The organism is Streptomyces sp. NEAU-YJ-81 (genome assembly GCF_017592595.1).
GTDB lineage: Bacteria > Actinomycetota > Actinomycetes > Streptomycetales > Streptomycetaceae > Streptomyces > Streptomyces hygroscopicus_B.
This window is the reverse complement of sequence record NZ_JAGFNO010000021.1, coordinates 1-56,266: the sequence shown is the minus strand read 5'-3', so window position 1 is coordinate 56,266 and position 56,266 is coordinate 1. Positions and strand designations below refer to the sequence as shown.

52 protein-coding genes and 1 pseudogene (1 of these 53 cut by a window edge) are annotated in these 56,266 nt (G+C 71.0%); 28 read left to right on the top strand and 25 right to left on the bottom strand.

The window, feature by feature from the left end:
- Positions 1–309 carry the 5' portion of an NAD-dependent epimerase/dehydratase family protein gene (locus J5X86_RS33490; RefSeq protein ID WP_208520453.1) on the bottom strand. It extends 744 nt beyond the left edge of the window, so 309 of the gene's 1,053 nt are visible here — the first part of the coding sequence; it begins with the start codon at positions 307–309; its stop codon lies off the left edge, out of view.
- Between the two features lie 259 nt (positions 310–568).
- Here J5X86_RS33490 and J5X86_RS33485 point away from each other — a divergent pair, with 259 nt between their 5' ends.
- On the top strand, positions 569–1,480 hold the full coding sequence (locus J5X86_RS33485; RefSeq protein WP_208520452.1) for a class I SAM-dependent methyltransferase: 912 nt from the start codon (positions 569–571) through the stop codon (positions 1,478–1,480).
- 128 nt (positions 1,481–1,608) lie between these two features.
- On the opposite strand, the gene J5X86_RS33480 is transcribed toward J5X86_RS33485, so the two are convergent.
- Both J5X86_RS33480 and J5X86_RS33475 read right to left on the bottom strand, forming a co-directional pair.
- Positions 1,609–2,133 (bottom strand): MepB family protein, encoded by a 525-nt coding sequence (locus tag J5X86_RS33480; RefSeq protein ID WP_208520451.1) that lies wholly within the window; start codon positions 2,131–2,133, stop codon positions 1,609–1,611.
- 274 nt (positions 2,134–2,407) lie between these two features.
- Positions 2,408–3,268, bottom strand: coding sequence for a peptidyl-tRNA hydrolase (locus J5X86_RS33475; protein WP_208520450.1), 861 nt, complete (start codon positions 3,266–3,268; stop codon positions 2,408–2,410).
- 195 nt (positions 3,269–3,463) lie between these two features.
- On the opposite strand from J5X86_RS33475, the pseudogene J5X86_RS33470 reads away from it, so the two are divergent.
- From J5X86_RS33470 to J5X86_RS33460, 3 genes and pseudogenes are all read left to right on the top strand, one after another.
- Positions 3,464–4,031 (top strand): annotated as a pseudogene (locus tag J5X86_RS33470) (ATP-binding cassette domain-containing protein); the annotation flags it as partial.
- Positions 4,032–4,704: 673 nt separating this feature from the next.
- Positions 4,705–5,373, top strand: a complete 669-nt coding sequence (locus J5X86_RS33465) for an ABC transporter (RefSeq protein ID WP_208520449.1) — start codon at positions 4,705–4,707, stop codon at positions 5,371–5,373.
- Positions 5,374–5,383: 10 nt separating this feature from the next.
- On the top strand, positions 5,384–5,608 hold the full coding sequence (locus tag J5X86_RS33460) for a hypothetical protein (RefSeq protein WP_208520563.1): 225 nt from the start codon (positions 5,384–5,386) through the stop codon (positions 5,606–5,608).
- A 208-nt stretch (positions 5,609–5,816) separates the two neighbouring features.
- On the opposite strand, the gene J5X86_RS33455 is transcribed toward J5X86_RS33460, so the two are convergent.
- The gene (locus tag J5X86_RS33455; protein WP_208520448.1) at positions 5,817–7,220 is read right to left on the bottom strand and encodes a PhoX family protein; all 1,404 of its coding nucleotides are present in this window, start codon (positions 7,218–7,220) and stop codon (positions 5,817–5,819) included.
- A 78-nt stretch (positions 7,221–7,298) separates the two neighbouring features.
- Positions 7,299–8,423: a cell division protein ZapE gene (gene zapE / locus J5X86_RS33450; protein ID WP_308124796.1), complete on the bottom strand. Its 1,125-nt coding sequence runs from the start codon at positions 8,421–8,423 to the stop codon at positions 7,299–7,301.
- A gap of 67 nt (positions 8,424–8,490) precedes the next feature.
- Here zapE and J5X86_RS33445 point away from each other — a divergent pair, with 67 nt between their 5' ends.
- The 4 genes from J5X86_RS33445 to msrB all read left to right on the top strand — a co-directional run bounded on the left by J5X86_RS33445 (position 8,491) and on the right by msrB (position 11,839).
- Complete coding sequence (locus J5X86_RS33445; protein WP_208520447.1) at positions 8,491–9,345, top strand: pyrimidine reductase family protein; 855 nt, start codon at positions 8,491–8,493, stop codon at positions 9,343–9,345.
- Between the two features lie 75 nt (positions 9,346–9,420).
- Entirely contained in the window at positions 9,421–9,897 is a 477-nt protein-coding gene (locus J5X86_RS33440; protein ID WP_078644448.1) for an indole-3-glycerol phosphate synthase, read from the top strand.
- Between the two features lie 98 nt (positions 9,898–9,995).
- Positions 9,996–11,417, top strand: coding sequence for a UDP-N-acetylmuramate--L-alanine ligase (murC, locus tag J5X86_RS33435; RefSeq protein WP_208520446.1), 1,422 nt, complete (start codon positions 9,996–9,998; stop codon positions 11,415–11,417).
- A gap of 14 nt (positions 11,418–11,431) precedes the next feature.
- A complete protein-coding gene (gene msrB, locus J5X86_RS33430) occupies positions 11,432–11,839 on the top strand; it encodes a peptide-methionine (R)-S-oxide reductase MsrB (protein ID WP_078644451.1) in 408 nt (135 codons plus the stop codon).
- Between the two features lie 3 nt (positions 11,840–11,842).
- Here msrB and treZ read toward each other — a convergent pair whose 3' ends face one another.
- The 5 genes from treZ to glgX all read right to left on the bottom strand — a co-directional run bounded on the left by treZ (position 11,843) and on the right by glgX (position 21,045).
- Positions 11,843–13,603: a malto-oligosyltrehalose trehalohydrolase gene (gene treZ, locus J5X86_RS33425; RefSeq protein WP_208520445.1), complete on the bottom strand. Its 1,761-nt coding sequence runs from the start codon at positions 13,601–13,603 to the stop codon at positions 11,843–11,845.
- A gap of 79 nt (positions 13,604–13,682) precedes the next feature.
- Positions 13,683–14,591 carry a GNAT family N-acetyltransferase gene (locus J5X86_RS33420; protein WP_208520444.1) on the bottom strand — a complete coding sequence of 303 codons (909 nt, stop codon included), beginning with the start codon at positions 14,589–14,591 and terminating at the stop codon, positions 13,683–13,685.
- A gap of 313 nt (positions 14,592–14,904) precedes the next feature.
- Positions 14,905–16,014: a lytic polysaccharide monooxygenase gene (locus tag J5X86_RS33415; RefSeq protein WP_208520443.1), complete on the bottom strand. Its 1,110-nt coding sequence runs from the start codon at positions 16,012–16,014 to the stop codon at positions 14,905–14,907.
- Positions 16,015–16,239: 225 nt separating this feature from the next.
- On the bottom strand, positions 16,240–18,813 hold the full coding sequence (treY, locus tag J5X86_RS33410; RefSeq protein WP_208520442.1) for a malto-oligosyltrehalose synthase: 2,574 nt from the start codon (positions 18,811–18,813) through the stop codon (positions 16,240–16,242).
- An 87-nt stretch (positions 18,814–18,900) separates the two neighbouring features.
- Entirely contained in the window at positions 18,901–21,045 is a 2,145-nt protein-coding gene (gene glgX, locus J5X86_RS33405; RefSeq protein ID WP_208520441.1) for a glycogen debranching protein GlgX, read from the bottom strand.
- A 241-nt stretch (positions 21,046–21,286) separates the two neighbouring features.
- Between glgX and J5X86_RS33400 the strand changes: the two genes are divergently transcribed.
- From J5X86_RS33400 to J5X86_RS33390, 3 genes are all read left to right on the top strand, one after another.
- Entirely contained in the window at positions 21,287–22,081 is a 795-nt protein-coding gene (locus J5X86_RS33400) for a Tat pathway signal sequence domain protein (RefSeq protein WP_208520440.1), read from the top strand.
- 212 nt (positions 22,082–22,293) lie between these two features.
- Complete coding sequence (locus J5X86_RS33395; RefSeq protein WP_208520439.1) at positions 22,294–23,622, top strand: copper amine oxidase; 1,329 nt, start codon at positions 22,294–22,296, stop codon at positions 23,620–23,622.
- An 89-nt stretch (positions 23,623–23,711) separates the two neighbouring features.
- Positions 23,712–24,959, top strand: a complete 1,248-nt coding sequence (locus tag J5X86_RS33390; RefSeq protein ID WP_208520438.1) for an SAV2148 family HEPN domain-containing protein — start codon at positions 23,712–23,714, stop codon at positions 24,957–24,959.
- Positions 24,960–24,961: 2 nt separating this feature from the next.
- Here J5X86_RS33390 and J5X86_RS33385 read toward each other — a convergent pair whose 3' ends face one another.
- Both J5X86_RS33385 and J5X86_RS33380 read right to left on the bottom strand, forming a co-directional pair.
- A complete protein-coding gene (locus J5X86_RS33385; protein WP_208520437.1) occupies positions 24,962–25,801 on the bottom strand; it encodes an ABC transporter ATP-binding protein in 840 nt (279 codons plus the stop codon).
- Positions 25,798–26,505, bottom strand: a complete 708-nt coding sequence (locus J5X86_RS33380) for a FadR/GntR family transcriptional regulator (RefSeq protein ID WP_208520436.1) — start codon at positions 26,503–26,505, stop codon at positions 25,798–25,800. The genes J5X86_RS33385 and J5X86_RS33380 overlap by 4 nt, the downstream gene beginning before the upstream one ends.
- A 217-nt stretch (positions 26,506–26,722) precedes the next feature.
- Between J5X86_RS33380 and J5X86_RS33375 the strand changes: the two genes are divergently transcribed.
- Both J5X86_RS33375 and J5X86_RS33370 read left to right on the top strand, forming a co-directional pair.
- A complete protein-coding gene (locus J5X86_RS33375) occupies positions 26,723–27,445 on the top strand; it encodes a 3'-5' exonuclease (protein WP_208520435.1) in 723 nt (240 codons plus the stop codon).
- Positions 27,446–27,581: 136 nt separating this feature from the next.
- Positions 27,582–28,184: a TIGR03086 family metal-binding protein gene (locus J5X86_RS33370; protein ID WP_308124795.1), complete on the top strand. Its 603-nt coding sequence runs from the start codon at positions 27,582–27,584 to the stop codon at positions 28,182–28,184.
- Positions 28,185–28,598: 414 nt separating this feature from the next.
- Here the strand turns inward: J5X86_RS33370 and J5X86_RS33365 are convergent, their stop codons facing one another.
- Complete coding sequence (locus J5X86_RS33365) at positions 28,599–29,498, bottom strand: phosphotransferase enzyme family protein (RefSeq protein ID WP_208520548.1); 900 nt, start codon at positions 29,496–29,498, stop codon at positions 28,599–28,601.
- Positions 29,499–29,695: 197 nt separating this feature from the next.
- Here J5X86_RS33365 and J5X86_RS33360 point away from each other — a divergent pair, with 197 nt between their 5' ends.
- From J5X86_RS33360 to J5X86_RS33345, 4 genes are all read left to right on the top strand, one after another.
- The gene (locus tag J5X86_RS33360; protein WP_107439161.1) at positions 29,696–30,640 is read left to right on the top strand and encodes a carbohydrate ABC transporter permease; all 945 of its coding nucleotides are present in this window, start codon (positions 29,696–29,698) and stop codon (positions 30,638–30,640) included.
- Positions 30,637–31,530 carry a carbohydrate ABC transporter permease gene (locus J5X86_RS33355; RefSeq protein WP_208520434.1) on the top strand — a complete coding sequence of 298 codons (894 nt, stop codon included), beginning with the start codon at positions 30,637–30,639 and terminating at the stop codon, positions 31,528–31,530. The genes J5X86_RS33360 and J5X86_RS33355 overlap by 4 nt, the downstream gene beginning before the upstream one ends.
- Positions 31,530–32,834: an ABC transporter substrate-binding protein gene (locus J5X86_RS33350; protein ID WP_208520433.1), complete on the top strand. Its 1,305-nt coding sequence runs from the start codon at positions 31,530–31,532 to the stop codon at positions 32,832–32,834. The genes J5X86_RS33355 and J5X86_RS33350 overlap by 1 nt, the downstream gene beginning before the upstream one ends.
- Positions 32,835–33,017: 183 nt before the next feature.
- Positions 33,018–34,091, top strand: a complete 1,074-nt coding sequence (locus tag J5X86_RS33345; protein WP_208520432.1) for a CDP-alcohol phosphatidyltransferase family protein — start codon at positions 33,018–33,020, stop codon at positions 34,089–34,091.
- A gap of 275 nt (positions 34,092–34,366) precedes the next feature.
- Here the strand turns inward: J5X86_RS33345 and J5X86_RS33340 are convergent, their stop codons facing one another.
- The 6 genes from J5X86_RS33340 to J5X86_RS33315 form a co-directional block, all read right to left on the bottom strand.
- Complete coding sequence (locus tag J5X86_RS33340) at positions 34,367–35,299, bottom strand: HEXXH motif-containing putative peptide modification protein (protein ID WP_208520431.1); 933 nt, start codon at positions 35,297–35,299, stop codon at positions 34,367–34,369.
- Positions 35,299–36,258 carry a JmjC domain-containing protein gene (locus J5X86_RS33335; RefSeq protein ID WP_208520430.1) on the bottom strand — a complete coding sequence of 320 codons (960 nt, stop codon included), beginning with the start codon at positions 36,256–36,258 and terminating at the stop codon, positions 35,299–35,301. Before J5X86_RS33335 ends, J5X86_RS33340 begins: the two co-directional genes overlap by 1 nt.
- 1 nt (position 36,259) lies before the next feature.
- Entirely contained in the window at positions 36,260–37,519 is a 1,260-nt protein-coding gene (locus tag J5X86_RS33330; RefSeq protein WP_208520429.1) for an MFS transporter, read from the bottom strand.
- Between the two features lie 2 nt (positions 37,520–37,521).
- Positions 37,522–38,655 carry a hypothetical protein gene (locus J5X86_RS33325; protein WP_208520428.1) on the bottom strand — a complete coding sequence of 378 codons (1,134 nt, stop codon included), beginning with the start codon at positions 38,653–38,655 and terminating at the stop codon, positions 37,522–37,524.
- A 109-nt stretch (positions 38,656–38,764) separates the two neighbouring features.
- The gene (locus J5X86_RS33320) at positions 38,765–38,917 is read right to left on the bottom strand and encodes a hypothetical protein (RefSeq protein ID WP_159037871.1); all 153 of its coding nucleotides are present in this window, start codon (positions 38,915–38,917) and stop codon (positions 38,765–38,767) included.
- Between the two features lie 781 nt (positions 38,918–39,698).
- Positions 39,699–41,978, bottom strand: a complete 2,280-nt coding sequence (locus tag J5X86_RS33315) for an MMPL family transporter (RefSeq protein ID WP_208520427.1) — start codon at positions 41,976–41,978, stop codon at positions 39,699–39,701.
- Between the two features lie 382 nt (positions 41,979–42,360).
- Between J5X86_RS33315 and J5X86_RS33310 the strand changes: the two genes are divergently transcribed.
- Positions 42,361–43,581, top strand: a complete 1,221-nt coding sequence (locus J5X86_RS33310) for a S8 family peptidase (protein ID WP_208520426.1) — start codon at positions 42,361–42,363, stop codon at positions 43,579–43,581.
- A 137-nt stretch (positions 43,582–43,718) separates the two neighbouring features.
- On the opposite strand, the gene J5X86_RS33305 is transcribed toward J5X86_RS33310, so the two are convergent.
- A complete protein-coding gene (locus J5X86_RS33305; protein ID WP_243982116.1) occupies positions 43,719–44,306 on the bottom strand; it encodes a Uma2 family endonuclease in 588 nt (195 codons plus the stop codon).
- Between the two features lie 162 nt (positions 44,307–44,468).
- Positions 44,469–46,022: a phosphodiester glycosidase family protein gene (locus J5X86_RS33300; RefSeq protein ID WP_208520424.1), complete on the bottom strand. Its 1,554-nt coding sequence runs from the start codon at positions 46,020–46,022 to the stop codon at positions 44,469–44,471.
- Positions 46,023–46,191: 169 nt separating this feature from the next.
- Here J5X86_RS33300 and J5X86_RS33295 point away from each other — a divergent pair, with 169 nt between their 5' ends.
- Positions 46,192–47,139 carry an STM4015 family protein gene (locus J5X86_RS33295; RefSeq protein ID WP_308124804.1) on the top strand — a complete coding sequence of 316 codons (948 nt, stop codon included), beginning with the start codon at positions 46,192–46,194 and terminating at the stop codon, positions 47,137–47,139.
- Between the two features lie 63 nt (positions 47,140–47,202).
- Positions 47,203–48,333 (top strand): hypothetical protein, encoded by a 1,131-nt coding sequence (locus J5X86_RS33290; RefSeq protein ID WP_208520422.1) that lies wholly within the window; start codon positions 47,203–47,205, stop codon positions 48,331–48,333.
- A 14-nt stretch (positions 48,334–48,347) separates the two neighbouring features.
- Here J5X86_RS33290 and J5X86_RS33285 read toward each other — a convergent pair whose 3' ends face one another.
- Both J5X86_RS33285 and J5X86_RS33280 read right to left on the bottom strand, forming a co-directional pair.
- Entirely contained in the window at positions 48,348–48,539 is a 192-nt protein-coding gene (locus J5X86_RS33285; protein ID WP_243982096.1) for a DUF397 domain-containing protein, read from the bottom strand.
- 28 nt (positions 48,540–48,567) lie between these two features.
- Positions 48,568–49,419: a helix-turn-helix transcriptional regulator gene (locus J5X86_RS33280; RefSeq protein ID WP_208520420.1), complete on the bottom strand. Its 852-nt coding sequence runs from the start codon at positions 49,417–49,419 to the stop codon at positions 48,568–48,570.
- Between the two features lie 176 nt (positions 49,420–49,595).
- On the opposite strand from J5X86_RS33280, the gene J5X86_RS33275 reads away from it, so the two are divergent.
- From J5X86_RS33275 to J5X86_RS33260, 4 genes are all read left to right on the top strand, one after another.
- Positions 49,596–49,922 carry a hypothetical protein gene (locus J5X86_RS33275; protein ID WP_208520419.1) on the top strand — a complete coding sequence of 109 codons (327 nt, stop codon included), beginning with the start codon at positions 49,596–49,598 and terminating at the stop codon, positions 49,920–49,922.
- Between the two features lie 107 nt (positions 49,923–50,029).
- A complete protein-coding gene (locus J5X86_RS33270; RefSeq protein ID WP_208520418.1) occupies positions 50,030–51,388 on the top strand; it encodes an AAA family ATPase in 1,359 nt (452 codons plus the stop codon).
- A gap of 35 nt (positions 51,389–51,423) precedes the next feature.
- Complete coding sequence (locus J5X86_RS33265) at positions 51,424–51,687, top strand: hypothetical protein (protein WP_208520417.1); 264 nt, start codon at positions 51,424–51,426, stop codon at positions 51,685–51,687.
- Positions 51,688–51,839: 152 nt separating this feature from the next.
- Positions 51,840–52,061 carry a hypothetical protein gene (locus J5X86_RS33260; RefSeq protein WP_208520416.1) on the top strand — a complete coding sequence of 74 codons (222 nt, stop codon included), beginning with the start codon at positions 51,840–51,842 and terminating at the stop codon, positions 52,059–52,061.
- Positions 52,062–52,119: 58 nt separating this feature from the next.
- Here the strand turns inward: J5X86_RS33260 and J5X86_RS33255 are convergent, their stop codons facing one another.
- A complete protein-coding gene (locus J5X86_RS33255) occupies positions 52,120–52,695 on the bottom strand; it encodes a TetR/AcrR family transcriptional regulator (protein ID WP_162953338.1) in 576 nt (191 codons plus the stop codon).
- Between the two features lie 56 nt (positions 52,696–52,751).
- Here J5X86_RS33255 and J5X86_RS33250 point away from each other — a divergent pair, with 56 nt between their 5' ends.
- Entirely contained in the window at positions 52,752–53,708 is a 957-nt protein-coding gene (locus J5X86_RS33250) for a quinone oxidoreductase (RefSeq protein ID WP_208520415.1), read from the top strand.
- A 57-nt stretch (positions 53,709–53,765) separates the two neighbouring features.
- Here the strand turns inward: J5X86_RS33250 and J5X86_RS33245 are convergent, their stop codons facing one another.
- Positions 53,766–54,374, bottom strand: coding sequence for a TetR/AcrR family transcriptional regulator (locus tag J5X86_RS33245; protein WP_208520414.1), 609 nt, complete (start codon positions 54,372–54,374; stop codon positions 53,766–53,768).
- Between the two features lie 93 nt (positions 54,375–54,467).
- Here J5X86_RS33245 and J5X86_RS33240 point away from each other — a divergent pair, with 93 nt between their 5' ends.
- From J5X86_RS33240 to J5X86_RS33230, 3 genes are all read left to right on the top strand, one after another.
- Entirely contained in the window at positions 54,468–55,208 is a 741-nt protein-coding gene (locus J5X86_RS33240) for an SDR family NAD(P)-dependent oxidoreductase (protein ID WP_208520413.1), read from the top strand.
- A 13-nt stretch (positions 55,209–55,221) separates the two neighbouring features.
- Entirely contained in the window at positions 55,222–55,365 is a 144-nt protein-coding gene (locus tag J5X86_RS33235) for a hypothetical protein (RefSeq protein WP_208520562.1), read from the top strand.
- Positions 55,366–55,447: 82 nt separating this feature from the next.
- Complete coding sequence (locus tag J5X86_RS33230; RefSeq protein ID WP_208520412.1) at positions 55,448–56,134, top strand: SDR family NAD(P)-dependent oxidoreductase; 687 nt, start codon at positions 55,448–55,450, stop codon at positions 56,132–56,134.
- Positions 56,135–56,266 lie beyond the last annotated feature (132 nt).

Below are 56,266 nucleotides of genomic sequence, written 5' to 3'. Positions count from 1 at the left end.
CATCGCCGCCAGCAGCACCGCGGTGCCCAGGTCGTTGCAGCCCACATAGGCCGGGGCGTCCGCGAAGTCCTTGCCGAGACCGACCATCGCCGCCTGGTGGCATACGGCGTCCACGCCGCGCAGCGCCGCGACCACCGCCTCCCGGTCCCGCACATCGGCGTGGATCCACTCCCCGTCCACCGCAGGCGGCGTCGGATGAGCGGCCGGGAGCAGGGCATCGAGGACGACCGGCTCATGGCCGTGCTCGGTGAGGGCGGTGACGATATGCGAGCCGATGAAGCCCGCACCTCCGGTGACCAGTACACGCATGGGGACGACGCTAGGCCCGAGCGGGCGCCGGGGCCCGCCCCCGCGCCGTTCCGTCACCGCTCCGTAAGACCTTCCGGAGGAGGCGTGGTCACAAAATGGCCACAAGAGAGACGGTCCCGCGTTGCCTTTCACTGCGACCGTGGCGGCCACTCGCGTCCCCCGGGACCCCGTCCCCGAGGATCCTTTCCCCCAGGGGCTCCCGGACACGATTACCGGACACGTCTCTCCGGACCGCCGCCATCGACGAACAGAGAGCCACATGACGGTCACCACCGCCCCCGCGGCCCAGCGTCCCCGCAGCCTGAATGACGTCAAGGGCTGGTTCCCCAGCCTTGACCAAGTACTGTTCGACAGCTTTCTGACCCGCCAGGAGCGCCTCGGGCAGCACGGGGACCTGATGGAGATGGGCGCCTACATGGGCAAGAGCGCCATTTTCACCGCCGCGTATCTGCGGGCGAACGAGCGGTTCACGGTCTGTGACCTCTTCGACGCGGACGCGCCGGACGAGAAGAACGCGGCGGAGGCACGCAAGTCGTACTCCACGTTGACCCGCACCGCATTCGAGCAGAACTACCTGGCCTTCTGGGACGAGCTGCCGTTCGTCATCCAGGGCCCGACCTCCGTCGTGCCCGACCACGTCGGCGCGGACACCTGCCGCTTCATCCACGTGGACGCCTCGCACCTGTACGAGCATGTGGCGGGCGACATCGGCACCGCGCACAGCACGCTGGTGCCCGGCGGTCTCGTCGTCCTCGACGACTTCCGCTCCGAGCACACCCCCGGGGTGGCCGCCGCGACCTGGGAGGCGGTGTTCACCCGGGGCCTGCGGCCCATCTGCCTGACGACGCAGAAGCTCTACGGCACCTGGGACGACCCGGAGCCGATCCAGGACGAGCTGCTCGCGGACGAGGAGTGGCGCAAGGGGATGCACACCAGCGTGCAGGAGATCGCGGGCCGCAGGGTGCTGCGGTTCTCGGGGAAGCCCGCGAACCCGACCCCGCCCACCTCCCGCTACGCCGATGAGCCGCGCGACCCCGCCCCCGAGCAGCGCCCCGCGCCCACCGCACCGGCGTCCGCCGCCGCGGCGCGCCGCCCCACCGCGGTCCGGCGGCTCGCCGCCGACGTGCTCCCGCCGGTCGTCACCCGCGCGATCCGCCGCCGCAAGCGATAGCCGCTGGGAGCGGAAGGAGCCCCGGCGCGGCGGACGGCCGGCCTTACGGCCGCCGCGGCGCCGGGTGGTTCCGGCTGCCTGGCCGAGACCGCAGCGTGGACCTATGCGTGGTGGACCTATGCGCGGATCTACGCGTGGTAGAGGGCGCGGGCGCGCGCCAGGTCGACAAGCCCGTCCTCGCCGAGGTGCAGGAAGTGGTTCACCTGCCACGCCTGAGTGCTGCGCGCCTGTCGATTGGTCGTGGTCACCCACGGCGGGTAGACGCGGAACCCTCGCTTCCCGGCGGAGCCGTTCCGGGACATGATCCCGCGCTCGCACAGCACCTCGCTCGGGAACACGAACTGTCCGAAGTGGCCGCTGCCGCGGCTGCTGATCACGACGAGGTCAACCCCGTCGTCGGCGTCGAAGGGCCGGATCGGCCCCTCCGCGGACCGCTGCCAGACGGTGACGAACTGGCCAACCTTCGTCGGGGTGGTCTTGGCCACCCGGAACCTGACCGAGAGCCCGTCGAGCGTGAACCCGTGAGCCGCGTACTCGGCGCTCTCCGGCTCGGGCACCGGCTGTGAGCAGGCAAACCCGACCGGGTCGTACACCCATGTCCGCGCCGCCAAGAGATCACAGTGGAGCTCTGCCCACGACTGATTCGTCACCATTCCCTCATCCTGCCATCACGTCCACCGCACGCCGCTGGTGCCCGTGTTGGCTCAAACGCATGCACCACGTCCGGCGTGGCGGGATCCGCCAACGCGGTTCGGGGAGGGGAAGACGACGCACGACAGGCGCCGCCAGTGACCGTCGTACAGCACGTGGGACGGCGCATGGGGCGGACGGCACGTGAGACGGGATTCCGCGGTCCGCCGGAGGCTGGCCCCCGGCGCCGCAGGGGTTGCCCCCGCGCGCAAGGAACCCCGGCTCCGCGCGACGACCCTACGGCCGCCGCAGTGCAGGGTGGTCCGCCACCACCGTGCAGGACCCCGGTGCGATCTCGGTGAACCCCGCGTCGCGCACCACCGGCAGCCCGCTCGTGGTGAGTTCGTCCCACCGCTCGGCCGACGCCGTACGCACCGCAAGTGGGAACCCGGCCTCGCGCCAGGCCGCCCGGGCCGCGTCGTCCAGCTCCCACCAGGCCAACTGCGCGCCGTGCCCGGCCTGGGCCATCGCCTTGCCCGCGGACATCTGAACATGGGGGCTCAGCCACAGCACCGGACCGGTGAGGTCGGGGGCGGGCGGCGGTTCGGGGTCGTCCAGGTCGGTGCCGGAGACCTGGAGCTTGGCCAGCTCCTTGGGCCAGCCGTCCAGCGGCACCGGCGGGAACACCCGCACCTCGGCGCCCGGCGGCGGCCCGTCCCCGTCTCCGTCCCCGTCCTCGTCCCCCGCGGTGGTCGCGGCGGGTGCCCGGCCCGTGACCGTGATGCCCGGCAGCCCGGTCGCGCGCCGCCACTCCGCGCCGCGCGCCCGCCGCACGACCTTGCGGATCCGGGCGTCCTGCCAGTCCCGTACGGCCTGGGCCCACTCGCCGTCCGCGGCCGTCGCCCGCTCGTCCGACAGCAGCACCAGCACCGCGCGCGCCGCCGTCTCCAGGGCGTCCGTGCGCGCCGGGGGCGCGGCCTTATCGATCCGGACCACCAGGGGCAGGACGAACTGCGGCGCGGCGTCCCGGTCGGTCTCGGAGTGCCGGAAGGGGCTGTTGCGGGCGCCGGATCCGGTGCCGTGGTGAGCGGTTGCCCGGGTGCTGGTCTCGGTGCCGGTCTCGCTGTTGACTTCGGCGCTGGCGTCGGTGCTGGTCACACGCCCAGTGTGCCAGGACCGCCGCCAGGTCCTGTCCGGTGGATCTCGTACTCGGACGATCCCGACAACGCGGCCGGGGTCACCTCTCAGCGGTAGCTGGGGGGCGCCGCGCCAGGCGTCGCGGGCCCGCGAAGATTCGCCGGAGGGGGTGCTGGGGCCGCCGGGCTGCCGGGCGCGCGCCTATGCTCAACCGACATGAGACTGCGAGGAGTCGGCCGCCGCTACGGCCTGGGCGGGCCCTGGGTGCTGAGCGGTGTCGATCTCGACGTACGGCCGGGTTCGCTGACCCGAGTCGAGGGGCGCAACGGCAGCGGCAAGTCCACACTGCTGCGGCTGCTCGCCGGGATCGACGCCCCCAGCACGGGCCGGATCACCGGCCGCCCGGCCACCGCCTACGTCCCCGAGCGATTCCCCGCCGAGCTGCCGTTCTCCGCCCTCGGCTACCTCACCCACCTGGGCCGGATCCACGGGCTGTCCCGCGCCGCGGCGGCGCGCGGGGCGGGGGAGTGGCTGGAGCGGTTCGGGGCGGACGGATACGCCGGGACCCCGCTCGCCGAGCTGTCCAAGGGCACCAGCCAGAAGATCGCCGTGGCACAGGCGCTGCTGGCCGCCCCCGGGCTGCTGGTCCTGGACGAGGCGTGGACCGGCCTCGACCAGGCCGCGCGCGGAGTACTGGATGCGGCGGTCGCCGAGCGCGTGGCCGACGGCGGCGCGGTCGTCTTCGTCGACCACGACCCACGCCGCCTCGCCGGGGCCCCGGACCGGGTCCTGCGCGTCGCCGGGACCCGACTGGTGCCGGTGGACGTGGACATGGACGCGCACGGCACGCCCGGGGAGGCCGGGCATCCCGGCGCGCCCGGGGAAGCCGGACATCCTCACCCGGCCGGAAGCGCCCCGGACCAGGCAGTGGCTCGATCCTCGGCGGCGCACGTCGATCCCCCGGCCGCCGCCCGGCTCCTGGGCAGGGACCCGGCTTCGCGCGCGGCCCGCGCGACGTCGGCGGGGGCGCCGGGCGGGGAGCCCGCGGTGCCGGGCACGGCTCGGCCACCGGTGGCGCATCACCTGCCCGCCGTCGGGCCACGGATGCGGGTGGAGGCCGAAGGAGCGCCGGGGGCCGGGCCGCCCGCCGTCTTGCCCGGCGCGGTGGTGCACGAGTACGGGCCCGCGGCGGCACACGGGAGCGCGGCCGCCGGTCCGGCCGACCGCGTCGTGCGGCTGACGGCCGAGGTCGGCGCCGCAGACTCCGACGCCCTGCTCCGCACCCTCCTGGCCGCCGACCCGCCATGGCACATCCGCGCGGTGACGACCATCGGCGACACCCAGGAGCCCGCTGAAGGGCCTCAGGAGCCAACCGGAAGGGCTCAGGAGCCCACCGATGGGCCTCGGGAGGCCCACGAAGAACCTCACGAGCCCACCGCGGGCCCGAAGGAGAAGGCATGACCGCGCTGCTGCGCTATCAGGCGGCCCTGCTGGCCCGCTCGCACCGCTGGCTGCCGCCGCTGCTGCTCTACGGCGCGTTCCTGGGGATCGGGGTGCAGTCCGGGCAGCCGATCCTCGACTCGCTCGGCTACGCCGCCGCCGCGCTGCTGCCCATCGCCGCCTGGCTGGTGCGGGTGTGCGTCACCCAGGAGCCCGCCGCGGCGCGCGACTGCGCCTCGGCGGCGGTCGGGCCGGCCCGGGTGCATCTCGCCGCTGTGCTGACCGCGCTGGGCGCGGCGCTGCTGCTCGGCGCCCCCGGGACGCTGCTCGTCGCGGCGGTCAGCGATCCGCACAGCGCGGACCACCAGCACGAGGTCCCCGTGCCGGAGGCGACCGTCGCCGGGCTGCTCGCCGCGGTCGCGTGCGCTCTGCTCGGCACGGCCGTCGGCGCGCTGTGCAACCGGCCGCTGCTGCGCAGCCCCGGCTGGGCGATCCCGGTCACCATGCTCGCCGCGCTGCTGGTGTCGGTGGCCGGTGCCTCGCCCGCGAACGCCGCCGTATCGGGGCTGGTCGACGGCTCGCACAGCGGCACCGTGGCGATGCCTCTGCTGCCCCTGGCCCTGACCGCCGCGGCCGCCGCCGGGGCGACCGCGCTGGCCTGTGCGCTCAGCTCCCGCCGGTCGTAGGGTTCGGGACATGGACGAGCGAGGAGCCATGGACGACCGCCGGGCCGTGAACGATCGACGAGTCGTGGACGACCGACTGGTCCATGACGACCGTAAGGACCTTCCCGAGGGCCCGCCGTACGCGGACTGCGTGCTCTGCGGCGAGCCCACCGAGCACCCCGCCTCGCGCCCCGGAGCGACGCTGTGCCCCGTCTGCGAGTGGCAGGAGGCCCAGCGCACCGCCTGCTCTGGCTAGGAGGTGTCCGGCGGATCCTGCCGCCGGTGGCTTGCTGCTCCCCGCCCCGCCCCTTCCCCAACCGGGGCTCTGCCCCAGACCCCGGAGTCCAGGGGCGGAGCCCCTGGTATCGGGAAGGGGCGGGGAGGGGAAAGACCCGCCGGACACCCCGTAGGCCCTGCCCGACGAAGCCGCCGGACAGGGCCCAGCCCAGCGCCGCGGAACGGCGCTAGTGGCGCCAGGGCCCGGTCACGGCGAACGTCGTGCCGGGGGTGTAGCAGTTCACGTACATCGTGCGGCGGTCCGGCGCGAAGGTGACGCCCGCGAACTCACCCCACTCGGGCTCCTCCGGTGTGCCGATGTTCTGTGCACCCCGGGCCATCGGATAGACCTCGCCGCGCCGGGTCAGCCCGAAGACGTGCTGGGCGCCGTTGCCGTCCTCGCAGACCATCAGGCCGCCGCTGGGCGCGAGCGTGATGTTGTCGGGGGACTCCCCGGGCAGTTGGACATCCGTTTCGGGGCCGAAGACGATCACCAGCGTGAGGCGCCGCCGGTCGGGGTCGTAGCGCCAGATCTGGCCGAAGTGATCGGCCGCCGAGCCGTCCGCGCTCTTGGCAAAGCTGGAGACGAAGTAGACGGACGAGCCGCCCCAGTAGCACCCCTCCAGCTTCTGGGCGTGGGTGATGCCGCCGGGGCCGAAGTCCTGGAAGCGGATGGGGGTTTGGCGGGCGAGCGGGTCGGGGACGTCCACCCACTCGACGCGGTCGAAGGTGGTGCCGGGCTCCTGGATGGTGGACAGATCGGGCACCCCCGGCACCCGCAGCGCCTGCAGCTCCCCGCCCGCCCGTAGCGAGCCGATGCCGCCGAGCGGCTTCTTTGGCCGGAAGCGGTAGAAGAGCCCGAAGGGCTTCTCGAAGGCGTCCTCGGTCTCGTAGACGACGCCGCTGCGCGGATCGACCGCGATGGCCTCGTGCTGGAAGCGGCCCATGGCGGTGAGCGGGACGGCGCCGGTGCGGCGCGGATCGTAGGGGTCGACCTCGAAGATGAAGCCGTGGTCCTTGGTGTAGCCGTTGGTACCGGCGCGGTCCTCGGTCTCCTCGCAGGTCAGCCAGGTGTGCCACGGGGTGGGGCCGCCCGCGCAGTTGACCGCGGTGCCCGCGATGGCCACTCGCTCGGAGAGCACACGGTTGCCGGAGTCGAGCTCCAGGGCGGTGCAGCCGCCCAGGCCCATCGGGTCGTAGGTGAGGCCGCTGACCGCGGGGACGCGGATCGCGGCGTCATTCCGGTTCTCATGGTTGCGGACCAGATGCGTACGGCCGTGGTGGCCGCCGGTGCGGCCCGGGAAGGCGGCCATGCCGTCGCAGTGGCTGGGGACCTTGCCCTCGCCGGAGCGGAGCTCGTCGCCCTCACGCGAGAGCACCTGGTAGCGGAATCCCTCGGGCAGGTCGAGCAGTTCATCGGGGTCGGGGACCAGGGGGCCGTAGCCGCCCCGGCCGAGTGGCGGGGAATCCGGTTCGACGGCCGCGGCCGTTCCGGCGAAGAGTTCGGAGACGCTGCCGGTGAAGGCGATCGAGGCGATGGAGGCCCCCAGCGCACCGGTGCGGCCGAGAAGTTGACGTCGTGTCGCTGACATGCGGTAACTCCCTGCTGGCGGACAGAGAATATGACCGCACGTGTGTATCACGGGTGCGGGTGCGCGGGAACCATCCGATCAACGTCCATACGACGCGTCGGCCAGCCCCTTCGCGTCCCGGGCGAGGGCCGTGAGCCGGGATATCGCCCGGAAGTACTTCTTCCGGTAGCCGCCGTTCAGCATCTCCTCGCTGAAGAGCTGGTCGAACGGCACCCCGGAGGCCAGCACCGGCACCTCGCGGTCGTAGAGCCGGTCGGCCAGCACCACCAGCCGCAGCGCGGTCGACTGGTCGGGTATCGGGCCGACCCCGGTCAGGCAGACGGCCTGGACGCCGTCGCACATCGCGCCGTAGCGGCTCGGATGCACCCGGGACAGATGGTCCAGCAGGGCGGGGAAGTCGTCCAGGGAGGCGCCGGGTATGTGGCGCGCGGCCCGGGTGACCGTCTCGTCGGAGTGCGGGGCCGGGGCCGCGGGCAGACCGCGGTGGCGGTAGTCCTCGCCGTCGATGCGCAGCGCACGGAAGTGGGCGGACAGCCCCTGTATCTCGCGCAGGAAGTCGGCCGCGGCGAACCGGCCCTCGCCCAGCTTGCCGGGCAGCGTGTTGGACGTCGCGGCGAGCGCGACGCCCGCCTCGACCAGCTTGCCCAGCAGCGTGGAGACCAGCACGGTGTCGCCCGGGTCGTCCAGCTCGAACTCGTCGATGCACAGCAGCCGGTGGCCGCTCAGGGTCTTCACGGTCTGCTGGAAGCCGAGCGCGCCGACCAGGTTGGTCAGCTCCACGAAGGTGCCGAACGCCTTCAGCTCGGGGGCGGCCGGGGTGGCGTGCCACAGGGAGGCCAGCAGATGGGTCTTGCCGACGCCGTAGCCGCCGTCGAGGTACATCCCGCGCGGGCCGCCGCTCGCCGCGGGCTTGGTCTCCCGGCGGAACCAGTGCCTGCGGCGGCCGCCCTTCGCGCCCGCCCCGCCGTCGAGCCGTCCGGCGAAGGCTCGCAGCGCCTCGACCGCCTCGGCCTGGCTGGGCTGGCCGGGGTCGGTGATGTAGTTGTCGAAGCTCACGGTGGCGAAGCGGGGAGGCGGCACCATCTCGGCGACCAGGCGCTCCGCGGGAACCTGCGGCGCACGGGCGGTGAGAGCGGCGGGGGCAGCGGGGGCTTCGGCGGCTATGCGGCCTGCCGAGCCCGATGCGGTGGTTGGTGCAGACACGGATATCCAGGGTAGTCGCTCTTCACCCGACCACTGTCCGAGAGGGAGGCATGTCACACTGCGGCCTATGCGACGCCTGTTCCCCGTGCCTCCCCGAACGTCTGCCGACAGCTCCGCCGAAACGACCGCCGGAGAGCGCGCAGCCGAAGACCGCGCGGCCGGAGAGCGCGCAGCCGAAGACCGTGAATGGGGCCTCGACGAACTGGCCGACGCCTACGCGTATCCGGAGCCGCCGCACGGCCCCTCGGGCGCCTTCCTGCGGGCCAACATGGTGTCCTCGCTGGACGGGGCGGCGCATCACGACGGCCGGTCCAAGCCCCTGTCCTCCGACGCCGATATGCGGATCTTCGGGGTGCTGCGCGGGCTCGCCGACGCCGTGGTGGTGGGCGCGGAGACCGTGCGCCTCGAGGGCTACCGCCCGGCACGCGCCCGTAAGGCGTTCGCCGAGCGGCGGGCGGCGCTCGGGCAGGCGCCCGCGCCCGCGATCGCCGTCGTGAGTGCGAGCCTGGACCTGGATTTCTCGATGCCGCTGTTCACCGAGCCGCTGGTCCCGACGATCGTGATCACGGGCGCGGCGGCCGCGGCGGAGCGGATCGAGCGGGCCCGTGCCGCGGGGGCCGAGGTGGTCTTCGCCGGGGCGGGGCCGTCCGGACGGGTCGACGCGGCGGCGGTCGTGACCGCGCTCGCGGAGCTCGGCCACACCCGGCTGCTGACCGAGGGCGGCCCCACGCTGCTGGCGCAGTTCGCGGCGGCCGGGGTGCTGGACGAGCTGTGTCTGGCGGTGGCCCCCCTGGTCACCGCGGGCGACGCGAAGCGGATCGTGGATGGAGCCGAACTGGGGGAACCGGAACAGTTCACTCTCGATTCCGTCCTGGAGGAAGCCGGGTTTCTTTTCACCCGCTACCGTCGGATTTACCAATAACTTATAAAAACGTCTGTAAACCCGCGAAAAGGATCGCGAAGGAGAAGGGCATCCGCCGTGTTCACGAGCGTATTGATGATTGAGAAGCCCCTGACCCCCGCCGACGTGGAATTCGTCACCACCTTGCACGGCGATGACCCGGTCTCCTTCGTCGTCTTGATGCAGCCCCGGGGCAGCAAGGACCGGCTGCTGCGCGCGATCGACGACATCGCCCTCGGCGAGCTGGAGCAGGCCACTCAGGAGGGGGAGGAGCCGGAGGGCAGGGAGGCCCTGGAGCCCGCCGAGCAGGCGCTGACCCATTCGGTGGCGGCGCTCGAGGCGGCCGGGAGCCGGGCCCGGGGCCATGTCGTCCAGCGCCGTCCGCTGGAGGTGCTGCGCGGTGTCGTGGAGGAGACGCGGGCCGATGAGGTGATCGTGCTCACCGCCCCGCACTTCGTGGAGGAGTTCTTCCACCGGGACTGGGCCTCGCGGGCGCGCCACAAGGTGGGGGTCCCGGTGCTGAAGCTCTTCTCGCACGCGGTGGACGAGGACCAGACCACGGCCGGCGGCTGAGCCGCGGCACGGGTCCCCGCGGCCATCGGCGGGGCGGGCCGCCGGGGGTGCGAGAATCGGGCCGACAGCACACACCGAGAACCAGGGGAGACCCGTACATGGCACCGGCCGGCACCGCCTCCGACGCGCTGGATCGACCGCACTTCATCGGCATCGGCGGCGCCGGGATGTCGGGCGTGGCGAAGGTCCTCGCCATGCGCGGCGCACGGGTCTCGGGCAGCGACACCAAGGACTCGCCGATCGTCGGGGCGCTGCGCGAGCTCGGCGCGACGGTGCACATCGGCCACGCCGCCGGGAACATCGACGCCGACGCCACCAGCGTCGTCGTCTCCAGCGCCATCCGCGCCGACAACCTCGAAATGGTCACGGCGCACGAGCGCGGCATCCCGGTGGTGCACCGCTCCGACGCGCTCGCCGCGCTGATGGACGGATCGCGGCCGATCGCGGTCGCGGGCACCCACGGCAAGACGACCACGACCTCGATGCTGGCCGTCTCGCTGCGCACCCTGGGCCTGGACCCGTCGTACGTCATCGGCGGCGATCTGGACGCCCCCGGCTCCAGCGCCCGCCACGGCGACGGCGAGATCTTCGTCGCCGAGGCCGACGAGAGCGACCGCAGCTTCCACAAGTACGCGCCCGAGGTGGCGATCATCCTCAATGTGGAGCTCGACCACCACGCCAACTACGCCTCGATGGACGAGATCTACGCGTCGTTCGAGACCTTCGTCGGCCGGATCCGGCCCGGCGGGGCGCTGGTGATCTCCGCCGACCAGTCCGGCGCCCGTGAGCTGACCGCCCGGGTCACCGGGGGCGAGGCACCGCGCGTGCTCACCTACGGCGAGGACGAGAGCGCGGACGTACGGGTCCTGGCCATCGAGCCGCACGGGCTGACCAGCGAGGTCACCGTCCGGCTCGCGGAATCCCTGGGCGGCGCGGAGATCACCTTCACCGTCTCCGTCCCCGGCCGCCACTACGCGCTCAACGCCGTCGCCGCCCTCACCGCGGGCGCCGCCCTCGGCGTCCCGGCCCGCGAGCTGGCCCCCGCCCTCGCCTCGTACACGGGCGTCAAGCGGCGGCTGCAGCTCAAGGGCACCGCGGCCGGGGTGCAGGTGATCGACTCCTATGCCCACCACCCCACCGAGATCGCCGCGGATCTCGAGGCGATCCGCGGCGGCGCCGGGGAGGGCCGGGTGCTGGTGGTCTTCCAGCCGCATCTGTTCAGCCGCACCCAGGAGCTGGGCACCGAGATGGGCGAGGCGCTCGCGCTCGCCGACGCCTCCGTGGTCCTCGACATCTACCCCGCCCGCGAGGACCCGGTCCCCGGCATCACCAGCGCCCTGGTCATCGACGCCGCGGCCCGCCATGGGGCGGATGTGACCGCCGAACACGACCGGAACGCGGTGCCCGAGCTGATCGCCGGAATGGCCAAGCCCGGTGACCTTGTTCTCACCATGGGCGCGGGCGATGTGACCGATCTCGGTCCGGAGATTCTCGCCCGTCTGCAGAGCCCGGAGAACTGAGGAGGTCCGTCCCCATGGCGTACGAGATCGACAAGCCGGAGGAGCAGTGGCGCGCCGAGCTGACGCCGCAGGAGTACCACGTACTGCGGGAAGCCGGTACCGAGCGTGCCTTCACCGGTGAGTACACCGATTCCAAGACGGTCGGCGTCTACTCCTGCCGGGCGTGCGGGGCCGAGCTCTTCCGCTCGGAGACGAAGTTCGAGAGCCACTGCGGCTGGCCGTCGTTCTACGACCCGGCGGATAGCTCGGCCGTCGAGCTGCTGGAGGACCGCTCGCACGGCATGGCCCGCACCGAGGTGCGGTGCACCCGCTGCGGTTCGCACCTCGGCCATGTCTTCGCGGGTGAGGGCTACCCCACCCCGACCGACCAGCGCTACTGCATCAACTCCATCTCGCTGCGGCTGACCCCCGAGGAGGGCTGAGCCTCAGGGCCGCGGCCCGAGCCGCAGCACGGCGGCGGTCTCGGGCGGCAGCCTCAGCATGCCGTCCGGGCCCGGGAGCTCGATCCGCCGCCAGGCGGCGACCACCTCGGTGACCTCGCCGGTCCGGGGCCCCAGCCAGGTCTCGACCGGCCGGTCGCCCGGGTTGAGCAGGACCCGCAGCGGGCCGCGCTGAAAGCTGAAGCAGCCGTCCGAACCGGTGGACAGACCCGTATACGCCCAGGTGGGGTCGGTCAGGGCCGGTTCGGCGCGGCGCAGCGCGATCAGCCGGCGGTACCAGTCGAGCAGTGCCCGGTGCGGCTCCCGCTCCGCCTCCCGCCAGTCGAGGCAGGACCGCAGCCGGGTGGCCGGGTCCTGGGGGTCGGGGATGTCCCCCTCCGCCCAGCCGTGGGCGGCGAATTCCCGGCGGCGGCCGGACCGCACCGCCTCGGCCAGCTCCGGATCCTGGTGGTCGGTGAAGTACTGCCAGGGCGTACGGGCGCCCCACTCCTCGCCCATGAAGAGCATGGGGGTGAAGGGCGCGCACAGCACCACGGCCGCCGCGCAGGCCAGCAGCCCGGGGGAGAGCCTCGCGGCGAGCCGGTCGCCGACCGCCCGGTTGCCGACCTGGTCATGCGTCTGGGCATAGCCGAGCAGCCGGTGCGCCGGGGTGGTGTGGGGGGTCAGCGGAGTGCCGTGGCGGCGGCCCCGGAACGTCGAATGGGTGCCGTCGTGGAAGAAGCCGCCCATCAGCGTCTTGACCAGCGCCCCGGGCCCCTCGGCTGCGAAGTCGGCGTAGTAGCCCTGCCGCTCACCGGTGAGAAAGGTGTGCAGGGCGTGATGGAAGTCGTCGTTCCACTGCGCGTGCAGCCCGTGGCCGCCCGCCTCGCGCGGGGTGGTGGTGCGCGGATCGTTGAGATCCGACTCGCCGATCAGGAACAGCGGGCGGCCGGTGCGGGCGGCCAGCGCGTCCACGGCGGCCGACAGCTCGGTCAGGAAGTGCCGGGCCCGGTTGTCGCGCAGCGCGTGCACCGCGTCCAGCCGCAGCCCGTCGAGGCGGAAGTCGCGCAGCCAGGCGAGCGCGCTGCCGGTGAAGTACGCGCGCACCTCGTCGGAGCCGGGCGCGTCGAGGTTGACCGCCGCCCCCCAGGGGGTGTGGTGGGTTTCGGTGAAGTACGGGCCGAAGGCCGGGAGGTGATTGCCGGAGGGGCCCAGATGGTTGTGGACCACGTCGAGGACCACGCCGAGGCCGTGCCCGTGCGCGGCGTCCACGAACCGCGCCAGCCCCTCCGGCCCGCCGTACGGCTCGTGCACCGCCCAGGGCGCCACGCCGTCGTACCCCCAGCCATGGGTCCCGGGGAACGGGCAGACGGGCATCAGCTCCACATGCGTGATGCCCAACTCGGCCAGGTGCGGCAGCCGTTCGGCCGCCGCCTCGAAGGTGCCCTCATGGGTGAAGGTGCCGATGTGCAGCTCGTAGAGGACCGCGCCCGGCAGCGGGCGCCCGAACCACTCCCGCTCCCAGCGGAAACGGGAGTGGTCGACCACCGCGCTCAGCCCCTCGGGGCCGTCCGGCTGGCGGCGGGAGCGCGGATCGGGGAGCGGCGGGTCGTCGTCCAGCGCGAAGCCGTACCGCGTCCCGTGCCCGGCCTCGGCCTCGGCCCGCCACCACCCCTCGCGGCCCGGGTCGGGCTCCATGGGGCGGTCGTGCCCGTCCACATGGAGCCCGACCCGCCCGGCGTGCGGCGCCCACACCTCGAACAGCACTGGCGTCTCCTCACCTCGACCGACGGTCCCCGACCATGCTGCGGGATGCGGCGCCGGCGGCGCAGCAGGGCGGCACCGGTCAGATGAGGTCGATGCGCTCCTGTGTGACGGGATAGCCCGCCCTGGCGAAGTGCGCGGCCATGGGGAGGTTGGGCTGGTCCGTCGCCGCCGCGATCTTGGTGGCGCCCTGTTCCACCAGATCGTGGGTGCACTCCACGAGCAGGTCGTACGCGTAGCCGTGGCCGCGCTGCTCGGCGACGACCCCTATGTAGCCCACGCAGGGGCCGCCCGGATTGCGCGCGGGCACCTGGATGCCGACCAGCTCGCCCTCGGGCGTCCAGGCCAGCCGCCACCACTCGCGCGGTGACGGGAACCAGGACAGGATGTCCATGAGCTCCCGCACCGCGGCATCGACACCTCCCCGGGCGATGGCGCGCCGGTCGTGCGCGTCGAGCGTGTCCGGCATGATGCGGCGCAGCGCGTCCTCGATCGCCGCGTCATCGGGCTCCGGCCGGAACTCCAGCCGCCCCGGGCGCTCGGGCAGTCCGCACTCCGGCGTCCACTCATAGCGGTAGCGCTCGACCAGCGGCTTGAGCCCGCCCGCCACGGCGGCGTCGATACGGGCCTGCCCGGCGGCCCGCACCTCGGGCTGATCCCGCCAGCCGGGCGGGGCCAGCAGGCTGTACTCGGTGCGCAGCGGTGCGGTGCGCAGCAGTTCGGCGGCGGCGTCGGCCTCGCCGTCGGCGAAGTCGAACCAGTCCAGGGCGATGGGCGCGGTGTCCTCGGGCCCGGCCCACCATGCGGCGCGGGCCACGACCCGCTCCTCGCGCAGCGCCACCCAGGTCCACTCGGGGCGGTATTCGCCGCCCTGGCCGATGGTGGCGTAGGTGTGGCCGAGGCAGCCCCGGCCGACGAGCGCGGGGACCCGCAGGGTGTGGAACAGATGGGCGTCGTCCTCGGTGAGGGGACGGATGACCAGATCGGTCATGGGGTTCCTTCCAGGAAAGTGATGCGCTCCCGGTCGGATGCCTGATCGATGGGGATCAGACGCGAATACGCCCGGCGGACAGGGGGCGGGAGCGCGGAAACGTCGTGATGTCCATTGCTCTCGCCTCCTTCCTCGTTTCAGGGCGTGCCCGCACTCTATGGCCGCCGATGCCGCTGTGTCCACGCCATTTTCCCAGGGGGCCGGTCTGCCGCCCGCGAGGGGGAAGGGGGCGGCAGACCGGCATGGGATGAGGTGCACCTGACAGATATATGAGCGGGTCGGAGCACCTGCGTGGCCTGGTGTGAGAGGCAGACTAGTGCACCATGCAGATCGGCGCGGCCGCCGTGTCCGGGGAGCCGCCGCCGGCCGTATAGCCGAAGGTCGTCGACGCCCCGGCGGCCAGTGAACCGTTCCAGTCGGCGTTGGTGACCGATGCCGATGAACCGGTGGCGGACAGCTTGCCGTTCCAGACGCTGTCGATCCGCTGCCCGGACGGCACCGTCCAGTCGACCATCCACGAGGAGATGGGCGTGGCACCGGAGTTGGTGACCGTCACCTCGGCCTGATAGCCGCCGTTCCAGGTGCCGGTCACCTTCTGGGCGGCGGAGCAGGAGGCCGTCGGCGGGTTGCCCGGCGGGTCCGTGGGGTCGCTGCCCCCGCCGCTGCTGCCGGGGACCGTCACCTCGCCGTTGCCGCCGTCGAAGACCACGTCGGAGCAGCTGTAGAAGGTCTCCTGGCTGTCCGAGCGCGTCCACACGGTGTAGATGACGTGGCGCCCGCTCTTGCCGGAGGGCAGATTGGCCGTCCAGGTGTACTTGCCGTCGACCGTGCCGACCTGACCGGACAGCGGCGGGTCCGTCACCGTGTTGAACGGCTGGTCCTCCAGGTCGTTCCAGGTGAGCGGCTTGGTCGGGTCGATCGGGGCCTTGGTGACATAGCTGCGGAACGACCCCGGGTGCGCGGCCCAGGCGTTGTACGAGAACTGCATCGACTTGCCGGCCGTCAGATGGGTCACCGGCCAGTCCTTGCTGCCCACGTCGAAGCCGGAGAAGTCATAGACGGTGGCCGCGCCGCTGCACAGCTTGCCGTCCGGGATGAACCCCTTGGTGCGGCCCGCGCCGTCCGAGCGCAGCACCGCGAACCAGTTGTAGAAGGGCGTCGCACCGCTCTTGTCGTACGCGGCCTTGCATGCCGGGTTGGTCGGCTTGACCTCACCGGTCGAGGACAGGCTGTACTTCCAGCAGAGATAGGTGCGGCTGCCCGGCGCCATCGGCGCGCCGTGCGCGGAAGCGCCGCCCGAGGAGAAGAAGACGAGGCCCAGGGCGGGCAGGACCGAGAGCAGGACCAGAAGTACGGACCTGCGCGCACGGGAGGGGCCCGGTGGGCGTGCGGAAGTGGCGAGAGCCAGTAATCGTCGAGGCATTGCGCGTGTTTCCCTTCGACGTGAACGGGTCAGGAACCGTCGGTGTGGGAGCGCTCCCAATTGCTTGGTGAACGTAGCGCGCCCCCGCCCACCTGTAAATGCTTCAGGACATGAACGCGGCGGGTTTCTGGCAGGCCGTCAGGGAGAGCAGCGGCCCGCTCCGGCGCGGCGGCCCCCGCGCCCCGGAGCGGCGGCGTCTCGGCGCGGCGGCCCGGGGACTGCCCGTCAGCTCCGGACCAGCAGCGCCACCGGAAGCCCGGACAGCAGCTCATCCAGCGCTTCGGACCCCTCGGCCGTCCGCCCGCTCAGCAGATCCCGCCAGCGGCCCGGTGGCAGTGGCAGCCGGGTGGCGCCCCAGCCGCCCGGCTCCGCCAGCCGCCGCGACAGCCGGGTGACGACGGTGACCGCCCCGCCCCCGCCCTCGTTCCCGGCGTCGGCGCCCGCCCGTACGAAGGCCACGCAGTGCGCCGCCGAAGGCCCCTCGGCGGTCAGCGGCGCATAGCCGCTCCCCGGGCCGAACCACTCCGGACGCTCCCGTCGCAGCCGCAGCGCGGCCCTGGTCAGCAACAGCTTCTCGGCGGAGAGACCCCGCGCCTCCGGCTCGCCGCCCAGCGCGGGCGGGCGGCGGTTGTCCGGGTCGACCAGGGCCGTATAGAGGTGTTCGGTGCCCATATAGAGGTCCGGGACGCCCGGCATGGTGAGCTGGAGCAGGGCGGCGCCGAGCGCGTTGGCCCGCGCCGGTCCGTCGAGTTCGGCCCGGATCGCGGCCCACACCGACGGGTCGGCCGCGCACGGCCCGGCCTCCAGGAAGGCGGTCACCTCCTCCTCGTACGCCGCGTTCTGCTCCGTCCAGGTCGTCCGCAGCCCCGCCTCGCGCACCCCCTTGAGTACGGCGGGCACCAGCCGTCCGGCGTCCCCGTGGCCCAGCGCGAGCGCGGTCTGCCACGCCGTCCAGGCGAGCTGCGGATCGGGAGCGGGGACCGAGCGGGTCAGCTCCGCCGCCATCCGCCCCCACCAGCCCGGGCATTCGGTGAGCGCCGCGAGCCGGGCCCGGGCGTCCGCGCTGCGCTTGGTGTCATGCGTGGACAGCACCGTGCCGGTGGCCGGCCAGTCCCGCAGCAGCCGGGCGGCGAAGGCGTGGAACTCCTCGGGGGTCACGGCCGGCCGCCCCGGATCGCCGCCCACCTCGGCGGCCGACAGCAGCGGGGTGTAGCGGTAGAAGGCGGTGTCCTCCACCGACTTGGCGCGCAGCGCGGCCGCCGTCTGGGCGAAGCGGGCGCAGAAGTCGCGCTGGTCCGGGCCGTCCCCGAGCCTGCCCAGCGCCGCGTCCCGTACGACCCGCACCACCCGGGCCTCCTGCTCCACCGTGAATGCCTCCCGGGCCTCCGCCGCCGCCGAGCGCAGCATCACCGCGTCGGCGTCCGTCGCGGGCGGGCCGCCCACCGAGGCGTACGGACGGTAGACGGGCAGCCGCACCAGCACCTCGCGGATCGCCGTGCGCAGCGCCCAGGGCGCGTGGTCGCGCAGCCGGGGGTCGGCCGCGCAGATCCGCGAGGCGGTGCGCGTCAGCCGCTCCACCTCGGCGGCGAGTTCGTGGGTGACCACCTCACGGGCGGCCCGGCGGACCGTCGCGGGCCAGTCGCCGCCGAGGTCGGCCGGGGGAGCGGCGAAGGCGCGGTAGAGGGCGGTCAGCTTCGCCAGCCCGTCCGGGTCGACGAAGAGCCCGTCGATGTGGTGCAGCGCGTCATAGCCGGTGGTCCCGGCGACCGGCCAGGTGGTGGGCAGCCGCTCGTCCCGGGCGAGGATCTTCTCGACGACGGTCCAGCGGCCGCCCCCGCCTTCCGGCGCTGTCCACCGGCCGATGTCACCTTCTGACGCGGTCCAACGCCCGCCGCCCCCTGGCGCGATCCGCCGCCCGCCGCCGCCTTCTGGCGTGACCCCCCGGCCTTCCTCGCCCTCTGACGCGGCCCGCTGCGCGCTCCCGCCCCCGCGCTCCCCGTCTCCCGTCGCCGCCCGCACCGCCCGGTCCAGCCGCCGCAGATAGCCCTCCGGATCGGCGAGCCCGTCCGGATGGTCGATCCGCAGCCCGTCCACGACCCCGTCCCGCATCAGCTCCAGCAGCGTGGCATGGGTGGCGTCGAAGACCTCCGGATCCTCCACCCGCACCGCGATCAGCTCGGAGATGGTGAAGAAGCGCCGGTAGTTGAGCTCGGTGCGGGCCAGCCGCCACCAGCCGAGCCGGTACCACTGGGCGTCCAGCAGCTCGGCCAGCGGCAGCCCCTCGGTGCCGGGCCGCAGGGGAAAGGCGTGGTCGTAGTAGCGCAGCACCCCGTCCTCGATCCGCAGCCGCTCCCACTCCTCGCCGAGCGGACCGCCGAGCACCGGCAGCAGCACCTTGCCGCCCTGGGCCTGCCAGTCGATGTCGAACCACCGCGCGTACGCCGACTCCGGCCCGTCCCGCAGCACCTCCCACAGCGGGGCGTTGAGCCGTTCGGGGGCGGGGGCGGCCATATGGTTCGGGACGATGTCGACGATCAGCCCGAGGCCGTGCGCCCGCGCCGTACGGGCGAGTGCGCGCAGCCCCTCCTCGCCGCCCAGGTCGGCCCGGACGGTGGAGTGGTCCACCACGTCATAGCCGTGGGTGGAGCCGGGCACCGCCTCCAGTACGGGGGACAGATGCAGATGGGAGACGCCGAGCGAGGCCAGATATGGCACCGCTCGCTCCGCCGCCGCGAACGGGAAGGCGGGCTGGAGCTGGAGGCGATAGGTGGCGGTGGGTGTGCCTGGGTCAGCCGTCATATGAACCTACGTACCCACCCGGCGCGCCCCATGAGAGGTCCGCGCACCCGAACGGACGCGACCCGCGCCCCCTGACGATGCCCGGAGCTAGGCCGGCCGCTGCAGCACCATCAGGCTGCGGTCCACCAGGGTCAGCACATCGCCCGCCGCCACCTTCTTCCCACTGCCCGGCTCCACGCCCTCCGGCACCGCCGTGTCCACGATGACCTGCCACTGCTTGCCGTGATCGATGGGCACGACGAAGTCCAGCGGCTCATGGTGCGCGTTGAACAGCAGCAGAAACGAGTCATCGGTGATCCGCTCACCGCGCACCCCCGGTTCGGAGATCGCGCTGCCGTTGAGGAAGACCGCGAGGGACTTGGCATGTGCCGCCTGCCAGTCGCGCGGGATCATCTCCTCGCCCTCGTGGGTGAACCAGGCGATGTCCGACAGCTCGTCATGGGTGCCCTCCACCGGCCGTCCGTGGAAGAAGCGGCGGCGCCGGAAGACCGGATGGTCGCGGCGCAGCCACACCAGCGAGCGGGTGAAGCGCAGCAGCTCCAGCGCCGAGCGGTCCTCCCACTCGCCGTCCTGGCCCTTGACGTGATCCGGCCACCGCACCCAGGACACCTCGTTGTCCTGGCAGTACGCGTTGTTGTTGCCGCCCTGGGTGCGCCCGAACTCGTCGCCGTGGCTGAGCATCGGCACGCCCTGGGAGAGCATCAGGGTCGCGACGAAGTTGCGCATCTGGCGCTCGCGCAGCGTCCGCACCGCCGGATCGTCGGTTTCGCCCTCGACCCCGCAGTTCCAGGACCGGTTGTAGCTCTCGCCGTCCTGGTTGGACTCGCCGTTGGCCTCGTTGTGCTTCTCGTCGTAGCTCACCAGATCGCGCAGGGTGAAGCCGTCATGGCAGGTGACGAAGTTGACCGAGGCCAGCGGGCGCCGCCCGTCGCCCTGGTAGAGGTCGGAGGAGCCGGTCAGCCGGGAGGCGAATTCGGCCAGCGTCCTCGGCTCACCGCGCCACAGGTCCCGCACGGTGTCCCGGAACTTGCCGTTCCATTCGGTCCACAGGGGCGGGAAGTTGCCGACCTGATAGCCGCCCTCGCCGACGTCCCAGGGCTCGGCGATCAGCTTCACCTGGCTCACCACCGGATCCTGCTGGACCAGGTCGAAGAACGAGGACAGCCGGTCCACCTCGTGGAACTGCCGGGCCAGCGTCGCCGCCAGGTCGAAGCGGAAGCCGTCCACATGCATCTCGGTGACCCAGTAGCGCAGCGAGTCCATGATCAGCTGCAGTACGTGCGGGGAGCGCATCAGCAGGGAGTTCCCGGTGCCGGTGGTGTCCATGTAGTACCGGCGGTCCTCGGTCAGCCGGTAGTACGAGGCGTTGTCCAGGCCCCGGAAGGAGAGCGTGGGGCCCAGGTGGTTGCCCTCGGCCGTGTGGTTGTAGACCACGTCCAGGATGACCTCGATGCCCGCCTGGTGCAGCGCCCGGACGGCCGATTTGAACTCCAGCACCTGCTGGCCCCGGTCGCCCCAGGAGGCGTAGGCGTTGTGCGGGGCGAAGAAGCCGATGGTGTTGTAGCCCCAGTAGTTGGCAAGGCCCGTGTCGGCCAGCCGGTGGTCGTGGACGAACTGGTGCACGGGCATCAGTTCCAGCGTGGTGACGCCCAGCTCCGTCAGATGTTCGATGATCGCCGGATGGGCGAGCGCCGCGTACGTCCCGCGCAGCTCCTCCGGCAGCCGGGGATGGCGCATGGTCAGCCCCTTGACATGCGCCTCGTAGATGACCGTGCGGTGGTAGTCGGTGCGCGGCGGGCGGTCGTCGCCCCAGTCGAAGTACGGATTGACCACGACGGACGCCATGGTGTGCGGGGCGGAGTCGAGGTCATTGCGCTTGTCGGGCCGACCGAAGTGGTAGCCGTAGACCTCCTCGCCCCAGCCGATCCGCCCGCTGATCGCCTTGGCGTACGGATCCAGCAGCAGCTTGGCGGAATTGCAGCGGTGGCCGGATTCCGGCTCGTACGGGCCGTGGGCCCGGAAGCCGTAGCGCTGCCCCGGCATGATCCCCGGCAGATAGGCGTGGCGCACGAACGCGTCGGACTCCCGCAGCTCGACCGCCGTCTCCGAACCGTCGTCGTGCAGGAGACACAGCTCTATGCGGACGGCGGCCTCGGAGAACACCGCGAAGTTGGTTCCGGCGCCGTCGTACGTGGCGCCAAGGGGGTAAGCCTGCCCCGGCCAGACCTGCATACGTCGACTCTTCCACTTCTTCTCCGGGGGCCGCGAGCACCCCAGGCACCGGACGGAACCTGACCGACCCTGCATCCTTGCCCAACTGGCCGGACCCATCCGCTCTTTCAACAGAACTTCCTCAAAAGGGAGGCAACCTACGGCCATATCGGTTCGTCCTACCGGGTGACCTCCGCGTACGCGTATCCCGCTATGCGGTCCGATGTGATGACAGGGGGGATTGGGGGAGGATGTGCGCAAGATGATGCACCGCCACCTGGGCAAGGTGGTGGCCGGCGCGGCCGTGGCGGCCACCGCCACGGCGGTCCTGGTCGGGGTGACGCTCCCGGGGAGCGCGTCCGGCAAAGAGGGCTCGGGTGGGGGACCCCAGGGCTCGGCGGCGGAGCAGGGCCAGGCGGCCCGGCAGCTCCCCGGTGTGGTGGAGGACGCGCCCGAGCAGGGCCGTACCGGCACCGGCCGCGATCCACTGACCGACGATGAGATGAAGCGCGCCCAGACCCTCACGGGCGGCGGCGGCTTCCGGCTGAGCAGCGAGGACGTCAAGGGCGCCAAGGGCCCCGAGCGGCTGTCCACCGACCTCGCGGAGCTCGGCCCCGACGAGGTGGGGGCCGCCGACGCGCCGCGCCGCGCCGACGTCACGTACTACGACTACAAGGACGACACCTACGTCACCAAGACGGTCGACCTCGGCAGTGGCGAGGTGACCAGCACCGACACCCAGCACGGGGTCCAGCCGCCGCCCAACCGCGACGAGGTGATGGAGGCCGCGCGGCTGCTGATGGCCGACAAGCTGGGCGAGGGGCTGAAGAAGGACTTCAAGGACGCCACGGGCAAGGCGCTGACCCGCCCGGACCAGCTCACCGTCACCGGCTTCGTCTACCGCGCGGGCGAGGGCAACCCCGGTCCGGCCTCGGTCGGGGACTGCGGCGCGCACCGCTGCGTGCGGCTGTTCACCCGGGTGGTGAACGGCCCGTGGATCGACACCCGGCAGATGGTGATCGACCTGAGCGCCCGCAAGGTCGCCACGCTGAGCTGAGCCCCTTTTTTCGTGGCTCGGTTCGCCTCCGGGGCGCCTCAGTCGCTGTCGACGGTCGACCGTGCTCGGTCGCTCGTTCCTCGCTCCCCGCGCGCGACTCCCTTTCGACAGCGACGCGCCCCTTCGGCTCTCCCCCAGCTACCGCTGGGAGGTGCCCCCAGCCGGAAGACCCAAGCACCCCTACGCCTCACCTTCATCACAGGAGTCTCCCCATGCCTGAAAGCAGGCTCCGCCGCGCCCGTGCCCGGGTCGCGGCGGCCATCGGCGCCTCGGCGCTGCTCGGCACCGTGGCGGTCGCCGCCGGGCCGGTCGGCACCGCCCAGGCGGCCCCGCAGAGCCCGGCCGCGGCGGATTGCAGCACCCCGTACAGAATCGAGCAGAAGCTGGACGGCGGCACCACCTGGCGGATGTGCTGGCACTACGAGAGCAAGGCCGGGCTGGTGCTCGACAACGTCTCGTACCAGCCCAAGGGCGAAAGCGCCCCGATCAAGGTGCTGACCTCGGCCAAGCTGGGCCAGATCCATGTGCCGTACGACGACGGCAGCAATGAGTACGACGACCTCACCGGGCAGGACTTCGCCCAGGGGCTGCAGCAGCTCGACCCGGCCGAATGCCCCGGCGGCACCATCAAGACCGTGCGGGTGCCCGACGCCTGGGACCCCGAGCACCCGAATGTGAAGGGCTTGTGCGCCACCACCCGGGCCCGCGGCCACGCCTACCGCATGGGCACGGGGGGCTTCGGAGGCGGCGAGAACAAGGTCTACCAACTGCAGGGCAAGGACCTGCTGGTCTACACCGTCAACCAGGTCGGCTGGTACGAGTACATCACCGAGTGGCGGTTCGCCGGTGACGGCACCATGACCATGCAGGTCGGCGCCACCGGCACGCTCTCCCCGATGGACTACGACGCGGGCGACGGCCGCGGCTGGCCCATCGGCAAGGGCGCCAAGGACTACGCCACCAGCCATGCCCACAACGTCTTCTGGCGGCTGAACTTCGGGCTCGACGGCTCGCCCAAGAGCAAGGTCGAGCAGTACGACTCGAAGACCACCGCGACCTCGGGGCAGATCCCGAAGACCAAGACCACCCGCACCAAGGTCACCAAGGAGCTGGCGGGCGACGCGGCGCCGGCGCGGTGGTGGCGCGTGGTCAGCGCGGCGGGCAAGAACAAGGACGGTCATCCGCGCAGCTACGAGATCGTTCCCGGCCACACCACGAAGTACCAGGGTCGTAGTTTCACCAAACACGACGTCTACTTCACCGAGTACAACAAGTGTGAGCAGTTCGCCAGCAACAATCTGCGCAACTGCGGCGCCGGGGCGGGCAAGAGCGTCGACAAGTGGGTCAACGGTCAGACCCTCAAACACCCGATCGCATGGGTCAACATCGGGTTCCATCACATCGCCCGGGATGAGGATCAGGAGCCCATGCCGCTGCACTGGCAGGGCTTCCAGCTCTCCCCGCGCGATGTCACCGCTATGAATCCCCTCACGCCTCCTGCACTGTCCGGACACAACGGTCATACAGAAGAGGAACGTTGACCCGATAGGCAGGACCTGAGTGTCGCACCGCCCCCTCCAGCGCAGTAGTCTGCGGTGATCGTTGGATGGGGGCGGAAGGCGGTGCACAGGTGAGCTCGGGCGGGCTGGAGCTGCCCCCCGGTGACGGAGGTCCCGGGGGTGACGGCTCCACCGACGCACCTCCCGGCGCAGTGTCCCTGGTGCGGCCGATGGAGATCGGAGCGGAACTGGACTGGGGCGCCGACGCCTGGAGCGAGGTGCGCACACGCGCACGCCGGGCCGGGCGGGCCTATATCTGGCTCAACCTCGTGGAACAGCGGCTGCGCGCGGTCGTCAACGCCGTACTGCGGCCCATCTACGAACCGGTCCACGGCGAGGACTGGGTCATCGCCGCCGCCGGCCCCGCCGGGCAGGAGTGGGTGCAGCGGGCGGTCGCGGTCCGGGAGGTGAGCCGGCGCAAGGGCTATCTGCTCGACCCCGCCGACGACAATGTCGTCAGCTTTCTGACCCTGCCGCAACTGCGGGAGCTCCTCGTCCAGCACTGGCCGTGCTTCGAGCCGTACCTCGACGACCGCCGCGAGGTGGAGCTGGCCCTGGACGAGCTGGAGGTCGCCCGCAATGTGGTCTCCCGCAACCGCGCCCTGTCCGTGACGGTCCTCGCCCAGGCCGAGCGCGCCTCCGCCCGGCTGCTGGAGATCCTCGGCAGCGGCACCGGCTCCCCCTCCGCCGACCGGCTGCCCATCGACGCCGTCGAGGACCTCGTCGGCGACCGCTACGCCGATGTGGTGGGCGTCCATCCCGACCGGGTGCGGCTGCAGCGCCAGCTCCCCGCCGAGGACCTCTTCGGCAACGCCCGCCGCCTCGACGCCGTCGGCATCGGGCTCAACCTCCTGGTCCAGAACTACTCGGGCCGCCGGCTGGTCCGGCTGGCCGAATCCGGCTGCCGGGCCCGGCTGCTCTTCCTCAACCCGGCGAGCAGCGCGGTACGGCGCCGGGAGCGCGAACTCGGCCTGAAGAAGGGCGAGATGAGCCGCTCGGTGGAGATGAACATCCTCCATATGCGGCGGGTGCGCGCCCGGCTGCGGGACCCGGACGCGTTCGAGATCCATGTCTTCGACGAGACCCCCCGCTTCACCGCCTACCTGGTCAACGGCGACGGCGCGGACGGCCTCGCGGTCGTCCAGCCGTATCTGCGCAAGGCCCGGGGCATGGAGGCCCCGGTCCTGGTGCTGCGCGGCGGCGGGCGGGGCAGCGACGTCGTCCGCGAGGGCGGGGGCCAAGAGGGCGAGGGCGGGCTCTTCGGCACCTACCGCGAGGAGTTCGAAAGCGTCTGGGCGGACTCCCGGCCGGTGTCCTGACCCTACGGCCCGGTGACCTGAACCGGCCGGTCGGTGCTCTGGTACGGCGGCCGCAGCGCCCGGGCGGCCCAGCGGCCGTCGGTGCGGCTGATGTGCACCGGGTGGTCGAAGCACTTGCTGATGGCGTCGGTGGTCAGGACCGCGTCGACCTCCCCCGCGCTCAGGCACTCGCCCTCCCGCAGCAGCATCGCGTGGGTGGTGCTGGCGGGCAGCTCCTCCAGGTGGTGGGTCACCAGGACGGTGGCCAGTTCGGGGTGTTCCCGGCGCAGGGTGTCCAGGCTCTCCAGCAACTGCTCACGGGCGGCCAGGTCCAGACCGGTGGCCGGTTCGTCGAGCAGCAGCAGCCGGGGGAGGGGCATCAGCGCCCGGGCGATCAGCACTCGGCCGCGCTGGCCCTGCGACAGGGTCGGCCAGCGCGCGTCCAGCTTCCCGCCCATGCCGAGGGTGGTCAGCAGCCGGTCGGCCCGGTCCCGCTGCTCTGGGGTGGGGTGGCGGCGGGGGACCGGCTCCACGGTGTTGGTCAGCCCGGTGAGCACCACGTCCCGCACCCGCAGCGGGGAGCGCAGCGGATGCCGGGGATCGACATGGCCAACGAACGACCGCAGCTCCCGCAGATCCACCCGCCCCAGCGTGCGGCCGAGGACCTCCACCGTGCCGTGCGTCGGGTGCACCAGCGCGCCCGCGAGGCTCAGCAGGGTGGACTTGCCCGCGCCGTTGGAGCCGAGCAGCGCCCAGTGCTCGCCCTGGTGGACGGTGAGCGAGATCGAGCGCAGCAGCGGGGTGCCGTCGCGCACCACATCCACATCGCTGAGCCTGAGTACGGGGACGGCCGGGGCGGTCACGGGGCCGCCACCTCCTTTTCGCTGTCGAAGAGTTCCATGACGGCCTCGAGATGGGAGACCGTGGCCGCGATCGCGGCGTCGGCGTCCCCGCGTGCCAGCCCGTCCAGCAGCTCGGCGTGGGCGCACGACACATCGGGCAGTGCCGTCTCGTAGCTGACCATCTCCACCAGCGCCGTACGCAGCACCGGCAGGACGGAGGTGAACAGGCCGAGCAGCACGGCGTTCCCGGACAGCTCCACCACGGCCCGGTGGAAGGCCAGATCGGCGTCCACGAAGGCGGCCGGATCGCCTCCGGTCCGCTCCTCGCGCAGCGCGAGATGGTCCCGCAGCCGCCCGATGTCCTCGGGGCGCAGGCGCCCGGCGGCCAGCCGGGCGGCCTCGACCTCGAGGGCGCGGCGCACCTCGTACACCTCCCGCAGCCGGGCCCGGCGCAGCAGCCGCCGCATATCGCCTTCCCCGGCGGGAGCCGGGGGCTCGGCGGCGTAGGTGCCCGAGCCATGGCGCACCTCCACCAGCCCGTCATGGGCCAGCAGCCGCACGGCCTCCCGCACCGAGGAGCGGCCCACGCCCAGTTCGGCGGCGAGCGCCACCTCGTTGGGCAGCCGCTCACCGGGCCGCCAGCGGCCCTCCGCGAGCATCGCGCGCAGGGCGCTCTCGACCCGCGGCACCACGGGCCCGTGCCGCAACCGTGCCGTCTCCGCCACCGCGCCGCGCCTTCCTGAACGATCTTCCGAGGACGGCGGGACTCTAACACAGAGTCCTCAGACGTCTGAGGACTTGCCGTGGCCGCCCCGGCCGGACGCCCTGGGAGCCCTGGAGGCCCCGGACGTCCGGTAGCTCGGGTGGCTCACCGGTCGTTGTCAGTGGTGCGTGGGAAGGTGGTGCACACCTGGGGGAAGTACGACAAAGGGAGGGGCCGTCATGGGCTGGCATCGGGGGCTGCTGATCGGATTCGATCTGGAGACGACGGGCACCGATCCGCGGACGTCACGGATCGTGACGGCGGCCGTGGTCGAGGTGAGGGACGGGGAGCCGATAGGGCGGCGCGAGTGGCTGGCCGATCCCCAAGTGCCCATCCCCGACGGCGCCGTGGCGGTGCACGGGATCACCAATGAGCGGGCGGCGGCGGAGGGCCGGTCCGCGCGTGAGGTGGTCGAGGAGGTCGCCGAGGTGCTGGTGGCCCACTGGCACGCCGGCGCCCCGGTGGTGGCGTACAACGCGGCGTTCGATCTCAGTCTGCTCGCCGCCGAGTTGGGGCGGCACGGGCTGCGCCCGCTGAGCGAGCGGCTGGAGGGCGCGGAGACCGGGCCCGTGGTGGATCCGTACACGATAGACCGCGCCGTCGACCGCTATCGCAAGGGCAAGCGCACGCTGGAGGCCGTCTGCGGGGAGTACGGGGTGGTGCACGACCGAGCCCATGACGCCGGTGCGGACGCGCTGGCGGCGGTGCGGGTCGCCTGCGCGCTCGCCGAGCGCCACCGCGAGGTCGCCGGGCTCGAGCTGTGGGACCTCCACCGCAAGCAGGTGGGGTGGTACGCGGGCTGGGCGGCCGACTTCCAGTCGTGGCTGCGCCGCAAGGGCACCCCGGACGCGGTCGTGGACGGCGGCTGGCCCCTGCGGGAGGTTGGCGCGGTGATGGGGTAGCGGGGTGGCGGCGCCCGCCAAGCGGAGAGCGGAGCACGCCGCACCGATGAGTTTCCGGCCCCCGGCCGGTCGGAATGGGTGAGGGGCACTGAGGGGCGCTGAGGGGCACCACGGACTCGATGAGGAGAAACCGACCGTGACCGACGACCAGACCACCATGATCGACTTCGCACCCACCGTCCACCGGGTGACGGCGCTGTTCAGTGGCGTCTCGGACGAGGAGCTCAGCGCACCCACACCGTGTGGCACCTACTCCGTGGGAGATCTGCTCGACCACTTCATGGGGTTCGCCATCGGCATGCGCCACGCCGCCGAGAAGACCACGGCCACGGCGGGCCCGGACGACCCCGCCCCCGGGGAGGGGGCGGCGGACCGCCTTGACCCCGAGTGGCGGCAGGAGCTGCCGCGTCGGCTCGACGCGCTGGCGGCGGCCTGGCGCGAGCCGTCCGCCTGGCAGGGCACCACGGAGGCCGGGGGCGTCACCATGCCCGCCCAGATGATGGGCGTCGTGGCGCTGGACGAGCTGCTGATCCACGGCTGGGATCTCGCCCGCGCCACCGGCCAGCCCTACGACTGCGATGCCCGCAGCGCCGAGGCCATCATCGGGTGGCTGTCGGCGTTCCCGGACGAGCAGCGCCCGGACGGCGCGTTCGGCCCCATGGTCTCCGTCCCGGACGACGCCCCGCCGCTGGACCGCGCGATTGCCTTGAGCGGCCGCGACCCGGGGTGGAGGGCCTGAGGAAACGCCGCACGGCGAGTCCGTCGGGCCGCCTGTCCGTGTGCGGGCGGCCGGGGCCCGGTTGGCGGCCCCGGGCCCAACCCGTTCGTCCCGGCCGGGGGGCCGGTGGGTCGTGCCGTCTGCGGCGGGCTGCTCCCCTCCCCGCCCCTTCCCGAAACTGGGGCTGGGCCCCAGATCCCGCACCGGGGCTGGGCCCCAGATCCCGCACCGGGGCTGCGCCCCAGACCCCGCACCGGGGCTGTGCCCCAGATCCCGGGGTCCAGATCACGGAGCCCCTGGTAACGGGAAGGGCGGGGAGGGGAAAGGTCCGCCGGACACCCGTAGGCGCGGGCCGCACGGCGGGTCAGTAGGCGTGCCGCGTGGTGCGTGGTGCGTGGTGCGGCGCAGGGTGGCCGCTGAACCGGAGCCGTTCGTTCAGAACGTGTGCCAGCGCACCGTCGGGTCGTCCTCCCGCAGGGAGGCGATGCGGCGGGTGAATTCGGCGCGCGCCGCCGGGTTGCCCGGGGCGTGCTGGGCGACCCAGGCGCAGCTGGCCGTCTCCCGGGCGCCGCGCAGCACCGCGCAGCCGGGCCACTCCCGGACGTCCCAGCCGTACTCCGCCACGAACGCGTCGTACGCCGCCGCGCCGAGCCCATAGCGGTCCCGGGACAGCGCCATCACCACCAGATCGTGCTCGCGCAGATCGTGCGAGAAGGTCTCCAGGTCCACCAGCACCGGGCCGTCCGGGCCGATGTGCACATTGCGAGGCAGCGCGTCGCCGTGGATCGGGCCGGGGGTGAGCCGTGGGGTCAGCTCCTCGACGGCGGTCGCGAAGTCGTCCCGGCGGGCGCGCAGATACGCCGCGTCCGCCGGATCGATCGCGTTCCCGGCCAGCCGCAGCCAGCGCTCGATCCCGCCCAGCAGATCGCGGCGCGGCAGCGGGAGCGGTGCCGGATCGGCGGGCGGGTCGGGCAGCGCGTGCACCATCCGCAGCAGCTCCGCGAGGTCGCGGGGCCCGGCGGGGCGTACGGGATCGGGAAGCCGCTGCCAGTACGTGACGAGATGGTTGGCGAACGGAAGCGGCTGCTCGAAGCCGAAGCGCCGGTCGGGACGTACCGCGGGCAGCCCCTCCCGGGCGAGCCAGTCGGCGATCCTCAGCTCCCGGGCGGCCCGGTCCCACACCTCCAGATCGCGGCTGATCCGGACCACCAGGGAGAGGCTGTCGACGGCGAAGACGGCGTTCTCACCGAGGGCGAGCAGCCGGGCCTCCGCCTTACCGGCCCGGTAGGGCGGCAGCGCGGCCGAGAGCACCGCCCGTGCCCGCTCCTCCGTCAAGGCGACATCCGCCACCGCCACACCCCTCACTCCTCGTCGTCCCGCCGGCCCACATCTCGGTCGTCCCCCAGCCCCCCGCCCAAGTCTCGCATCGGCTGCCGCAGATGAACCGCTTGACTGCACCGCCCGCCCTCCGCACGATGACGTGGGCTCTCCCACCGGACCGCCCTCCCACCGCGTCCGAAGGAGGCCCTGCCGTGATACCCGTGACCGCCGCCTCGGCGCGCTCGGACCAGGGCTCCGCCCCACCCCCGTCGGCCGCCCCCGGCAAGGGCCCGGGCCGCGCGGCGAGCGGCCACCGGGCGTGGTTCCTGGTGCTGCCCGCGCTGATCCCGATCCTCCTGCTCAGCGTCGGTCCACTGCTCTACGGCATCGTGCTCGCCTTCACCGACTCCCAGGCGGGCCGCACCGACCCCACCCAGTGGATCGGGCTGCTCAACTTCCAGGACCTGCTGCGCGACACCCTCTTCTGGGAGTCCTTCCGGATCGGCCTGGTGTGGGCGGTCGCCGTTTCCGTACCGCAGTTCCTGCTCGCGCTCGGACTCGCGCTGCTGCTCAACCAGAACCTGCGATTCCGCTGGCTGTCGCGGGCGCTCGCGATCGTTCCCTGGGCGATGCCGGAGGTCGTGGTCGGCATCATGTGGCGGCTGGTCTACCACCCCGACGCGGGGCTGCTCAACGAGACGCTCGGCACCCACCGCGACTGGCTCGGCAGCCTGTCCACCGCCCTGCCCGCCGTGGTCGTGGTCGGTATCTGGGCACGTCTTCCGCAGGTCACGGTCACCCTGCTGGCCGGGCTCTCCAATGTGCCGCGCGAACTGCACGAGGCCGCGGCCATGGACGGCGCCGGTGCCTGGCGCCGCTTCCGCACCGTCACCTGGCCCGCCATCAGGCCCATCGCCCTCGCCATCAGCGCCCTCAGCTTCATCTGGAACGTCAACTCCTTCGCGCTGGTCTACGTCCTGACGGGCGGCGGGCCCGGCGGCCGCACCCGGCTGCCGATGCTCTTCGCCTATGAAGAGGCGTTCCGCTACGGCCAGTTCGGCTATGCGGCGGCGATGGGCTGTGTGCTGGTGGCGGTGGTCTCCATCCTGCTGGCCGTCCATCTCGTGGCCCGGCTGAAGGGAGACGACGACGCATGAGCACTCGCCCTACCGCCAGGAGTCCCCGCCCCAGCGCCGTGCGTCGCGGCCCCACCGCCCGGCGTCGCGTGGCCCGCACCGGCCAGTACCTCGCCCTCCTCGGCTATCTGGTCTTCCTCGCCTTTCCGCTGCTGTGGCTGGTCTCCACCGCGTTCAAACCGCCGCGCGAGCTGGCGAGCCTCCACCCCGGCTGGATCCCCGACCATCCCACCCTCGACAACTTCCGCCAGGCGTTCGACGAGCAGCCGCTGCTGCGGTCCGCCGGGAACAGCCTGATCGCCTCCCTCGCCGCCGCGGCCATCACCGTCGTCATCGCCACCCCGATGGCCTATGTGATGGCCCGGCACCACCGCTCCCCGCTGTCCCGGGCGGCCACCGGCTGGATCGTGGTCAGCCAGGCGTTCCCCTTCGTCCTGGTGATCATCCCGCTGTTCCTGGTGCTCAAGGAGGTCCGCCTGATCGACTCCCTCTCCGGGCTGATCATGGTGTACGTGGTGTGGTCCCTGCCGTTCGCCCTGTGGATGCTGGCCGGGTACGCCCGGGCCGTACCGCGCGAGCTGGAGGAGGCCGCGGCCGTGGACGGCGCGAGCAGACTGCGGACGCTGATCTCCGTGACCATGCCGCTGCTGGCCCCCGGCATCGTGGCCACCGCCCTCTTCGCCTTCATCACCGCCTGGAACGAGTTCTTCTTCGCGCTCGTCCTGCTCAAGTCCCCGCAGAAACAGACGATGCCGGTCATCCTCACGCACTTCATCGGCACCGAGGGCGTCGCCGACCTCGGCCCGCTCGCCGCCGCCTCACTGCTGGCGACGCTGCCCTCGATCGTGCTGTTCGCGGTCATCCAGCGCCGGATCACCAGCGGCACCCTGGCCGGGGCGGTGAAGCACTGATGCGCCGCCGAACGCTGCTGGCCGCGTCCGCCGCCGGGACGCTGTCCGCCGCCGGGACCCTGCTCTCCGCCTGCGCGCCCGGACGGCGGCGGGCGGCCGACGGCCGGATCACTCTCCGCTTCCAGTCCCTGGCCTGGCAGCAGGAATCCATCGAGGCCAACAAGCAGCTCGTGGCCGAATGGAACGCGGCCCATCCCGACATCCGGGTCGACTACGTCCAGGGGAGCTGGGACAGCGTCCACGACCAACTGCTCACCTCCTTCGAGGGCGGTGAGGCGCCCGACATCATCCACGACGCCACCGACGACCTCGCCGACTTCGCCTACGGCGGCTATCTCGCCGATCTCACCGACCTGCTGCCCCGGCGGCTCAAGGACGAGATCCCGCCCCAGACCTGGCAGACCGCCACCTTCGGCGGTGGCATCCACGGTGTGCCGTTCCTCCAGGAGCCGCGCGTGCTCATCGCCAACCGCGCCCTGCTGGAGCGGTCCCGGGTGCGGATCCCCACCCCCGAACGGCCCTGGAGCTGGGCGGAGTTCGAGGACGCCGCCAAGGAGCTGACCCGCGACGGGACGTACGGCGTGGCCTGGCCGCTCAAGGAGCCCGTCTCCGCGACCCTCAACCTCTCCCTGTCCACCGGCGGCAAGGTCTTCCACCGGGGCGCGGACGGCAAGGTCACCGTCCGGTTCGACGCCGCCGACCAGCGGGTGCCCCGCGTCATCCACGACCAGTTGGGCGGCGACCGCAGCGCCGCGCGGACCACCCTCGGCATGGGCGGCTCCGACACCCTCCCCGGCTTCTTCGGCGGGAAGTACGCGATGGTGCCCCTCGGCTTCTCCTACCGCCAGCAGATCGTGCAGCAGGCGCCCAAGGGCTTCGCCTGGACCGTACTGCCGTCCCCGGCCGGACCCGGCGGCGACCAGCGGCAGGGGGTCAGCCCGCAGACGCTGTCCATCGCCGCCGACAGCCCGTACCAGCGGGAGGCGGCCCGCTTCATCGACTTCTTCCTGCGCCCACCGCATATGGTGCGGCTCGCCCGCGGCGACTGGATGCTCCCCACGGGCCTGACCGCGCTGCGCGACCCCGCCCTGCACACCCGCCGGCACGGCTGGGCCACCGGCGCCGCCCTGGCCGGACGGCTGCGCCCGGCGCCCGCCCAGTCCGTGCGCGGCTATCCGGAGTGGAAGGACAAGGTGGCCACCCCGGCGCTGCAGGAGTACTACAGCGGGGCGATCGGGATGGGGGAGCTACGGAAGCGGCTGGTCGAGGACGGCAATCTGGTGCTCGCCCGCTACCAGCGGTAGGAATCACCACACGTCGGCCACCGTGACGGCCTCGCCGTCCGGCGCACCTGGCCGTGCCATGGACCCGGTCTCCCCAGCAGACCGCTAACCCCCGGCAAAGGTTGCCCTCGCCCGGCCTTGTCTCTTCTCTTGACGACTTCTTACTTTCGAGTGAACTCTTTTCAAACGCCAGGAAGATTGCTCATGCCCCGAGACATACCGCCGCTCGCCGAGGTCCGCCGGATCACCGAGAAGAAGCGAGACGCGTGGTGGACCGTCATGCTCGTGGACCCGGTGGCCACACCGCTGGTCCGCTGGACCGCCAGGCACACCCGAGCCACCCCCAACCAGCTCACCTGGGGTGCGTTCCTGGTGGGCCTCGGCTCCGCCGCGTGCTTCGCTCAGGGCGACTGGAGATGGCTGCTGCTCGGGGCCGTGCTCTACCACGTGAGCTTCATCTTCGACTGCATGGACGGCAAGCTGGCCCGGCTGACCGGCACCGGCTCGGTCTTCGGGGCCTGGCTGGACTTCGTCTTCGACCGGATCCGGGTGCTGGTCTGCTCGGTCGCCCTGATGGGCGGCCAGTACGCGCGCACGGACGAGGTCCTGTATCTGTGGCTGGCGCTGGCCGTCGCGTCCCTGGACTCGCTGCGCTACATCGACTCGCTGGAGATCTTCAAGATCCGGCATGGGATGCGCAAGCAGATCAAGGCCCGGATGCGGGCGGCCCGCAAGGCCGAGAACCAGGCCGAGCTGGCCTTCATGGAGGACCTGCTGCGGGAGAACCCCGAGGCCGATCTGGAGACGGACCGCGACACGGTGGCTCCGTTGGAGCCGGTGGCGCCGCTGGAGGCCATGGCGGCTGACACGGCTCCCCTGGAGGCCGCGGTGGCTGACACGGCACCCCTGGAGGCCACGGTGGCTGATACGGCTCCCCTGGAGGCCGCGGCGGCCCAGCGCCGCCGCCCCGCCGTCGTCGATCTGCACCAGGAGTTCCGGCGCCGCTTCCCGTGGTGGGTCCGGTGCCGGAACTTCCTGCTGCGCCACCGCATCCGCGCTCATCTCATCAGCGGCATCGAGTTCCAGATGGGCGTGTTCATCATCGGCCCGGCCATCGACGCGGTGGTGGCGACGACCGTCGTATCTGGTGCGCTACTGCTCGTCTTCGAGCTGGCCATCATCTACAAATTGCTGCTGTCCACCCGGGACTTCACCCGCACCATCAACTCCTTCGAGACACCCGATCGCGTTCCGGTCACCACCTCGGTCAACTCCTGAGCGAGGATCAGCCACTGCTCCGGCGTCACATACGCCACCACCACCTCCCGCCCCAGCCCGGCCGCCCGGAGCGGCGCGGTCAAGCTCTCGTCCAGGCTCGTGTCACCGGGGTACCTCAGAGCGGGGTGTAGAGGGAGAGAGGCCACGACGCGTCGGGCCTTCTCGGGCCACCCTGGGCCGAAGAGGCGCCGCGCGGACACCCAGGTGCCGCGCGGACACCCAGGTGCCGTGCGGACCTCTGTGGATCGCCCGACACCGAACGCTCCGTCCGATGGTCAGGGCAGGTGGGTGGCGGTCAATTCCTTCTCCCAGCGGAGAAGGCCGTCGAAGTACCGCCGGCCCTCGTCCGTCCACTCGGCGGCCGGCTCCAGGGCCGTGATGGTGCCCCTGAGGCGTCGTAGGGCGTCGTCGCGCCGTGCGGTGACTTCGGGCGGTGCCGTCGGCTCCGCCGCCCAGCGAGTGAGTCCGTACGCCATGCGGGCCAGGACGTGGGCGGCGTGCACGGCACCGGCGACCGGTCGCGGATCGGGACGCAGCGGGTGGCTGATGACGACGTCGCCGTTGGTTACGAACGTGGCGAAGAAGTTCCGCAGGTACAGGGCATGGTGGCCGGTCTCGTGCAGGAGTGCTTCGAAGGCGGCCGGGGTGCTCTCGACGCTGGAGGTGCCGAGGTAAATGGCTCCGAAAGTCTGGCGGAGCGTGGCCGACCGGAAGGCGCCGCCCTGGACGTACACGATGACGCGGATCAGCAGGTCCGTTTCCAGGGCGGCTTCCGGCCAGACCCGCCGCAAGCTCTCGCGGGCGGCTTCCAGGTGCGCGATCCCCTCCGTCAGGTCCGGGGCGCCGAAGTCGGCGTCGTCCGTTCCTCTGGTCCTCCGTATGTCGGCGAGCAGTTGGTCCGTACCCCATCGGCACCAGTCGGGGAACGAGGACGAACCGTCGGGTGTGAGGTGTTCGAGCGGAGGCATCAGGCCGGCGCTCGCCAGAGCGCGGCCCAGCTCTGCGAGGTAGGCGGGATCCGCACCGCTGCCGGGGGGCGTGCGGGTCGCCGCCCAGACCAGGGCTGGGTGCAGACAGGCCGGTTCGGGCCCGGCCGGGAAGGTCGACTCCAAGCGCCGGAGGACTTCCCGGTAGTGGCCACGGACCAGGCTCAAGGTGCCGGCCGGCGTGATGCCGACCCGGACCGCCTCATCCTGCCCGGCACCCATCAGGCGTCACCCGACCGGGGCTCCACTGCCAGGATCTTGCCGAGCGAGGCTGTCTCCGCCTTCTTGAGCTGCTGTTCGCGGGCCTGGAGACGCCGCACCACCAAAGCGGAGATCAGCTCGTCGCCCAGACTCTCCAATGTGCGGAAGACGTCTTCCCGGACCTCCCTCCAAATCTCCTTCGACTGGCCGCTCAGCGCCTCGGACTTGCTGGGCAGCCGGCCACGCAGGGCGACGCTCCGTTCGGCGGTGAGGTCCAGGACGTCATGCAGGATCTGGGTCCAGGTGTCCTCCACCCCGTCGGAGAAGGCGATGTGGACGGAACCCTCGGCTCCCGTGGTCCCCTCGTGGTAATAGCCACGCGGCAGGTAGAGGCAATCACCGGCGTTGAGGGTTACTTCGAGACACAGCGGGGTCTGCGGGGCGACGCCCGGCTTCGAGCGCTTGACCGGCCACTGCTTCGGCGGCTCGTGCAGGCGCCACGTCTTGGAGCCGGCGAGCTGGCGTAGGAAGATACTCGCAAGGTCGTAGTGTGCCTCGGCGCCCTTGGAGTGTGGTGGGGTCAGGAAGGCGTTGGCGGCGACGGGGACTCCAATGTCCTCGGAGAGCTCCGCGCAGAAGGCTTCCACCTCGGGGCAATAGGTGGACATGGCCTGGAAGACGAGGGTGGCGCCCTCCTGTATCTGCGCCACGACGTATCCCGGATCCGCGAGCCCGGACAACACCCGGCGCTCGTCGTCCCCGTCCTCCCCTGACCTGGCGGCATTCCGGACCCCGATGTCCTGGCCATGACGCCACAGCCTGATGTAGGGGGTGCGCAGCCCTCGCTCGAAGAGGAGCTGCTGTGCGAGGTCTGTCGAGAACACATGGCCCAACTCGCCCATGGCTCGGCTGACGTACGGCTGGGTGTCCCGTATGGACACCAGCTTCGACGGGTCGTCGAGGAGCATCTCCACTGCCATCTCATACCTTCGCGTCTTCGGGGACCGACTGTTCTTCCTGATGGAAATCACGCACCCCGGGCACCGTCAGCGCCAGCAGTGCGGCGCCGAGCTGGACGACCGCGGCGACGACGAGGACGGTCGTGCGGCCCACTGCTTCTGCCAGCGGCCCGATGAAGGCCAGGCCCAGCGGCAGCAGAGCGAGGCTGCACAGCCAGTCGACCGAGCTGACCCTGCCGAGGATCGACGGGGCGAACTGGCGTTGGAGTGCTGTGTGCAGGAGCGTGTTGAAGGGCATCATCGCGAATCCGGCGATCATGTACCCGGCTACCACCCACCACAGTGAGAACGGGCTGAGCAGGACGAGCGGTACGAGCGTGAAGAGGGCATTGAAGATCATCGCGCTCGTTCCGGGATGCTTCAGCCGGATCCGTCCGACGACGATCGTGCCGATGAAGCCGCTGAGACTGAACATGGCGATGACGAAGCCGTAGGTGGAGGGCCCGGAGAACTCCTCCTGGGTGATGATCGGCAGGAGGACCATGTGGGGGGCGACGACCAGCATGGTCTGCACGGCGGTCATGGCGAGGATGGCCGATGTCCAGCGGACGCGGCGTACCGCCGACAGTCCTTCGCTGACCTCCTGGATGATGGAGGAGCGGGTCGTCGGCCGTTTCATCGGCGGTTCGGTGACCGCGAGGACACACAGCAGGCTGACCGCGAACGTTGCCGCGTTGACGGCGAAGGCCACCCGGGTGCCGACGGTGGCCACCAGCACGCCGCCGAGCGCGGGCCCCACCACGGCTGCCGCGCTCTCCATGCTGCCTCGCCAGACGTTGGCGCTGAGCAGCCGGTCCTCGGGCACGATTGAGGGCACCAGACCGCCGTACGCGGGCCGGAAGAACGCCTCACCGCTGCCCACCAGGAAGGTCATCACAGCGAGCGATAGGGTCGCCGTGTCGAACGCGCCCAGCACCACCACGGTGATGGCCACCATCCGGAACGCGTCGGCAAGCACCATCGCCCGTCGCCGGGGCACGCGGTCTGCCCAGACACCGCCGAGCAGCGCGAACAGGACCGTGGCGAGCATCCGGGCGCCGATCACCAGCCCGACGTCGCCGGCGTCTCCGCCGCTCTCGATCACCCGGAGCGATACGGCCACGTTGAAGAGCTGGTCTCCCACGGCGCTGACCGCTTGCCCCGCCCAGAGGAACCGAAAGCTGCGCAGCTCCATTGCGCTGCCGGCCAGGCGGCCGGCCAAGAGAGTCTTGAGGTTGGGCATGCTCAGCCGACCGTGCTCGCCGCCGCGGGTTCCGTCAGCTCTCCGTAGCCGAACCCACAGCAGTCGCCCGTGATGTCCTCGTCCCGCACCAGCTCAGGGTGGTCGGCGCCGGACAGCTGGAGGTTGTCCAGATCGACGGGTTCGGACTCGTCGTCGATGTAGATCTGCGCGCCGTCGGTGATGAGGTCGAGGTGCACCTTCTCCTCGTAGTCGACCACGGCACGATCCTGATTGTGCTGCCCGAACCCGATGTGCACTCCGACTCGCCGTTCATTGATGTGCGAGTTGGCGGGAATGAACCGGTCGATGCCCGAGTTCGTTCCGAAACCCAGTTCGCCCACCCGGGTGCCGTACGGCTGCTTGAAACACAGTGCCACTAGCTCACGGACGTCGTCATCGCCACCGGTGAAGCCCGTAGCGCGCCCGTCCATGATGTCAACCGTTAGAGGGCGGGCCGTCAGCCGTGTGTCGATGCGGGTGATGACGTTGCAGTTGAGAGCCCCATCCGCCACCAGGCGGCCGTCGATCCTGGCGGGGTAAGTGGCGATCTCCCCCGCCGGAAGGATGGTGAAGCCGCCCGGCCGCCACACGCCGCGATTGCTGATCCAGTCGTACCGCCCGGCGTCAAGCTGGATACGGAGGTTGGTGCCGCCTCGGCTGCGGACTCTGATGCTGTCGGCCTTGGTCAGGCGGGTCAGCAGTGCGGCGTTCCGGGCACTGAGTTCGTCCGGTCCGAGGTTGAGGGCCTGCTCGAAGAACTCTCGGGACGCGCTGATGATGCGGACCACCATGCACCGGTCACTACCGAACTGTTGCATCACGTGCAGGAGCGGCGAGAAGTGGGACATCGTGTCTCGTTCGAGCGTGAATATGACGAGCCGGCCGGTGAAGGTTTCAGCGTCCGGTACGGCGGACTTCAGGCGTGCGGCGAATCCGAGATCCACAAGTGGTCGCATGGCGATGAACTGGCTGCTGATCTTTCGCTGCTTCAGTCCGGCGACTAACCAGGCGGCCGCCTCCCGACTGTCCGGGGCGAAGACGACGATGCAGTGATCGCGGACGGAGAGGCCGGCATACCGGTCGAGGAGTGCATCGACTCCATCCTGTAAGTCGCGGCTGGACTGCACAGCGGTCAAGACGTGCTCCTCCTGCTTCGGGCCGGGTCGATGGGAGTTCCGGGCAAAGGGAGGGATCCGGCCGCAGGGATCACGTGCGGCCGGAACCCCGAGAGCCTTGCCGGCACTGTCAGGTGGAGACGAACCACGCCATCAGCGGCCCCTCGTCACCACTGCCGACCGGCACGAGGACCTCGTCCGATTCGGCTGCGGAGAGCTCGCGCAGTGCGTCCTCGACCAGCGACTCGTACGTGGCCATTTCCGCGGTATGAGCTTGCGTCATCCTGACTTCCTCTCAGACAACAACGGTGGTACGACGCTATGCATTATGGATATGCAAAGCAACCAGAATGCTTACGCAACTTCCAGCCAACTTGCCGCACTGGGACCAGGCGGTATTGAGAAGGCTGTCGTTCCATGGACCGAAATGGAACGGCCTATTCGGCAGTGGCGGAGCGAACGAAATTCCCGAGCGAGAACGGGCCAAGAATCCACCTGATCTTTTCGCACACCGAGACGTCACCCTTAAGAGTGTTTCTCGCGTGGCGAGTTTTGCCAGCTTCTTGTAGCGGTCGGGGCGGCTGCCAGGCCGAGGAAGGCGAGGAAATGCGTCCCCTTGCGCTCGTGTACCGGACGGTGAGCCGCCGGTAGCTGAAGAGCCAGGCGATCGACCGATCGATCTTCCAACGCCGGCGGCCGAGCCGTTGGCTCGATTCGGTCCCTGGACGCGCGCGATGCGCGGGACGATGCCGGGCTCGCGGCGCCAGGCCAGGTGCTCGGCGGAGAAGTACGCCTCGTCGGCGCGGAGCCTGCCCGGCCGGCGTCGACGTGGGCCCCGCCGGGAACGGACGGCGAGTATCCCGCGGGTCAGCGGACCCAGCAGTTCCTCGCCGACGCGCTGAACGCCCGGATCGAGGAGGCGACCGGCAGGGTGGGCACCGTGTCGGACCGCGGCCAGGACACCCCGCGGCGTCTTCTCCACCCCACACACCGAACCGGTCACACGGCCCGAAGGCCATGTGACCGGGTGCGCGGGTGTGCGGGCGCTCGGGCGCCTGGAGCGGTCAGACCCTGGCGTGCCGGGGCCGGTCGTCCGCGTCCGGCCTCGCGGGGGCACCCACCGGGGCGGTGGGCCGCTGGGCCGGGGCGGGCTCGTCGTGGGCGAGGTCCGGGAGCCACCGCAGCCACTTCGGCAGGTACCAGTTGCGCTCGCCCAGCAGCAGCATCGCGGCCGGGAGGAGCACTCCCCGGATGACGGTGGCGTCGATGAGGACCGCGGCCGCGAGGCCCACGCCCATCTGCTTCATGGACTGCATCGACAGCGCTCCGAAGATGGAGAAGACCGCGACCATGATGACGGCGGCGCTGGTGACCACGCCCGCCGTGGTGACCACGCCGTGCACCACCGCGTCCTTGGTGTTGCGCCCGGCCAGGCGCGCCTCGCGGATCCGGGAGACCACGAAGACGTGGTAGTCCATGCTCAGCCCGAACAGGATCACGAAGAGGAACAGCGGCAGCCACGAGACGATCGCGCCCACGCCCTCCGCGCCCACCAGACCCGCGCCCCAGCCGTGCTGGAAGACCGCGGTGAGGATGCCGTACGCGGCGCCCACCGACAGCAGGTTGAGCACGATGGAGGTCACGGCGATGGTGAGCGACCGGAAGGACATCAGCATCAGCAGGAAGGCGAAGACCACCACGAAGGCGAAGACCGGGGGGACGGCCGAGCCGAGCTTGTCGTTGAAGTCCTTGGAGGAGGCGGTCGAACCGCCGATGGGGGCGTCCAGCCCGTCCACCGTGCCGAGCGTCGCCGGGCGCACCTCGTCCCGCAGCACGTTCAGGCTCCGCTCGGCCTTGCCCTCGTCCGAGCCGCCGATCAGCGGGACCTCCACCACGGCCACGTTCTGCTTCCGGTGGACGGTCACCTCGACCGGGCCCTTGGAGGCGCCCTTCGCCACGGCCTCGGTACGGAACCGGGCGAGGGCATCGCGTACCGGCGCCGCGTCGATGTCGTCCGCCTTCACCACGACCTTGGCCGGGTCGGACCCGCCCGGGAACGCCTCGTCGATGTGGTTGTACGCGGTGACGACCGGCAGCCGGTCGCCGAACTCCTGGTCCAGGGTGAGGTTCGCGGTGTTCATCCCCACGGCGGGGACGGCCAGCGCGATCAGTGCGCCACTGGCGAGGGCCAGCGACAGCTTGGGGCGGCGCAGCACCGGGCCGAGTACGGTGCGCCAGACCCGGCTCTCGCCGCCGCCGCGCCGCTTGGCGCGGGCCAGGAACGGCACCCGGCCCTTCTCCACCCGCTCACCGAGCAGCGAGAGCAGCGCGGGCAGCACCGTCACCGAGCCGACCATCGCCACCGCCACCACCATCAAGGTGGCGAGCCCCATCGCCTTGAACTCCGCGATCCCGGTGAAGAGCATGCCCGCCATCGCCACGATCACCGTGACACCGGAGACCAGGACGGCGCGGCCGGAGGTGGCCGCCGCGATCCGCAGCGCGGTCTGCGCGTCCCGCCCGGCGGCGCGCTCCTCACGCTCCCGGCGCAGGTAGAACAGGCAGTAGTCGACGCCGACGGCCAGCCCCACCAGCAGCATCACGGAGTTGGCGGTGTCGCTCATATGCACCCAGTGGCTGACCACCGCCACCAGACCGGTGGTGGCCAGGAACGCCGTCATCGCGAGCACGACCGGCAGCAGCGCGGCCACCAGCGCACCGAAGACGATCAGCAGAATGCCCAGGGCCACCGGCAGCGCGGAGAACTCGGCCTGGGTGAAGTCGTCGCCGAACGCGTCGTCGAACGCCTTCTGGCCGCTGGCGTCGCCGAACTCCTCGATCCGCAGGTCCTGGTGGCGGTCCTGGGCCTTGCCCACCGCGTCCAGGACCGGCTGGATGTGTTCCGTCGCCTTCTCCGGGTCGCCGCGCATCTCGAACTGCACCAGCGCGGAGCGCCGGTCGGCGGAGATGGTCTTCGTCTCGTAAGGGGACCGGAGGGCGGTCACCTGGCCGGTGTCGCGTACGCCGCCGATCACCGCGTCGACCGCCTTGTGGAAGGCCGGGTCGTTCGCGGTGAGCCCGCCGTCCTTCGCCTGGATCAGGACGGTTTCCCCGGCTGCGGCGTCAATGCCCGCCTCGTCGAGAATCGTCGAGACACGCCCGGACTCGCCGGGAACCTGCTCGCTGTCCGTCACATCCACCCGGCCCGTCATCGAGCCGACGGCCAGGGCGAGGATGACGAGCAGCACCCAGCCCCCGACCGCCGCCCATCGGTGACGGGCGCTCCAACTGCCCGCGCGAGCGGCTATCCCGCGCGGCCTCTCCAAGCGGCCTGTGTCCGCCACGACATCCCCTTATGCCCTGGTGGCGGAACGTCCCCGCCACTCATGGACGACGCTAGGCCGCGGCGGCGGACCGACCCATCCTGCTGACCGGTGAACCCTCCGGTGGTTCCCTCCATCCGAAGAAGGGGGGACAGCCCTACCTTCCCGATGCAAGCCCCTTACATCTAAAGGGCGTTGACCTTGTGGTCGGGAGCGCGGCGGACGCGAGAACGTTGCCTATGTCACACATCGCCGGGGATCTTGAATTGACCCGTACTCATCAGTCAGGGTCGTGTGAGAACCGGAGTGGCCCCAACACACTCCGGCTCTTTCGCACTTACGGGATCCGACGTGATCCCGGTGCGGATTACCCCCCACAACCGCACGAGGAGGAACCCTCGTCATGGCAGTTCACAAGCAGCGCAACGCGCGTCGACTCGGCCTCGCCGTAGCCGCCGCGACCGCCGTCACCGCCGGTGTCTTCGTGGCCGTTCCGGCCGGGGCCACCACCGCGAAGCCCGCAGAGGGCACCGTCTACGGCACCCAGTCGAAGAGCGCCGTGGACGGCAGCTTCATCGTCATGCTCAAGGGCGGCAAGAGCGTCAAGGCCGCCGCCGAGGGCAAGGACCTCGCCGAGCAGTACGGCGGGAAGCTGAGCCGCACCTACGACTCCGCCATCAACGGCTTCTCGGCCAGCGGGCTGAGCGACACCGAGGCCAAGCGGCTGGCCGCCGACCCGTCGGTCGCCAAGGTGGTCCAGAACCACCGCTACACGGTCAAGGGCACCCAGGAGAACCCGCCGTCGTGGGGCCTGGACCGGATCGACCAGGAAGACACCGAGGGCGACAAGGCGTACAACTACCCCGACAGCGCGGGTGAGGGCGTCACCGCCTACGTCGTCGACACCGGTGTCCGCACCAGCCACAAGGACTTCGAGGGCCGGGCCACGTCCGGCTTCGACGCGATCGACAACGACGACGACGCCGACGACGGCAACGGCCACGGCACCCACGTGGCCGGCACCATCGCCGGAGCCGAGCACGGCGTCGCCAAGAAGGCCAAGGTCGTCGCGGTGCGCGTCCTGGACGACCAGGGCTCGGGCACCACCGAGCAGGTCGTCGCGGGCATCGACTGGGTCACCGAGAACCACGAGGGCCCGTCCGTCGCCAACATGAGCCTGGGCGGCACCCCCGACGAGGCCCTCGACGCCGCCGTGCAGAAGGCCATCGACTCCGGTGTCACCTTCGCCGTCGCGGCGGGCAACGAGTCCTCCGACGCCAGCCAGAGCTCTCCCGCCCGGGTGAAGGACGCGATCACGGTCGCCTCCAGCACCGACCAGGACGAGCAGTCCGACTTCTCCAACTACGGCGACGTGGTGGACATCTTCGCCCCCGGCTCGGACATCACCTCCGACTGGAACACCGACGACGACGCCACCAACACCATCTCCGGTACGTCGATGGCCACCCCGCACGTCGTGGGCGCCGCCGCCGTCTACCTCAGCGGCCACCAGGACGCCAAGCCGGCCGACGTGGCGAAGGCGCTGACGGACGGCGCGACCGCCGACAAGATCTCCAACCCGGGCGACGGCACGCCGAACAAGCTGCTGAAGGTCGTCGAGTAAGCCCAAGTAAGGCCCACCAAGGCTCATGCAGGTGAAGTGATCAGCCCCAGGGGCGCAGCCGGGCAGCCGGTTGCGCCCCTGGCATGCTGGACGCGGTTCGTGTGCTACCTCGGTGACCGAGGTGCTAGGACCCGGCGTCAGCCTTCCAACTCGCGGCGCACGGCGTCGAGATCCAGGTCGACGGTGAATTCTCCGGCGACGTCGACGGAAGCCTTGCCTGTAACCGTGGCCACCTCGCGGTAGGTGTCCCCGTCCAGCGCGTGCACCACCACGCACAGATCCGGTTCCATCTCGACCCGCCAATAGGCGGGCACCTTCGCCTGGGCATACAACGCGGGCTTGAGGATGCGGTCGGCCGCTCGGTTGAACGGCGAGACGATTTCCCCCAGAAGCACGGCCGCGTCGAGGGGCGCGGCCAGTGTGCCGCGTGGGACGGCGGCGCGGTCGACAACCGCGATGTCGGGGATGAACAGTCTGGATTCCCCCGTGACGTTCACCGCCTCGCCAGAGCGAAACGGTGCACCGGACCGGGCCAGGGCGACCTTGATCTGGCTGTGCAATTCGGAAGACACGGTCTGGTGGTCCCAGTCGGGAGCAGGGGACATCATGAGGACACCGTCCACGAGTTCGAAGCGGGCTCGTGCCGGATGCTCCGGGAGTGCAAGAACGTCCTCGACCGTCCAGGGGCCTTCGTGATCGTCGACTCGCGTCTCAGCGACGCTCATGATCGCCACCACCGCCTCCTCGTGTGTTCCTTGGCTCCAGCATGGCACGCAGCTCTGACGACCGCCGACACTTCCAGCCCGAGCCGTGGCACTCGGGCCTAAAGGTGTGAATATCACCCACAGGAGTGATCTGAACACGCGGCGATGACCGCCGGTCCGCGCTTACGGCAGTACCTGGACCGTGTCGCCCACCGGGCGTTCGCCCGTCGCGTCGGAGGTGATGTTGGCGAGCTTGCCGTTCACGGCCATGGCGGTGGAGCCGCCGCCGTCCAGGTTAAGGGCCTGGACGGCGCCCTGGGAGCGCATGAAGCGGGCGGCCTCCTCCAGGGTGAAGCCCTCGCTCACACCGGGCTGCCGGCCGTCCACCGTGGCCAGGATCAGCCGCCCCTTCTTGTCGAGCCCGGCCATCGTGCGGGGCTGCCGCACGGTCGACCAGGCGTAGCCGAAGGAGAGGTTCTTCGGGTCGAGGGTGCCCTCGGTGGCGGCGTCGACGGCGATACGGCCGTCCTTCACCAGCGTGGGGGCGGCGCTGACGATGCTGTCGTCGGAGTCGAGCCGGACCCGGCGGCCGGAGGTGTCCCGGACGACCTCCTCCAGCGCGATCCGCTCGCCCCGCCGGGCGTGGGCCGTCAGCCAGTCGGACGCGGCGCCGATGCCCTGGAGCACGGAGCCCCCGGCCGGGACCGTACCGCCGCGCGGGCCGGTGGAGACCACCCGGCCGTCGGCGTCGAGCACGACCTGGGTGCCGGGCCCGGTGGGCAGCCCGGCGCGGAACCTCGGGGTGAACTTCACCAGGTCGTCGGCCTCGGAACAGGTCAGATCCTGCCGGGGCAGCTCGGTCGGAGTGGCCCCGGGGCGGCCGCAGTTGCGCACCTTGCCGGGCACCCGGTTGATGCCCTGCACCGCATACGTGGACGACCCCGCCCGCGCCGTGACCGTGCTGGTCAGGTCGGCGATACGGGCGTGCCGGCCGCCGTCCGCGAGGATCAGCGCGGCCCGCGAACCGGCGGCCATCGACTCCAGCTCCCCGTCGTACGCGGAGATTCCGGCCATCGTTCCCTGGACGCCGTCGGCGTCGGCGGTGACGAAGAAGCCACCGTTGACGGCGATCAGGGAGCCCAGCTTCGCGGCGACCGAAGAGGTCTTCTCGCGGTCCGCCACACTGTCGTCGTGGGTGCCCTCGACCGTGCCGGTGAACCGGGCCGGGTCGATCACCGCCACATGGACGCTCTCCCGGTCGGCGGGCTGCTGCGCGTCGTAGCCGGTCCACTCCGCCACCGCCGTGAACCCGGCCCCGGCGACCTTCTCTCGCGCGCCTTGCGCTTCATCGGAGGTGCCGTACGAGCCCACCCGCACCCGCCACCCCATGGTGCCGTGCGGCGTATCCGCGTAGGCGGGCCACACCACGCGCTCGACCCGCGGGTCGAACCCCGCCTCGCGCAGCCGCCCCGCCGTGGCGTCCGCCCAGGACCGCTCGCCCAGCGGCGCGGAGCCGGGCCCCTGCACCGTGACGGTCCAGACCGGCTTGGCATCCGCGTCCCGGAGAACCCCGGCCCGCACCTGAACCCCCGGGGCCACCGTCTCCGTCGTCCAGGATCCGGTATCCGGCGCCGCCAGCGCCGGTGGTTGGATGACCGCCACGACGACGGCGGCTCCCAGCGCGGCCCCCATCCGGACGCCGAAACCCCGACGGGCAGTGCTCTCTTCGTTGCGCATGACCGGAAGTTCAGCGCCGCCCGTGGGCCGCGCCGACACACAAGGAGGGCGGCCCGCGGAACGTACGGTGAACGGCGGGGGGAATGGCCGATGGCCGTGTCCAGGGCTGCTGATAGAACAAGCGCACAGCTGTCGGACACGGAGCCTCGGGAGTCTCCTCTTGTCGTATGTGCAACACGCCCAGAATTTCTACGGGTTACCGGTGCTGACCGTTCCGCCGTATACCCCCGCCACGCTTCTGCCCGATGCCGCCTCCGTCGCCTGGCGGCTCGAGGCCGGGCCGTACTCGACCGACGAGGACTATGAGGACTGCTGGGACCGCTTCACCAGCACGGTGGAACTGGAGAAGGTGCGGGCACTGATCCTCGGGCACGGCCTGCACTACCTGCCCGACCAGGCGCTCATCGACCTGAGCTCCCGGCTGACCGGTCTCGAAGCGCTCTTCCTCAGCGACCTCGAGGACGAGGAGGAGATGATCTCGTCCATCGAGCAGTCCGATCTCGCGCCGATCCTGAAGGCGTTCCCCGGGCTTCGGGAGCTCGTCGTCCGAGGCGGAGAGGGGCTGGACTTCCCCGTGACCGGCCACGCGGGACTGCGGGCGCTGCGTATGGAGTCCGGCGGGCTGCCTCCAGCGGCGGCGGAGAACATCGCCGCCGCCGACCTGCCCTCGCTGGAGCGGCTGGAGCTGTGGCTGGGCGACGACTGGTACGGGGGCGGCACCACCGTCGAGCAGCTCGCCCCGCTCCTCCGGGCCGAACGCAAGCCCGCCCTGCGCCACTTGGGGTTGCAGAACAGCCCCATCCAGGACGAGCTGGCCGCCGCGCTGGCTTCCGCACCGGTCGTGGCACAGCTCACCTCGTTGAGCCTGTCCATGGGCGCGCTCTCCGACGCGGGCGCGGAGGCGCTGCTGCACGGGCAGCCGCTCACCCACCTTGAGGAGCTCGACCTTTCGCACCACTTCCTCAGCGACGCCATGATGCTGCGGATATGGACCGCGCTGGAGCCCGCGGGGGTGCGGGTGAACCTGTACGGGAGGCAAGAGGAGGAGGACGACGGCTGGGGGGACGCCGACGAGGAGCACGGGGGAAGCGGCCGCTATATCGCGGTGGCCGAATGACCCTCCGGCCCGATCCTCGCCGCACCCGCCCCTCCCGCCCGCACCGCTCCCGAAAGGCCCACCATGACGAACAGCACTGAACCTCAGGACCCGGAGGACCGCCGGCTCACCCGTCTCCGCTGGAGAAATGACACCTCCTGGATCAAGCCCGACCGGCGGGTGCCCTTCGGTCATGTCCTGTACGCCGCAGCCACGTTGGGCCGCAGTCCCGCCGACATCGTGTCGAGGCTGACCGAACTCGGCTATGACGACATCGAGCTTCCCGCCACCCCGCTGCCCCGCACGGTGGACCCGGACGACGCTCTGCTGCTCAAGGGGGATACGTACAACTTCTCCTGGCTCGAGGTCGGCAAGCCCGTGTCGCTGCGGAATCTGCTCGCCGCGGCGGGGCGGCACGGCCGGAGCCCCGCCGAGGCCGCACGGCGGCTGACCGCCTTCGGCTGCCCGGTCCCGGCCGACCATCCGCTGCCCGACACCCCGGACACCCGGGACATCGTGCTGATCCGCACCGGCCCCGGGGGCAATGGCGAGTGGCTGGACTGGGGCGCGGAGGCGTCGATCGGGCATGTGCGCAACGTGACCTGGACGCTGCAGTGCAACCCGCACACCGTCGCCACACGACTGACCGCGCTCGGCATCCGGCTGCCGTACACCCCCGAACCCGAGGACGAGCGGATCCTCCGGGACCCGGGTGAGCCCGTCCTCGCCATCGCCCAGGAGACCGGCCGTCGTCCGGCGGATATCGTGTCCCGCTTGGCGGAGCTGGGCCACCCCCGCCCGAGTACCGTGCCGGACACCCTGGAGGCGGACGACCTGCGGATCCTCAGCGAGGAACTCGACGGCCGTGCTCCCTGGCTGGAGCGGAACACCGTCGTGGGGGTGCAGTTGCGGCACATCCTGCGCGCCGCGCTCGCCACGGGGCGCAGCCCCGCGGACATCGCCAAGAGGCTGGACACGCTGGGCCATTGGCTGCACGAGAACGCCAAGCTGCCCGCCGTCGCGGACGTGGCGGACATCCGGCTCCTGGAGACGGTCGACCGCTCGTTCCTGGACGGCGTCCACCTGGAACACGTGCTCCGTAGCGCGAGCCTGACGGGACGAAGCCCGGCAGACGTCGCGTCACGGCTGACCGCTCTGGGCTACCGGCTGCCCGACGAGGTGGACTACCCGGAGGTGCGCGCGTTGCACCGGTAATGCCGGTCTTGTGGCTACCGCCCGAGGTAGTCGAGCGCCCCGGCCTTGACGGCGCGTATGAAGGTTCCGAGTGAGCCCGGTGTGGTGGTGAGGATGTCGGCGGGGGTGTCGCTTTCCCGGAGCCGTATCTCACCGCACACCGCGGCGAGTTCAACGCAGTCGTTGGTCTCGCCATGCCCGGAGAACGATGACTTCCGCCATGTCATCGGCTTATCCATGATCCGATCCCGCCCTTCACAGTTGCCGCATGATGGTGTGGATGAAGTCCTGAGACTTCTCCGCCGACAGGGAGAACGTCAGGGCCTTGTCGAGAAGTGCGCGATACCGCGCGAGCTGCGACTCCGCATCCAGCATGATAGGGCCGTGCGGCACATCGACGTGTACGGTGTCCAGCCTCGGCACGGAGCCGTGTGCATACAACACGGGGGTCCCGGCGCCACCGAAACCTTCCACGCCGAACGGCACCACCCGGACGGTGATGCTCGGGTGCTCGCCTTGTTCCAGTATGAAGCCGAGCTGTTGGCGTGCGACGTCCCGGTCGGCGACGAGTGTCCGCAGCGCGGCTTCATGAATGACTGCTTCATACGCGGGAGGCGATTCGCCATCGAGGACCTCCCGCCGTCGCATACGGAATGCGACCAGCGCTTCCAGTTGGCGTGGTGACGGCTGGGGAATGCCGTAAGCCATGAGGGCGCGTGTGTAGCTCTCGACCTGCAGAAGCCCAGGGATGTAGACACCCTGGAAGGTGCGCAAGCGGCGACATCTGTACTCCAGTTCGGCGAGATCCAGGGCTCCATGCGCGAGGGTTCCCCGGTACTCCTCCCACCACCCCTTGTCGCGTTCCGCGGCCATGGCGACCAACTCGTCGATCAGCGTGTCGTCGAGGCAGGCGTAATGAGTCGCCATTCGACGCAGCCGTTCCTCGCTGACGCCCGCCCGTCCCGCCTCCACGTGGCTCATCTGGGCCGAGGTTGTTCCGACCCGTTCGGCCGCTTCTCGGGCGGTCAAGCCCGCCGCTTCACGCATCTTCCGCAGTTCGGTTCCCAGCCGCTCCTGGCGTGCCGTGGGCTGACTCCTCACCGCCATGCCCGTTGCCTCCGACTTCTTGATAACCCGACAGACGTTCGTCTTTGTAGCTCTATCGGCCCCCAATGCCCGCCACAAAGTTGTGGCGGGCACAACTTTGTGGCGTACTTTACGTGACGCGCTTATCACGTAGCGATGAGCGGCAGCCGAAGCCTACTGCCCCCGTGGAGGCCCAGATGGAGACACCGCACTCCCCAGAACTCTTCGACAAGGAACTCTGCGACCTCGTCCTCGCCATCGCGCCCAGAATCTTCGCCGTCGTCCAGGAGCACGAGGTGCGGCCCGGTCTGAAAGACGGGTGTGTCGCGGCGTGGGGGTTGGCCTTCGATGAGGGCCCCGTCCACGTGACCACGGCCGACGGCACCGGGCAGATGGTCCTCAACTCGCCGGAGCGGGCCCTGCGATGGTTCACGCGCGGCGGTGACGAGGGCGGCGTGACGGCGAGGCTGGTGTGGCTCAGCCGGTCCGGGACCGCCGCGCTCGACCACGCCGAGGCCGCTTGAACACCCGAGAGGGCGGGGCGCGCTGCCCCGCTCATGGGCCATGCCGGGGTGCCTGGATCGATAGTCTGCGCAGAGGCACTCGCTCCGGTCCGTAGGAGGGCACAGACATGTACGTGACGGACTTGGAGCTGTCCGGCGTCCGGGGGTTCCACGGTCACCGGGCGGCCCGGTTGCGATTCCCACGACGTGAGGACGGCAGTTACGCGGGCTGGACCGTGCTGGCCGGGCGGAACGGCTCGGGCAAGTCGACGGTGCTGCAAGCCCTCGCGTTGGTTCTGCAGGGCCCCGCCATCACCCATGCGTTGCTCAAGGACGCCAGTGAGTGGATGACACGAGGGGCGCGTAAGGCGGTCGTCGAGGCGTCGGTGGTCGGGCCGGACCATGTGGACGCCCGGTGGGTCAGCGCGGATGACTCACCCCACGACTGGTTTCCGGAGACCGGGAGCGTCCGCATGGTCTGGGAGCGGATGACAAAGCGCGGCGAGAGTCATGTCCGGTTGCGGCGCCCGTCCACGACGAACGCCTTCGCACTTCAACGGAGAGCCGAGTCCGGGCCGTGGCAGGAGACCCCGCAGGGGTGGCTGTGCCTTGGATACGGCCCGTACCGCCGACTCGATGGTGGGACCTCCCTGCGGTCCGCCGCCGGACTCGAGCGCGTCGACCGGCTGGCAACGCTCTTCGATGAGAACGTCTGCCTGGCCGAGGGCGTCACCTGGCTGATCGACCAGCACCTACGCGGCCTCGAGGGACGTCCCGGTGCACGTGAGCTGGTGGACACGGTGAAGCTGCTGCTCGGGGATGGATTGCTGCCCGATGATCACGAGGTGACCGGAGTCGATTCCGACGGCCTCTGGGTGAACACGCCGCGCGGTGTGCTGGCCCTGCGCGGCATGAGTGACGGCTACCGCTCCGTGACCGCACTCGTCGTGGACCTGGTGCGACATCTGCACGGCGCCTACGGGGAACTCCGGGTCGAGGAGCGCGGCGGACGCCCCGTCATCCCCATGCCGGGGGTCGTACTCATAGACGAAGTCGACGCCCATCTGCACGTCAGCTGGCAGAAGAGGATCGGCCAGTGGATGAAGCAGCACTTTCCCGAGATCCAGTTCATCGTCACGACCCACAGTCCATACATCTGCCAGTCCGCCGACCCCGGCGGGTTGATCCGGCTGGCCGCCCCCACGGAGGAGCGGCCGCCCGAGGTGGTCGACGATGAGCTGTATCAGCGAGTGGTGTACGGCAGTGGGGATGATGCGATTCTCTCCGACCTCTTCGGAGTGGACTCGCCGTACTCCGAGCGGGCGGACGAACTGCGGCGACGGCTGGCGGCCATGGAGTTCCGGGTGCTGGATGGCCAGGCGAGCGACGCGGAATTGGCCGAGTACCGTCGGCTGAGCGGCCAGTTGAACAGCTCGTTGTCGGCGCGGGTGAGCGAAGTGGCCGCCCGCCTGGGGCGTGACGAATGATCCGGCTGGAACGATCACCACTCGACGGCCGAACGGTGAAACTGCTCGCACAGGCGCAGGCTCGATTACCCGAGGTCGGTCTCACCGAGAAGGTGGCCCGGAACGCCTGGAACGCGGCCGACGGCACCCGCGCCCGCGTCGCCACGGCCCTCCGTACGATGGCCAGTGGCATCGAGCGCTGTATGTACTGCTCGGAGAGTCTCGGCACCGCGATCGACCACTTCGAGCCCCTGCGCCTCGCGCCCCGTCGGGTGTTCGACTGGTACAACCACCTACCAGCGGTGAGTACCACTGTCTGACCCCGCGGGGCTGCGCCACCATCGATGTCTTTCAGCTCAACCGGGGTCCGTTACGCAAAGGCCGACTGGACGCTGTCGGCCAGTGCCTCGACACCCTGGCGGGCTGCGCCGCACTCCTGGCGGCGGACGACACGGCCGGTGCGCAGAAGCGCATGCTGAGACTGCGACGTCAGCCCCTCGCCGACGTTCTGCAAGAGCTTCGGCGCATCGCGGACCGGCCCTCGGCAGCCGTGGTCCTCGGGGACGAGGCTGCCATTGAGGCCCTGCGCGCCTTGTACGGACAGCCGGTAGCCAAGCCGGTGTTCATTCCTCAGCAGACTTCGCGGCACCAGCCGGACTGCCGGTCCTGGAAGTTCGCCTCGGCGGAGGGCTAGACGCCACTTCGTTTGGCGTGATCTTGCGGCAGTCCGGGATGGTGACTCACGCTACGGGCTACGACAGCAGGTGGTCGAGGCAGAGGTTCAGCCCGGCCTCCAGATGTTCCGCGGAGCCGGTGGAGAGCAGGACGGTGACACCGCCTTGGACGGTGGCGATCACAGCCGCGGCCGTGCGATCGGCGTCGAGCGCCGGGTTGGCCTCGCCGGCCGCTTGCGTGGCCTCGATACCGGCTCGGACGCACTCCTGCCACCGCCGCACCAGTTGCGCCGACACGGCCTGCGCGGCCGGGCTGTACCGGCCCACGTCGGCGATCAGCACCCCGAGCGGGCAGTGCAGCCCCTGGTCGCGGTAGCGCTCGACGATGAGGTCGCGCCACGCCTCCCAGGCAGCGCGCGAGGTGAGTTCGTTCAGATACGGCTGCTGGTCGTCGAAGACCCGCTCGGCTTCGAGTTCGGCAACCGCGAGCAGAAGCTGTTCCCGCCCTCCCGGGAAGTAATAGAACATCTGCCCCTTGCCGGTGCCGCTGCGCCGGCACACGTCGTCGAGCGTGGTGGCGTTCGTGCCGCGTTCCCGGATCTCGGCTGCGGCGGCTTCGACAATGCGCAGGCGGGTCGCGGCACCTTTCCTCATGGTCACCGACCAGAGTGTACTTGTGGGTACATTTTTTGGAACATACCTTCGGCCGCATGAAAGCGATAGTCGTCAACGAAGCAGGGGGACCGGAAGTGCTGCGGCTGCGGGAGCGGCCGACACCTCGTCCGGGCCCGGGAGAAGTCCTGGTGGACGTCCGCGTGGCGGGTGTGAACTTCTTCGACACCGCCATCCGCGGACAGGCCATGGCCGAGGTGCCGGGCGCGGAAGGCGCCGGCGTGGTGGCGGAGACGGGCGAGGGCGTGCACGGGTTCGCCCCAGGGGATCGTGTCGCGTGGCTGACGATCAACAACCTCGGCAGCTACGCCGAGCAGATCGTGCTCCCGGCGAGCGGTGTCGTGCCGGTGCCCGACGCCGTCGACGACGAGACGGCCGCGGCCTTGCTCGTGCAGGGTCTGAGCGCGCACCACTTCGCCACCGTGTCCCACCCGGTGCGACCGGGGGACATCGCGCTCGTGCACGCGGCCGCCGGCGGGGTCGGGATGATGCTCACCCAGATCATCAAGGCCCGCGGCGGCACCGTGATCGGCCTGGTGTCGCGACCGGAGAAGATCAGGTCCGCCGCCGACGCGGGCGCCGACCACGTCCTGGTCTCCTCCGGTGACGCGTTCGTCGAGCCGGTGCGCGAGCTGACCGGCGGCGAGGGTGTGCATGTGGTCTTCGACGGTGCGGGCGCGACCACGTTCGCCGCATCGCTGCGGGTACTGCGCACGCACGGCACGCTGGTGTTCTACGGGCCGCTGATCGGGGACGTGCCGACCATCGCGATGAACGACATCCCCCGCAGCACCCGCCTCACCTACCCCGTGACCGAAGACCACGTCCGCACACCCGAGGAACTCGCGGCGCGCGCGGCCGAGTTGTTCGCGCTCGTCGAGAGGGGCGAGCTGGTCGTCCGGATCGGCGGTCGGTACCCGCTGGCGGAGGCGGCAAGGGCCCACGCGGACATCGAGTCGCGTACGACCACCGGGAAACTGCTGCTGCTCCCGTGACGGGTGGCGGCACGGTGTACAACGAATGTCCATCGAGCCCGAGGTTGAGGAACGAGCTCAGGAGAGTGGCCAGCTACGCAGGGCGGCGTCGGCCATCTCCTGGAGTTCATCGCGGCCAAGACCGCTCGCGGCTTGTACGGCGATGCCGAAGGCCAAGGTGGTGACGTAGCGGGCCAGTAGCCCCGGATCGGTGTCCGGGGGCAGGTCGCCGTCGTCGACGGCTCGCTGGAACCGCTCTCGGACACGGCAGCAGCCGTCGTTGCGCCAGGCGACGAGGAGGTCACGGACTTCCTGTCCGGAGTCGCTGACGGTCAGGGCGCTCTGGACGCCCAGGCATCCGTGGGGATTGGCCGGGCGGGTGGTGGTTCGAACGGTGCCGGTCAGGATCGCGGTGGCGACGCCGAGGGCGGTCGGCTCCTCCATGGCTCGGGCCAGGTATGCGCTCGGGCCTTCGGTGTAGCGCTCCAGGACTTTGCGGAACAGCTTCTCCTTGTTGCCGAAGGCCGCGTACATGCTGGTGGTGGAGATGCCCATCGCGTTCGTCAGGTTGGCCGTGCTGGCCCCCTCGTAGCCATGCTTCCAGAAGACCAGCATGGCGCGCTCGAGAGCTTCGTCGGCGTCGAATCCTCGCGGTCGGCCGATGGGGCCGTTCTGTTTCGTCTCCACCCTTCCAGCCTACTCCTTCCGCAGCGATCGCTGCAGAAGTGCTAGCATTCGACTTCCGCAGCGATCGCTACAAAAATCGGAGGAGCTACTCACGTGGGACTTCTTGAGGGAAAGACCGCTCTCGTCACCGGGGGCAGCACCGGTATCGGCCTGGCCAGTGCCGTACGGCTGGCGGCCGAGGGCGCGCACGTGTTCATCACCGGCCGACGCGAGACCGAACTCGACGCGGCCGTCCAGGTGATTGGCCAGGCGGCTACCGCGGTGATCGGCGACATCGCGAACCTGGCCGACTTGGACCGGCTCTACGAGACGATCCGCAGCCGGGGGCGGGGCCTGGACGTACTGTTCGCGAATGCCTCCGTCGCCTCGCTCGTGCCGCTCGAGCAGGTCACCGAGGAGCATTTCGACACCCTCTTCGGCATCAACGTCCGGGGCACGCTGTTCACCGTGCAGAAGGCTCTGCCGCTGCTCAACGACGGCGCTTCGGTCATCCTGAACGGCTCTACCAACGTGGACGTGGGCGACGAGGCGCTCGGCGTGTACGCGGCAACCAAGGCCGCCACCCGATCGTTCTCCCGGACCTGGGCCAACGAACTCAAGGGACGCGGCATCCGGGTCAACACCATCACGCCCGGCCCGACCGATACACCCGGGATGTCAGGGCTCAGCCCCGACCCGGAGCAGTTCAAGCGGCAACTGGCAACGCGTGTGCCGCTGGGCCGGCTCGGGCGCCCGGAGGAGGTCGCCGCCGCCGTGACCTTCCTCGCCTCCGAGCAGAGCAGCTTCATCACCGGTTCGAGTTTGTACATCGACGGCGGGCTGAACCAGATCTGAGAGGGGTCCCCTCATGAAGGAATGGCTCGGCGTGGCTCCCACCGGCGCCTCCTTCGAGATCGTCGAGTACGCCATCTATCAGGTCCGCGACGGGCGGTTCGTGCACATGACCGCCCTGCACGACGCCGGCGAACTTCTCCGGCAACTGACCGGCTGACCTCCGTAATCGGCGGCCGGCAACCCAATGAACAACTCCGAACCGCTCACGGCCCGCTCGGGCCACATTCGGGAGGACACGCATGACCATCACGCTGATCACTGGGGCCAACAAGGGAATCGGCTTCGAGACGGCCAAACAGCTTCTGGCGTTGGGCCACGTTGTCTACATCGGCGCGCGTGATGTCGAACGAGGCGAGAAGGCGGCGGCAGCGCTTGGCGCACGATTCGTACAGCTCGACGTGACCGACGACGCATCGGTGAGCAGCGCGCTGGCGACGATCGACTCGGCCGAGGGCCGACTGGACGTCCTGGTGAACAACGCGGGCATCTTGGGGGACGGAGTCACCGACGGTCCCACGGCTCTCCGGACCTTCGACACCAACGCGGTGGGAATCGTGCGCGTCACGGAGGCGGCGCTTCCCCTGCTGCGCAAATCCTCGAACCCCACCGTGGTCACCGTTTCGAGCAGCGCCGGGTCGTTCTGGGCAGTGACCAATCCGGACCGGCCGGAGTTCGGCTTGCCGCTGGCGCTCTACTCCGCCTCCAAGTCCGCGGCCACCATGCTTACGGTCCAGTACGCCAAGTCCCAGCCGGGCATCAAGTTCAACGCAGTCGAGCCCGGCACCACCGCGACCGACCTGACCGCGGCATTCGGAATCGGAAGGGCGCCGGAGGAGAGCGCCAGGGTCGTCGTGCGCTTGGCAACTCTCGACGCGGACGGCCCGACAGGAACCTTCCAGGACGAAAACGGAGAACTGCCCTGGTAGGCGTTTAACGAGCTCGTGCATGGTTGGTGGTGAGACGTCGAGGTCGTGATCGTTGATCATGGTCGTGTGGTGGGGAATGCGGCTCGTGCAGTGATCATCAGCAACCGACGGATCACGGGCCTGACGGCTAGC

What these genes read in the sequence shown, in the direction of transcription:
- J5X86_RS33485 (WP_208520452.1), top strand. Translation starts at nt 569, where the DNA reads ATGACGGTCACCACCGCCCCCGCGGCCCAGCGTCCCCGCAGCCTGAAT.
- J5X86_RS33480 (WP_208520451.1), bottom strand. Translation starts at nt 2,133, where the DNA reads ATGGTGACGAATCAGTCGTGGGCAGAGCTCCACTGTGATCTCTTGGCG.
- J5X86_RS33465 (WP_208520449.1), top strand. Translation starts at nt 4,705, where the DNA reads ATGACCGCGCTGCTGCGCTATCAGGCGGCCCTGCTGGCCCGCTCGCAC.
- J5X86_RS33460 (WP_208520563.1), top strand. Translation starts at nt 5,384, where the DNA reads ATGGACGAGCGAGGAGCCATGGACGACCGCCGGGCCGTGAACGATCGA.
- J5X86_RS33455 (WP_208520448.1), bottom strand. Translation starts at nt 7,220, where the DNA reads ATGTCAGCGACACGACGTCAACTTCTCGGCCGCACCGGTGCGCTGGGG.
- J5X86_RS33445 (WP_208520447.1), top strand. Translation starts at nt 8,491, where the DNA reads ATGCGACGCCTGTTCCCCGTGCCTCCCCGAACGTCTGCCGACAGCTCC.
- J5X86_RS33440 (WP_078644448.1), top strand. Translation starts at nt 9,421, where the DNA reads ATGATTGAGAAGCCCCTGACCCCCGCCGACGTGGAATTCGTCACCACC.
- murC (WP_208520446.1), top strand. Translation starts at nt 9,996, where the DNA reads ATGGCACCGGCCGGCACCGCCTCCGACGCGCTGGATCGACCGCACTTC.
- msrB (WP_078644451.1), top strand. Translation starts at nt 11,432, where the DNA reads ATGGCGTACGAGATCGACAAGCCGGAGGAGCAGTGGCGCGCCGAGCTG.
- J5X86_RS33420 (WP_208520444.1), bottom strand. Translation starts at nt 14,591, where the DNA reads ATGACCGATCTGGTCATCCGTCCCCTCACCGAGGACGACGCCCATCTG.
- J5X86_RS33415 (WP_208520443.1), bottom strand. Translation starts at nt 16,014, where the DNA reads ATGCCTCGACGATTACTGGCTCTCGCCACTTCCGCACGCCCACCGGGC.
- treY (WP_208520442.1), bottom strand. Translation starts at nt 18,813, where the DNA reads ATGACGGCTGACCCAGGCACACCCACCGCCACCTATCGCCTCCAGCTC.
- glgX (WP_208520441.1), bottom strand. Translation starts at nt 21,045, where the DNA reads ATGCAGGTCTGGCCGGGGCAGGCTTACCCCCTTGGCGCCACGTACGAC.
- J5X86_RS33400 (WP_208520440.1), top strand. Translation starts at nt 21,287, where the DNA reads ATGATGCACCGCCACCTGGGCAAGGTGGTGGCCGGCGCGGCCGTGGCG.
- J5X86_RS33395 (WP_208520439.1), top strand. Translation starts at nt 22,294, where the DNA reads ATGCCTGAAAGCAGGCTCCGCCGCGCCCGTGCCCGGGTCGCGGCGGCC.
- J5X86_RS33375 (WP_208520435.1), top strand. Translation starts at nt 26,723, where the DNA reads ATGGGCTGGCATCGGGGGCTGCTGATCGGATTCGATCTGGAGACGACG.
- J5X86_RS33355 (WP_208520434.1), top strand. Translation starts at nt 30,637, where the DNA reads ATGAGCACTCGCCCTACCGCCAGGAGTCCCCGCCCCAGCGCCGTGCGT.
- J5X86_RS33350 (WP_208520433.1), top strand. Translation starts at nt 31,530, where the DNA reads ATGCGCCGCCGAACGCTGCTGGCCGCGTCCGCCGCCGGGACGCTGTCC.
- J5X86_RS33345 (WP_208520432.1), top strand. Translation starts at nt 33,018, where the DNA reads ATGCCCCGAGACATACCGCCGCTCGCCGAGGTCCGCCGGATCACCGAG.
- J5X86_RS33340 (WP_208520431.1), bottom strand. Translation starts at nt 35,299, where the DNA reads ATGGGTGCCGGGCAGGATGAGGCGGTCCGGGTCGGCATCACGCCGGCC.
- J5X86_RS33335 (WP_208520430.1), bottom strand. Translation starts at nt 36,258, where the DNA reads ATGGCAGTGGAGATGCTCCTCGACGACCCGTCGAAGCTGGTGTCCATA.
- J5X86_RS33330 (WP_208520429.1), bottom strand. Translation starts at nt 37,519, where the DNA reads ATGCCCAACCTCAAGACTCTCTTGGCCGGCCGCCTGGCCGGCAGCGCA.
- J5X86_RS33320 (WP_159037871.1), bottom strand. Translation starts at nt 38,917, where the DNA reads ATGACGCAAGCTCATACCGCGGAAATGGCCACGTACGAGTCGCTGGTC.
- J5X86_RS33310 (WP_208520426.1), top strand. Translation starts at nt 42,361, where the DNA reads ATGGCAGTTCACAAGCAGCGCAACGCGCGTCGACTCGGCCTCGCCGTA.
- J5X86_RS33305 (WP_243982116.1), bottom strand. Translation starts at nt 44,306, where the DNA reads ATGAGCGTCGCTGAGACGCGAGTCGACGATCACGAAGGCCCCTGGACG.
- J5X86_RS33300 (WP_208520424.1), bottom strand. Translation starts at nt 46,022, where the DNA reads ATGCGCAACGAAGAGAGCACTGCCCGTCGGGGTTTCGGCGTCCGGATG.
- J5X86_RS33290 (WP_208520422.1), top strand. Translation starts at nt 47,203, where the DNA reads ATGACGAACAGCACTGAACCTCAGGACCCGGAGGACCGCCGGCTCACC.
- J5X86_RS33285 (WP_243982096.1), bottom strand. Translation starts at nt 48,539, where the DNA reads ATGACATGGCGGAAGTCATCGTTCTCCGGGCATGGCGAGACCAACGAC.
- J5X86_RS33280 (WP_208520420.1), bottom strand. Translation starts at nt 49,419, where the DNA reads ATGGCGGTGAGGAGTCAGCCCACGGCACGCCAGGAGCGGCTGGGAACC.
- J5X86_RS33275 (WP_208520419.1), top strand. Translation starts at nt 49,596, where the DNA reads ATGGAGACACCGCACTCCCCAGAACTCTTCGACAAGGAACTCTGCGAC.
- J5X86_RS33270 (WP_208520418.1), top strand. Translation starts at nt 50,030, where the DNA reads ATGTACGTGACGGACTTGGAGCTGTCCGGCGTCCGGGGGTTCCACGGT.
- J5X86_RS33260 (WP_208520416.1), top strand. Translation starts at nt 51,840, where the DNA reads ATGCTGAGACTGCGACGTCAGCCCCTCGCCGACGTTCTGCAAGAGCTT.
- J5X86_RS33255 (WP_162953338.1), bottom strand. Translation starts at nt 52,695, where the DNA reads ATGAGGAAAGGTGCCGCGACCCGCCTGCGCATTGTCGAAGCCGCCGCA.
- J5X86_RS33250 (WP_208520415.1), top strand. Translation starts at nt 52,752, where the DNA reads ATGAAAGCGATAGTCGTCAACGAAGCAGGGGGACCGGAAGTGCTGCGG.
- J5X86_RS33235 (WP_208520562.1), top strand. Translation starts at nt 55,222, where the DNA reads ATGAAGGAATGGCTCGGCGTGGCTCCCACCGGCGCCTCCTTCGAGATC.
- J5X86_RS33230 (WP_208520412.1), top strand. Translation starts at nt 55,448, where the DNA reads ATGACCATCACGCTGATCACTGGGGCCAACAAGGGAATCGGCTTCGAG.